We start from the raw sequence: 40,546 nt of genomic DNA on the forward strand, positions 1-40,546 counted from the left end.
CATGTAGCGTAACTCTTCAATCAGCTCTGCCTGAGTTTTTTCATGGTCGGGTTTGTCGACGATAAAGGGATTCTTGCGTTTGGTCTGCATAGTCTTCATAAGCGTAGCCTGTGGGTGTTGAAGTGCGGTTATACCGCCTTGGCAGTAGGCGGCAATCCAACGGCGCAGATGTGTGCGTGAGACGTTGAAATGGTCTGCGGTGCGCTGTTGGCTGTGCACTTGATGGTAATGGAGTACGGCTCGGTATTTGAAGTCTAGTGTATATTTGGACATAAGAAAACTGCACCTTTTTAAAGTTGGGGGAAAGTGTCCAACTTTTGGGGTGCAGTTCATTTTCAGACGGCCTATTTGTTAAGTGTATAAAATATATAACTAAAAATCCTTTCGATACAATCAACCATTCTTTCCTTTTTTTCTGCCTGCCGATTAAAGTGTGTCCGACAACACGATGACACAAAGGAACACACATGGGCAAAATCCGCTTCATCATCGCCTTAACCGCGCTGTCTTTGGCTGCTTGCGGCAGCGGTAAAACCAATACCGAAAAAAGCCAATATAAGAAAATTCTCAACGTGTCCTATGACGTATCGCGCGATTTTTTCAAAGCGTATAACCCCTTGTTTATCGAACATTTCAGCAGAAATCATCCGCATATCGACCTACATATCCAGCAATCACACGGCGGCTCGAGTAAACAAGCCATGTCGGTGGCCAACGGCTTGCCTGCCGATGTTGTGACCATGAACCAAACTTCCGACATCGATTCACTGCAACAACGCGGTTTAGTTAAATCTGATTGGACGCAACGTTTACCGAATAATGCCGTGCCATTTTCCAGCGTGACTGTATTTCTCGTGCGCAAAGGCAATCCGCAAAACGTTTACGACTGGGCAGACTTGGCGCGTGATAACCTGCAAGTTGTGTTCGCCAACCCGAAAACCAGCGGCAACGGCCGTTATGCCTTCTTGGGCGCATACGGCTATGGTTTGAAAGCGAATAACGGCAATGAAGCCGACGCGAAAAACTTTATGCGCAAGCTGCTGAATAATGTGCCAATGTTTGAAAACGGCAGCCGCGCCGCCACCACCAGCTTCACCCAGCGCCAAATCGGCGATGTGTTGATTACCTTGGAAAACGAAGCCAATATCGTCAGCCACCACCTTGCGCCAGGCCAATTCGACATCGTTTACCCAAGCTACACCGTCGAAGCGCAAACCCCCGTCGCCGTGGTTGACAGCGTGGCCGATAAAAAAGATTCCGCAGCCATTTCCAAAGAATACCTAGCATTCTTGTGGAGCAAGCCGGCGCAAGAGTTGGCGGCCGAACTCTACTTCCGCCCGAGTGACAAATCTATTTTGTCCGCCAACCATGCCGATTTTCCCGATTTGGAAACCTTCCGCCCCGACGAAACCTTAGGCACATGGTCGTACATCATGCAGAAATTTTTTGCCGACGGCGGCATGTTTGACGAATTGACGACTACCGCAAAGTAAACCTTTAGGCCGAGATCTTTACAAAACTCCTGCCAAAACCAGCCTACATACAATAGCCGTCATTCCCGCGCAGGCGGGAATCCATCTCAAAATTTAAGAACCCTATTTTATTGAATAGCTTGTTATGCTCAAAAATGGATTCCCGCCTACGCGGGAATGACAGCGGTTTTAGTTTTTATTAATTTTTCATCAGATTTTGTAGATATCTCAGGCCGTCCGAAAGCCTTTCAGACGGCCTGCTACTTATAACCAAAACTGATAACCATCAAATCAAACATTATTTCTCATGTTCAATCAGGCGGTATAAAGTACGCCCATCGATTGAAGGAGCCAACACATGACCATCCGTAACCTCACCCTTGCTGCCATCGCAGCTTCCATAGCCTTAACCGCCTGCACCCCGAAAGAAGAAAAAGCCGCCGACGGCAATGCTGCTGCACCTGCTGCCAATGGCAAAGGCATTACCCTGTTGAACGTGTCTTACGATGTGGCACGCGATTTCTATAAAGAATACAACCCGCTGTTTATCAAAGAATACCAAGCCAAACACAATGGCGCGGAGATTGATGTGCAGCAGTCACACGGTGGCTCAAGCAAACAGGCTTTGTCTGTGGCCAACGGTTTGGCAGCCGATGTGGTGACCATGAACCAAACGTCCGACATCGAATTGCTCGAGCAAAAAGGCTTGGTGAAAAACGACTGGACGCAACGCCTGCCGGATAACGCCGTGCCGTTTACCAGCACCACCGTCTTCTTGGTGCGCAAAGGCAATCCGAAACAGATTCAAGACTGGAGCGACTTAACCAAAGAAGGCGTGCAAATTGTCTTGGCCAACCCGAAAACCACCGGCAACGGCCGCTATGCCTTCTTGGGCGCATACGGCTACGGCTTGAAAGTAAACAACGGCGATGAAGCCAAAACCAACGAATTTGTCGCAGCTTTCCTGAAAAACGCGCCCGTATTTGAAAACGGCGGCCGCGCAGCCACCACCACCTTCAGCCAACGCAACATCGGCGATGTATTGGTCACGTTTGAAAACGAAGCCAACCACGTCAGCAAAAAACTGACCCAAGGCCAATTTGAAATCGTTTACCCGAGCTACACCATTTTGTCGGAAAGCCCGGTTGCCGTGGTTGATTCTGTCGTAGAGAAAAAAGGCACGCAGGAAGCTGCCAAAGAATATTTGGAATATCTGTGGAGCGAACCGGCACAAGAATTGGCAGCCAAGCTTTACCTGCGTCCGCGCAATACCGATGTTTTGGCCAAACACCAAGCCGATTTCCCGGCTATTGAAACCTTCACGCCAAACGAAAAATTCGGCGCATGGGAAGACATCATGAAGAAATATTTTGCCGACGGCGGTCTGGTGGATCAACTGTCGCCTAAGAAATAAAATTTGATGTGTGTAAAAACAGGCCGTCTGAAAATGGATTTGCGTTTTCAGACGGCCTTTTGCTGCTTGTTTTCCGTTAAAATAATGCTTTCTGTTTTTTAGGATTTAAATGTCCGACCGCAAAATCATCCATATCGATATGGACGCGTTCTACGCTTCGGTAGAATTGCGCGAACAGCCGCACCTGAAAGGCAAGCCCGTGGTAGTGGCTTGGGATGGCGCGCGTTCGGTAATTTGTGCGGCTTCTTATGAAGCGCGGCAATTCGGTTTGCATTCGGCGATGTCGGTGGCGACGGCCAAACGGCTTTGCCCGCAGGCTGTCTATATTCCGCCGCATTTTGAGCTTTACCGCCAGGTATCCGCGCAGATTCACGCGATTTTCAGACGGCATACCGATTTAATCGAGCCGCTTTCTTTGGATGAAGCGTATTTGGATGTGACAGTCAACAAACAAAATATCCGCTACGCCAGCGAAATCGCTGAAAAAATCCGCGCCGAAATCTTTGCCGAAACAGGGCTGACCGCTTCCGCAGGCATTGCGCCCAACAAGTTTCTCGCCAAAATTGCGTCCGACTGGCGCAAGCCCAACGGCCAATTTGTGCTGCATCCGCAAAAAATCGAGGCTTTTTTGGAAACGCTGCCGCTGGGCAAAATTCCGGGTGTGGGAAAAGTCACGTTGAAAAAAATGCAGTCGCTGGGCATGCAAACTGCCGGTGATTTGCGCCGCTTCGAGCGTGGCGAACTTTTAAACCATTTCGGCCGCTACGGCTACCGGCTTTATGATTTGGCACGCGGGGTGGATGAACGGCCGGTGAAAGCCAGCCGCGAGCGTTTGCAGATTTCGACCGAAATCACGCTGCCGGAAGATTTATCGCTGGCGCAAACGATCGAACACTTACCGCATTTGGCCGAAGATTTATGGCAACAAATCCAGCGTAAAAATGTCGATGTCAAAGGCGTGACGCTCAAACTCAAAACCCATGATTTCCGTATCATCACCCGTTCGCAGACTTACTCTTCGGTGCTGCCCGACCGCCAAGCCCTACTCAAAGCCGCGCATACCTTGGTCGAACGCGTGCCGCCGCAAACGGAAGATGCGTTTCGCTTAATCGGCATCGGCGTCAGCCACTTATTGCCGAAAAACCAGCAGCAATCACTTTGGTTATAAAGAAATAGAAAAGCATTCTTTCCTTTCGCTTTGCGACAGGCGGACAATGAGGGTATGACAATAATTTCAGACAGCCCGAGCCCTTTGCAAAATCTTCATCTTTGGCACATTTCTTCGTTATGCGCTGCTCGAAAGCTTGCCTATCTTCGTGATATGTCTGCGCTTTCTGTGCTGCTCTAACTTCGGACTGTACTCAAATCTGAAGTTTTGCAAAGGCCTCGGCCTTAAATCATAAAAGGCCGTCTGAAACACAATAAGGAACACCTGCCATGACTTCATTTTTCCGTTCGAGCTTCTGGAAGATTCCCGAAGTAACCGCCGAAGAGCGCCAGCGCCTGCCCCAACCCACCACCACTTTAGAGCAACGTCTGCAAGAAATTGCCGAACGTTTTCCGCAATCTGTGTTTGCTTCCAGCTTGGCGGTTGAAGACATGGTGATTACCGATGCGATATGCCGTCTGAAACTGCCTATCCGCATCATCACGCTCAATACCGGCAAACTCAATCCTGAAACCGAAGCCTTGATAGCCGCCACCAATACGCGTTATCAGACCGAATTGGAAGTGTTCCACCCGATTGAAGCGGATGCGCAAGCTTTTGAAGCACAATTCGGCACCACCGCTATGTACGACAGCATAGAATTACGCCGCCAATGTTGCCATATCCGCAAAATCGAACCGCTCAATCGAGCCTTGGGCAACGCGCCCGCATGGCTCACCGGCCAACGCCGCAGCCAGTCAGATACGCGCAGTGAATTGAATTTTGAAGAGCATGATTCAGGCCGCAATATCGCTAAGTTTAACCCGATTTTTGATTGGGAAGAATTAGATGTGTGGGCGTATGCGCAATCACATGATGTGCCGCTGAACGATTTGTATCACCAAGGCTACCCGAGCATCGGCTGCGAACCGTGCACCCGCCCGGTAAAAGAAGGCGAGAACATCCGCGCGGGGCGCTGGTGGTGGGAAAGCAAAGACAGCAAAGAATGTGGTTTGCACAAATAATGCCTTAAAATACAAAAGGCCGTCTGAAAAATAATTTTCAGACGGCCTTGATTTTATTAATTTCACTTACGCCTTATCCGCGCCCAAAATCATTGAGCCGATACCGGAATCGGTAAAGATTTCCAGCAATAACGCATTTGGCACTCGGCCATCAATGATGTGGGTGGCCTTCACGCCGTTAACTGCAGCCTCTACTGCCGAGCTGATTTTCGGCAGCATACCGCCGTAAAGCGTGCCGTCGGCAATCAATTCATCAATGCGGCTCGGGGTCAAGTTGGTCAAAAGATTGCCTTCTTTATCCAGCACACCGGTGATGTTGGTCATCATCAGAAGTTTTTCGGCGTTGAGCTCTTCCGCTAACTTACCGGCCACCAAGTCGGCATTGATGTTGAACGCTTCACCTCGTTTACCCACGCCAATCGGGGCAACCACAGGGATTTGGCCGTTGTCGATCAAGCCTTGAATCAGTGTGGTGTCGATGCTTTCCACTTCACCGACTTGGCCGATGTCCACGCCCGGGTTTTCAGGGGTGTTGATGAGCAGTTTTTTGGCTTTGATAAAATGGCCGTCGCGACCGGTCACGCCGACAGCTTTGCCGCCATGAGTGTTAATCATTGACACGATTTCTTTGTTGACATGACCGCCCAACACCATTTCAACGATGTCCATGGTTTCGCCATCAGTCACGCGCATGCCTTGTACGAACACGCCTTCTTTGCCGACACGCTCGAGCATATCGTTAATCTGCGGGCCGCCGCCATGCACAATCACGGGGTTGATGCCCACCAGTTTCAGCAACACGATGTCGCGGGCAAAGCCTTCTTTCAAGGCCGGTTCGGTCATGGCGTTGCCGCCGTATTTAATCACGATGGTCGAGCCGGAAAAGCGGCGGATATACGGCAGGGCTTCGGATAAAATCGCGGCTTTGTCGGCTGCCGAAATATGTTTCATATCGTTCATGAATCTACTCTTTAATTGTTAACAATTTTAGTTTTGGAATATTAATACCAAAGGCCGTCTGAAACAAGCCGAAACGTAAAAGGATTTATGATTTGCCTGAAATGTTTTAGAATAACGGGCTATTAAACTTCTATTCCACACAGGAATCCCCCATGATGAAAATCAGCAGCCAATTTGACGCCGGTTCGGTGATTGTGAACGATTTAAGCAACCCGGGCAATATCCGCCTGTCGCTTCGCCCCGACAATGCCGCCGATTTTGCACAATGGTTTTATTTCCGTCTGCAAGGCGCAGCGTATCAAAATTGCGTGATGCATTTCGACAATGCGGCTCAAGCGGCTTATCCCGACGGCTGGGAAGAATACCAAGCCTGCGCCTCTTACGACCGCCAAAATTGGTTCCGCGTGCCGACTTATTATGAAAACGGCGTGCTGACCATCAACCACACGCCTTTGTCCAACAGTGTGTATTACGCTTATTTCGAGCCTTATTCACACGAGCAGCATTTGAACTTATTGGGCGACGCCCAAGGCAGCGGCTTGTGTCAAATCGATGATTTGGGCAGCACCGTGCAAGGTCGCGACATCAATTTGCTGACCATCGGCAACCAAGTCGAAAGCGATTTGAAAGTGTGGATTATCGCGCGCCAACATCCGGGCGAAACCATGGCGGAATGGTTTGTCGAAGGCTTTTTAGGCCGTCTGCTCGACCCGCAAGACCCAACCGCCCGCGCCCTGCTCGACCGTGCCACATTTTACATCGTACCAAACATGAATCCTGACGGCTCGGTATTGGGCAACCTGCGCACCAATGCCGCCGGTGCTAATTTGAACCGTGAATGGCAAAATCCAAGCATGGAACACAGCCCAGAAGTGTATGTGGTGCGCGAAAAAATGCGTGAAACCGGCGTGGATTTGTTCCTTGATATTCACGGCGACGAAGGTTTGCCGTTTGTGTTCGTGGCAGGTACCGAAGGCGTGCCGAGCTATAACGAACGCATTGCCGCGTTGGAAACCCAGTTCAAACAAGCTCTGCTCGCCGCCAGCCCGGATTTCCAAGACGAAATCGGCTATCCGAAAGACGAAGCCGGCCAAGCCAATTTGAGCATGGCCACGTCATGGGTCGGCGAGCAATTCAAATGCTTGGCTTACACGCTGGAAATGCCGTTTAAAGACAACAACAACCTGCCTGACGACGATTTCGGCTGGAACGGCCAACGCTCGCTGCGTTTGGGCGAAGCGATGGTTTCGGCAATTTGGAATGTATCGGGCGATTTGCGCTAAGTATTTTAATGATTAAAAGGCCGTCTGAAAGCGAGACATTTTTTCAGACGGCCTGAGACCTATGCAAAACCCCAGATTTGAGTACAGTTCGGAGTGAGAGCAGCGCAGAAAGCGCAGACATATCACAAAGATAGGCAAGCTTTCGAGCAGCGCATAACGAAGAAATGTGTCAAAGATGGGGATTTTACAAAGGTCTCAGCCTTTATCTGCATTTATTTAAGGATCCCCCATGATTATTCACCCCCAGTTTGACCCTGTACTCATCAGCATAGGCCCGTTGGCCATCCGCTGGTATGCCTTAAGCTATATTGTCGGCTTTGTGCTGTTTATCTGGCTGGGTCGTCGCCGCATTGCACAAGGCAACACTTTGTTCACCAAAGAAATGCTGGATGACTTTCTCACTTGGGGCATTTTGGGCGTGATTCTCGGCGGCCGCTTGGGCTATATTTTGTTTTACAAATTGTCCGACTATCTGGCCGACCCAATCAGCATGCTCAAAGTGTGGGAAGGCGGCATGTCGTTCCACGGTGGTTTCTTGGGCGTGGTCGTGGCAATGTGGCTCTTCAGCCGCAAACACAACATCAGCGTGTGGAAAACCATGGATTTTGTGGCGCCACTGGTTCCGCTGGGCTTGGCTTCCGGCCGCATCGGCAACTTCATCAACGGCGAGCTGTGGGGACGCGTCACCGACCCGAGCGCTTTCTGGGCGATGGGCTTCCCGCAAGCCCGTTACGAAGACTTGGAAGCCGCGGCGCACAATCCGCAATGGGCAGAATGGCTCAACCGATTCGGCATGTTGCCGCGCCATCCTTCGCAGCTTTACCAATTCGCGCTGGAAGGCATTTGCCTGTTTATCTTGGTGTGGGTGTTTTCTAAAAAGCCGCGCCCTGCCGGACAAGTGGCGTCTTTATTTCTGGGCGGCTACGGCTTTTTCCGCTTCATTGCCGAATTTGCCCGCCAACCCGACGATTATTTGGGCTTATTGACGTTGGGCTTGTCAATGGGACAATGGCTGAGCGTACCGATGATTGTGTTGGGTGCGGTTGGTTTTGTGTATTTCGGTAAGAAAAACGCTGTGAATTAATAGGAGGCCGTCTGAAACATTCAGACGGCATTTTATTCAAGGTATTTCATGAACAAACAACTTCTTCATCTCAACGATAAAACAGTTTCCGTTTACTTAAGCAGCCAAGCAAATACGCCGCTGTTCTTAACTTTTTTAAGCCAAGAAGAAGCCAACGATTTAGCCGCCTTGATTGCAGACCAAGCCCTTTTAGTGTCCATCGACGAACCCAATTGGGAACATGCTTTCACACCATGGCAGGCACCGGCTGCGTTTAAAAAAGCACCTGATTTCAGCGGCGGCGCAGACGACTATTTGTGCTGGCTGATTGATTCGGTCTTGCCCGAAGCGACCCAATCATTTTCTTTGCAACCGCAATGGACAGCCTTAATTGGCTATTCCTTAGGCGGTTTGTTTGCGGCGTATTCCGCTTATCAGGCCACGCCATTCAGCCGTATTGCTTCGGTTTCCGGCTCGCTGTGGTTCGACAGTTGGTCAGAATTTGTGGCCGAACACAGCTTGCAAACACCGCCGCAAAAAGCCTATTTTTCACTCGGCGACAAAGAGAAAAACACCAAAAATCTGCGCATGAGCGTTGTGGAAGATGCCACACGCGCCACGCAAGCCAACTGGCAGCAGCAAGGCATTGATACCGCATTTGAGCTCAACAACGGCGGCCACTTCGAGCAAGTGCCGCAGCGCATGGCTAAAGCGGTTGCGTATTTGTTGAGTGAATAAGCAAGTCTTCAGACGGCCTATCCATTTGAATCATCTGAATCAATAAAACATCGCAGCGCAGTTTCAGGTAAAATACGCGCTTGAATGTTTCCATTATTTCCCCATAAAACCATGTCCAAAAAAACCAAACAAGAATTAGAAAACAACAAACTCAACAAACGCTTGCGCCATGCGGTCGGCGCGGCGATTAATGATTTCAATATGATTGAGCCGGGCGACAAGATTATGGTCTGCTTGTCGGGCGGTAAAGACAGCTATGCGCTGTTGGATATTTTGCGCCAACTGCAAGCCAGTGCACCGATTGAATTTGATTTGGTCGCCGTGAATCTCGACCAAAAGCAGCCCGGTTTCCCAGAGCATGTGTTGCCGGAGTATCTGCAAAGCATTGGTGTCGATTACAAAATTGTCGAAGAAGACACCTACTCCACCGTGAAACGCGTGCTTGAAGAAGGCAAGACCACCTGCTCGCTGTGCAGCCGTTTGCGCCGCGGTATTCTGTATCGCACGGCAAAAGAATTGGGCTGCACCAAAATCGCACTTGGCCACCACCGCGATGATATTTTGGCCACCATGTTTTTGAATATGTTCTATGGCGGCAAACTCAAAGCCATGCCGCCTAAATTGGTCAGCGACAATGGCGAGCATATCGTCATTCGCCCACTGGCGTATGTAAAAGAAAAAGACCTGATTAAATACGCCGAGCTGAAGCAATTCCCGATTATTCCGTGTAATCTATGCGGCTCGCAACCCAACCTACAACGCCAAGTCATCGGCGATATGCTGCGTGATTGGGATAAACGCTTCCCCGGCCGTATTGAATCGATGTTCTCCGCGCTGCAAAACGTGGTGCCGTCACATTTGGCCGACCCTGAATTGTTTGATTTTGCCGGTTTGGAACGCGGTCAAAACTTGAAACACGGCGGCGATTTGGCATTTGACAGCGAAACTGTGCCCGAACGTTTTGTTTCAGACGGCCTCGATGATGAAGATGACAGCGAAGTCAAAATCGAAACGGAAAAGCCCAGCCGCAAAGTGATTAATATTTTGGCCAGCAAACCGAAAAACTGCGGCGCTTGATAGACCAAATTCAAAATCCGGACACTATTTGCCCGGATTTTGATATTTTTGCAAAGCGTTAACCTGTAATGCAAGGCTTTGCCCTACAATAGGCCGTCTGAATATAACACACACTTATCTTTAAGGAACATGCATGACTGCTGCTTTAATCACCCTATCTTTAATCCTGATTCTCGTTGGCCTGCTCGGCACGATTTACCCCGCCATTCCGGGCTTAGGTCTGATGTTTGGCGGCGCGTGGCTGCTGGCGCATGTTAACGATTATCAAATTTTCGGTACCACGACATTGGTATTTTTGGGCATCGTTACCGTCATCGGTACGGCGATGGATTATGTGGCGGGCATGCTGGGCGCGAAATACACCGGTGCCAGTAAATTAGCCATTTGGGGAGCGTTTATTGGTGGTGTGGTCGGCGCATTTTTAGGCTTGCCTGGTTTACTGTTCGGCCCACTATTGGGTGCGGGCATCGGCGAATTTCTGACCCGCAAAGACATGTGGCAGGCGGGTAAAGTGAGCATTGGCACCTTTATCGGCTTCATCATCGGCACGGTTGCCAAAGTCGGCTGCGCATTGGCGATTATCTTGACTTTACTGACCGTGTGGATTGTCAGCCTGTTTTAATCTATTTTAAATCAACAACAAAGGCCGTCTGAAATTTTTCAGACGGCCTTTTCTATTAAAAATCAATTAGTTTTTACCGCAACAGGCTTTGTATTTTTTACCGCTCTCACAGGGGCAAGGATCGTTGCGACCGATTTTGTCACCTTCGCGGCGCACGGTTTGCGGTTTATTAATCACGGCTTGCCAGTAGCTGTAGATATCCAGCAATACATGCGGCAGGTCGGATTCCAGCTCGGTCAATTCTTTGTCGGTCAAATGCAGGATTACTTCGCCATTTTCTTCTTCGTCATAAATGCCGCCCAGCGCCATAATCGGGTAGAACAAATCTTCAAATTCTTCTTGGTTGACCGCTTCAAACCAATCGGTCGGCACCACATCTAGGGCATACAGATAAGCGTTACACCATGTGTAAAAATCAGGATTGCCCGCATCGTCTTCATACAGCCACAAATCCGGCAGTTTTTTATCCGCCAATTGGCTGCGCATGTCCATCGCCAAAGCCAATACCAAGCGCTCGACTTCGGTACGCTCTTTGGCTTCAAACAATGATTCATCACCCAACACTTCCGGCAACCAGTCGTTTGGATTCAAGGCATCAGGGCCGCTCAACAAGGCCATCATAAAGCCTTGCACTTCGTCGCAGCGCATGGTGTTGTGTTCTAAAGATTTGGCATCGAGCAACTCAATCAGGCGGTTGCGTGAGGCTTCGTCAAAAGTGCTTACTTGCATGGAGGTTCCTTTTCAATATTTTCAGACGGCCTAAACCGTTAATGGTGTATTCTTTGGCGCATCTGCTCAAACAGGCAGACAGTAGCCGCCATGGCGACATTCAGCGATTCGGTTTGCCCCAGCATCGGAATCTTGACGCTGGCACTCACCTTTTCCAACACTTCCGCACTGACACCGCTGCCTTCGTTGCCAAATACCCAAGCGGCCGGTTGGTGCAGTTTCATGTCGTAAAGATTAAAATTATTGTGCTCACTCAAGGCGGTTGCCCAAACCGTATCTTGATATTCTGCCAGCCATTGCATCATTGGCACGCGACTGTGGATGTTCAGCAAAAAATGCGCGCCCATTGCCGCTCGCAATACTTTTGGCGACCACACATCTGCGCTGTCTTGGCTGAGTATTAAATGTGGCACAGCGCAAGCTGCAGCGCTGCGGATGATGGTGCCGACATTGCCAGGATCTTGCACGCATTCCAACACCACGCAATCGCCTTCTTTCGGCCATGCTGGTTGATGCGGAATATCGATTAAGGTCATCACATCATCAGAATCGGTCAGACTGGTGATTTTGGATAAGGCTTCATTGCTGACCCACGTCATCAGGTTGACCGGAATGGCTTCGGCCAAACGGCGGATTTCATGATGATTGGCTTTGGATTCAGGCAAATAGACCTGCACGGGTTTGCCACCCGCATCAAGATAGCTTTGCAGTAGATGCACGCCTTCCAATACGGTTTGCCCGTGTTGGCGGCGCGCTTTGGATTGGGAAAGCAGCTTGGCCAAATGCTTGAGCTGCTCATTTTGGGCAGAAGTAATCAGTTTCATGCCGTGCATTATAGCTGCTTTCAGACGGCATGGTGAGGCCGTCTGAAAATAAAAAAGCCTTTACATGATGTAAAGGCTTTTTGAGTTCTTTCAATAACGAAGGGCTTCATACTGCTCTAGCTTAACAATGTTTCTAATATATTTGGTTTCCCGATATATTTTATAAACGGCTTATAAACAGGCAAAAATCCATTACTAACCTGAAAATCCTGATTAACCTGTAAATTGGCCACTGCTAACGATACATTATCAGGACGTGTAATAATTGGCCAAACTTGTCTGACAGACGGCAAAACATAACATTCTTGCAATATTTTTTTAACTGATTTATGACCAAACATCGACTTTATTACATCTTTATTGGTCATGTTACGAAGCACACCTACATCCATTAATACCTGTTCGCTCAATCCAAATTTATGTGGTTTTAAAATAAACCCATTTTCTAACAAGATATCTTTCAGACGGCCTCGATGCCCCCCTTCATGGGACACCCATGGATAATGCTCTGTTGCCATGGCTCTGATATACAAAACATCCCGGTAAAAATCGACGGATTTATCATCAAACTGCCATTGCGCAGATTCCGCTTCCCGTAAAACTCTGGCCATATCGGATAAAGTTTTATGCGACGGCAAACGGATTTCGTGAACTTGAAAAAAATGATGCAACACGCGACGACGACGCAAATCACTCAACCCACGCCACCGGCCAACCTGAAACAGGCCGTCTGAAAGGATATAGCGATAATCATCTTGCGTGATTTCGTTCAACAAAGCCAAATCATCTTGCATACTGCGTACATTGGCCAAAATTTGCTGATGAATATTCGGCACTTTCTGCTGCCATTGCGGCAAAGCTTCGTGGCGGATCCAATTGCGCAAATAGCTGGCGTCTTGGTTGCTTTCGTCTGTCACATAAGCTAAGTCATGCTCGACAGCATAGTGTTCTAAAACAGCTCTTGGCACATCTAAAAGCGGCCGCCAAATTTTGATGCTTTGGTTTAAATCACGCCATTTCGGCATGGCGGCGAGTGAGCGGACTCCACCACCGCGGGCTACTCCAAGCATAAAGGTTTCGATTTGGTCGTTTTGATGATGAGCCAAAGCCAAAATATCACACAGGCCGTCTGAGAATACACGGTAGCGTTCTGCTCTTGCCGCCGCTTCAATGCCTTTTCCTTTTGCATTAATGGTCACTTTGGCGATGCGCAAATCAACATTCAATTGGGTGCACAATACTTGGCAAAACGCTGTCCACTCATCGGCAAACGGACTTAAACCGTGATGGACGTGTACGGCATTGAGCCTAAAATTTTTCTGTTCGCGCAAACGAGCCAGCAAATGCAGCAAGACTACCGAATCCAATCCGCCGCTTAAGCCCACCTCAATACTCAATTTATTGCTTGGTTGCGGTAATGCTGCTGCCAATAAAGCTAATAAATCCATTTTCCAATTCCATTGTTTTCAGATGGCCTAAATGCAAAAACAAGCAGGCACTAGCCTGCTTGTTTTCATGATAATCATAATTACAAAAATTATTTCTCGGTGAATTTACCGTATGCCATGATGCGGTCGAAACGACGAGTCAATAAATCTGCCATCGGAATGCTTTGCGCATCACGCAATTGCTCTTCCAAAACATGTTTCACACTCAACATCACTGCCTCCGTATCCCGATGTGCGCCCCCCAAAGGCTCGTCAATAATGCGGTCGATTAAGTCCAACTCTTCCAAGCGCTTGGCAGTGATACCCAAAGCTTGTGCGGCATCGGCGGCTTTTTCAGCAGTTTTCCACAGAATCGATGCACAACCTTCCGGTGAAATCACCGAATAAGTCGAGTATTGCAACATATTCACATAATCGCCCACGGCAATCGCCAATGCACCGCCCGAACCACCTTCACCGATAATGGTGCAGATTACCGGTACACGCAAGCGGGTTAATTCGTATAAATTGCGGCCGATGGCTTCTGATTGGCCGCGCTCTTCCGCACCAATGCCCGGATAAGCTCCCGGCGTATCAACAAAAGTCATCACCGGCAAACCGAATTTTTCAGCAGTTTGCATTAGGCGTAAGGCTTTACGGTAACCTTCAGGACGCGGCATACCGAAATTGCGGCGGATCTTTTCTTTGGTATCACGGCCTTTTTGGTGACCGATGACCACCACGCTTTGACCGTTGAAACGTGCCAAACCGCCCACAATGGCATAATCGTCGGCAAAATGACGGTCGCCGTGCAACTCTTCAAAATCGGTAAAAATCGCGTTGATGTAATCTAAGGTGTAAGGACGCTGAGGGTGACGTGAAACCTGTGAAATCTGGGCAGGTGTCAGCTTGCTGAAAATAGATTTGGTTAAATCATTGCTTTTCTTTTGCAGGCGGGAAATTTCGTCTGAAATATCAACAGCCGACTCACCTTGAACGAAGCGCAGCTCGTCGATTTTATTGGTCAGCTCAGCAATAGGTTGTTCGAAATCTAAAAAAACAGGTTTCATACGATGAAGCTCTCATGAATAAGATTCTGCTGCAATCATACGCTAATCAGGCAATTTTAGCAGCAGTTTGCACAAAAAATATGCAGCATTTTGGTAAAAATCAGGGCTTCCCCATGATTTTCAGACGGCCTGATTGATTTTTAGTATAGATACACTAATACATCAGGTGGCGTATCTTATGATAAACTCAGAATCAATTCAAATCTTTTCTGACACGCTTATGAAAAACGAACAAGACAATCACACCATGCGCCTGGATAAATGGCTGTGGGCCGCGCGCTTTTTCAAAACCCGTGCACTGGCACAAAAACACATCGAGCTTGGCCGCATTCAGGTAAACGGTGCCAAAGTGAAAAACAGCAAATACATCGTGGTTGGCGACACCATCAACATGACCTTAAATTCACTGCCTTATAAATTCAAAGTATTGGCGCTCAATCACCAACGCCGCCCTGCGCCGGAAGCCAGATTGCTCTATCAAGAAGATACCAAAACAGCCACCGAGCGCGAAAACCAAAAGCTGCTGGATCAGGCCAGCCGCATTACCGCCGCCTACCCTGACGGCCGGCCGACGAAACGCGACCGCCGACAATTGGATAAAGTTAAACGCGATACTTGGTAAACCTAATATTAACAAGGCCGTCTGAAATTTCAGACGGCCTTAAATATAAGAAAAACAAGCGTTTGAACATCCTAAAAAATGTAGGTCGGATACTTGTATCCGACAATCTTAAACGCACTGTAAGGCTAGTCGGCTTATGGATAAAATGGCTCAGGAAAATTTGAAAATATTAGGCCGCTAGGTAGAAACTGATTGCCAGCAAAGAAAAATACAAAAACCATTTGGTCAATTTTCGTGCGATGATTGCGGCAAAAAGCACGGGGAACTTTTATGCCATCTGAAAAGTTTTATCATCTTTCAGACGGCATTGAGAATGTCGGATACGAGTATCCGACCTACGCTTACTAAAACCGCCACCGAGCGCAAAAATCAAAAGCTGCTTGATCAGGCCAGCCGCATTACAGCCGCCTACCCTGACGGCCGGCCAACGAAACGCGACCGCCGACAATTGGATAAAGTCAAACGTGATACTTGGTAAACCTAATATTAACAAGGCCGTCTGAACGTTCAGACGGCCTCTTTAATGTATGCTAAGAAAAAATTAGAATTTATATTCTACTTGGCCACGCACCACATTCACATCTTGTTTGTCGCCGCCAACAGTGGCGGTAACTTGTTTACCGTGCAAGTAGAAGCCTTTTACTTTCCAGTTTTTCCAAGGAATGTAAGTTGCACCCAATTGAACGCCTTGAACGTTTTTGCTGTAGTCTTCAACCGAAGACACGCCCGACAACGAACCCACGCGGCGATAGTTCAAGAACACGTCATAAGAATTGCGCACATCCCAATCCGCCAATTTGTAGCGAACTTCGGTAAATACGCCGTCGTTTTTGATTTTTTGGCCGACATCGTTGTAGGCTTTAATGTTGGATTTGCTGACCGCAGCCATCCAGCGCCAATCATCATTGAATTTGATGTCGGTACCCAATTCGCCGAATACGGCATTTTTGGCATCATGACGATCGCCAATGTCCACATCTTTCATGTAGCTGACAGTTGCGCCAACATTGATGTTTTCATTCACAGGGTAAGTGCTTTGAATCGAAGCAAAATGTTTGCGACGGCCGCCTATACCCCAGATATTGTCGTTAAAGTAACCGGTTCGGCGGCCTGCGCTCACTTTAGTTGGCAATACTTTGTTATCAAAGAACAATTCAGCACCAGTCACTTCGGTATCCCAAACGCGGCCGTATGAAGAGAATGCGCCAAATTTACCCACACGTGCTTTGATGCTGTGGTCGCCAAAATTGTAAACTGTACCTTCAGCATAGAGTTTGTTCACCGGCACATCATGGTCGCCACGGAATTTACCGGTTTCCAAATCGATGTTTGGCTCAATTTGCGCTACGGCTTTCCAGTCTTTATACAGATTTGCACGCACCCAAAATTCAGCGTTAAATTCGCTGTGTGTATTCTCCGGAGTCGGATTTACGCCACTGTTGTTGGCTCTGGTATCTTCACTGTCAACGCGCACACGGAAAGCGCCGTTTACAGTCAGCAAATCATTAAAAATGCTGATTTTATCGTCATCTTTACGAATAATACTGCCGGAATTCACATAATCGCCGGTGGTCGACAAAGCAGCGGCATCACGCTCGCTATCGGCAGGATTGGCCGCGACAAAAGGCGCAGCAGCTAAAGCAGACAAACAACAGCAAAAGTTTTTTGAATTTTCATGCAAATCTCCAATTTATCGAAGCAGTAAACAACCGTTTTGTTTTGATTGTTGTAGTCGGATTTGAAACAAAACAAGCAACAACAATTTATAGGTAATGTGGTTAAAACAGCTGCCAACCACATCGGTGTTACTCAGCTACACGTTTAAAAATTTTCCGTGTTATATCACGCAACATATTAAATTATGTAACTAATGTGACAACAATGCTATGTAGTTTACTGTATTACGTCAAGAAAATTTTACATGAATTAAAAAATAAACTGATTAATTTGATGAAAATCAACTTTATTGTAGGCCGTCTGAACGACATTTCGCTAAAAATTTATGCAAAACTACTATAAATCATCAAAAAATAAATATGATGTAGTTTTATTTAATTTATTTTAAAACAATGTATTAATCATTTCATCTAATGCTGTTTGCCGCTTTTTCTGGATTTTTACTGCCCATTCAAAGATTTTTTTGTTGCCCCAAAACACAAAACGCTTCTGCGCACGAGTGATACCTGTGTACAACAGCGCATTATTTAAGCTGTTTAACACGTCATCACTTTCATTGGCCATATCAATACTCGGCGGCAGCAACCACACTTCACGATATTCGGAGCCTTGGCTTTTGTGTACAGTCATGGCAAATGCCGTTTCATAAGGCGGTAGCCGACTGATGGGGATTTTTCTGAAACTGTCTGCAAACGGGAAATACGCCGCCAAGCCATTAGCCGATTCGCCATCCGGCATAATCAAGCCGATGTCGCCATTGAACACATCTAACGCATAATCATTGCGCGTGATCATTATCATTTGTCCGGCAAACCATGGCATATCGCCCGATATACGCTGTTTAGCCTGTAAATGGCGGAAATAAGCCTGATTAAAGTTTTCCGCATCTTGGCGCCAAGCCGTTAACACCACCACATCCGCCGCATGGCCGAATGCCAGCGCCACATTGCCGCTCTCGACTGCCTGCCAGTATTTTTCATGCTTGTGATACAAGTATTCGGCTTGGTGTTTCATGTCGGCATGCAATACCTGCAATTCATCCGGAAAGCGTTCAAACTGCGCCCACGCTGTTTCACTGTCACCTGAAACCACTGCCCGCGCCAAGCAACCGATGCCGCTATCCGTACCAAAACGGTGGCTAACCTGCAAATGGGCGATGTTTTGCGATAAAGCCGGCGGATGTTCGGCAACTTTAAATGTATGCTGCGGCAAATATTCGCTTAAACGGCGATGAGTGTCTTCATCCAAAACGGTTTCGCGCGATAAGGCGGCCAATACTGCGCCCACACCAACCGACGGCAATTGAAATTCATCCCCCAAAAAGATTACGCGGCAACCGCTCGGAATGGCTTTGAGCAATTGCAACAACAGCGATAAATCGAGCATCGATGCTTCATCCACCACCAACACATCCAAAGGCAAAGGCTGTTCTGCATGAAAGGCCGATTGCATTTGCGGTGGGCGCAGCTTCAATAGGCGATGCACGGTTTGGCCTTCTAAAAGCAACAAGTGTTGCTTAATACGTTCAGGCAAATCAAAGCGATCTAAAGCACGATGCAGCGCGCGTGCCATATGCGCGGCTGCTTTGCCTGTCGGTGCAGCCAAGGCAATGCGCGGTAAGCTGGTGGCATTATCGCAAATCAAACCCAATAATTTGGCAACCGTGGTCGTTTTACCGGTGCCCGGCCCGCCTGTAATCAGCATAAACGCTTGCAGCAAAGCCAAACCGGCGGCATCGCGCTGTCCTTCGCTGCCTATTTCGGCAAACCAGTTTTGCAGATTTTGCGAAGCCTGCAGCCAATCAACATCATCAACAGAGGCCGTGGCCAGCCGCTTGATTTCAACCGCTAAATCGTGTTCCAACTGCCAAAGCCTGCCCAAAAACAAACGCCGCCCGTTCAGCACCAGCGGCGTTTCACCATCGGTGCCCACCACCAAAACAGCACGTTTCAAGGCTGCCGCTTCTTTATCGCTGACCCAGATAAACGAATGCCCGCTTTGCAGCGCGCTAAACAAGGCTTCAACATAAGGGGTCACCACCACCGCATCTTCGGGCGCGTAGTGTTGCAAAAACTGGGTTGCAGCCAAGGCCGCTGCTTGGTTCAAATCGATGGGCGCATTCATTTTGTTTTCTCACGAAATAAACTGAGACCTTTGCAAAGCCCTAAATTTAAGTACAGTTTAAAGTTGTAGCAGCGCAGAAAGCGCAGACATATCACAAAAAGACTAAGCTTTCGAGCAGCACACAACGAAAAATGTGCCAAAGATAGGGTTTTACAAAGGTCAAAGGCCGTCTGAAAGTTTAACATCACACTTTCAGACGGCCTATTATACCGTTTTACATCTATTTGCCATACGGATTATTTGTCTTGCAAACGCCCGTCCTGCATGGTCATCACGCGCTCGAAACGCACAGCCAATTCATCGTCATGCGTGACCACAATCAGGCTGGTGCCGAGTTCGTTTTTCAAATCCAGCATCATGTCGAGTACGTTTTGCGCATTTTTACGGTCGAGATTACCGGTCGGCTCATCGGCCAACAAACATTTCGGCTGCGTCACCAGCGCACGGGCAATGGCGGCACGTTGTCGCTCCCCGCCTGACAATTCGCTCGGGCGATGCAGCATACGCTGTTTCAAACCGACTTTTTCCAACATCACCGCCGCTTGTGCTTCAGCTTCGGCTTTTGTTTTTTTGCCGATGAGCAAAGGCATCATCACATTTTCCAAAGCAGAAAATTCAGGCAGAAGATGGTGGAATTGATACACGAAGCCTAAATATTGATTGCGCAACAAGCCCAACTGCTTTTGGCTCATTTGCCCCAAATCCTGACCCATCAAGGTTACACGACCTTCAGACGGCATATCCAAGCCACCCAAAATGTGTAAAAGCGTTGATTTGCCGCTACCTGACGAACCAATAATGCTGACACTCTGACCTTGCGCCACTTCCAAATTCAAGCCGTTTAATACCTGCACGTTCAGCGCGCCGTCTTTGTAGCTTTTGCCGACGTTCTCACATTTCAACACGATATTATTCATAGCGCAAAGCCTCCGCAGGTTGGGTTTTCGCCGCGCGCCAGCTTGGATACAGCGTGGCGATAAAGGCCAAAGCCAAAGAAATACAAGCGATCACGGCTACATCTTTCATGTTGACATCGCTTGGCAGGTAATCGATGAAATAAATTTGTGAATTAATCAGATGCACGCCGAAGAGTTTTTCAAAGAATGCCACGATTTTGCCGACATTCCAGCCCAGCAACACGCCGCAGACCACGCCGATTAAGGTGCCGAAAAAGCCGGCAAACGCGCCCTGCACCATGAAAATCTTCATCACACCGGCAGGCGACAAACCCAAAGTGCGTAAAATCGCAATATCGGCCTGCTTCTCGGTCACCGCCATCACCAATGACGACACCAAATTAAACGCCGCCACAGCAATAATCAGCGTCAAGATGATGAACATCATGCGTTTTTCCAACTCAACCGCTTCAAAATAGCTGCGGTTGCTAAACGTCCAATCGCGCACCCAAACGTCTTGCTGCTCGGCTGCCGGAATCAGGTTGGCGATAAAGTCAGGTGCATTTTGCGGGTTGGCCAGTTTCAGGCGCAAACCGCCGACACCATCGCCCAAGCGATACAACACCTGCGCATCTTGAATATGCGTCATTGCCAGTGAGTTATCCACTTCATACACACCGGTTTTGACAATGCCGACCACGTTAAACTGCTTCAAACGCGGTACCACACCCGCCGGCGTGACGTTGCCTTCAGGTGTAATCACCGTCACTTTTCCACCCGGCTCCGCGCCCAACGCCTGTGCCAAGCCTTCGCCCAAAATAATGTCGAAGCTGCCCGGTTTCAAATCATCGAAACTGCCGACCGGCATGTCTTTGCCGTAATCGACCACATTTTTTTCTTCAGACGGCAAAATACCGCGAATCTGTACACCGCGCACTTCACCCGAATTGGCCAACAAGGCTTGGTCGGATACATAAGGCGCGCTGGCCAAGACTTCTTTTTTGTCTTTAATATAACGGCGCAAATCCTGCCATTCGGCACCGTTGCCATTGTCGAAATAACCGATTTCGGCATGCGGTGCGACGTTTAACAACTGCCCGCGGATTTCTTTTTGAAAGCCATTCATCACCGACAGCACCACAATCAGCGCGGTCACGCCCAATGCGATGCCCGCAATCGAAATCATGGTGATGAACGACATGAATCCGTTGCGTTTTTTCGCCCGCAGATAACGCAGGCCGATCCAAGATTCTAAAGAAGCCATTTATTTAAAGCGCCTTCGTTTTACAATAAAAGCGGTATTGTACCGTAAAACGTGCAGGCCGTCTGAAACGCCTACGGCATAAAAAACAACTGTAAAGACTGACCTTGTAAACCACAATTTCGGTAAAATCCGCCGAAAAATTTGCATTTGCAGCAAATCGGCTTTATCCTAGTCTCAACGGCACCTGCTTGGTGCCATCAATAAGGACGAATATCCAATGAAAACCACAAAACTCTTAGCTTTATCCGTAGCCGCTGCTGCTTTAGCGTTCAGCGTGAATGCGTATGCCGCTAAAGAAGTTAAAATTGCTTCCAACAACACACCTTACTCTGACACACACGTGCAGCAATTGGCTGCCACTGCATTGGGCATGGGCGTGAAAGAACCGGTCAGCCTCACCCGCTCGGGCGGTAATGTTGTCGTATCCGGCAGCGGTAGCACCAAATGTACCTTTAAAGTAGGCGAAGGCGATGCACCAAAAATTCAGGGCGTAAACTGCAAATAATCTGCTTCCAATATCAAAGGCCGTCTGAAAATTCAGACGGCCTTTTGCATATTTGTTCTTTTATTCTTTCACCATGCGCCGCTCATACACCGCCTGCGCCAAGGTGCCCGCATCGACATATTCCAATTCTCCGCCCAGCGGAATGCCGCGTGACAATCGGCTGATTTTATAAGGCAAGTTTTTAAATAATTCCGACAACACATAGGCTGTGGCATCACCTTCTGCAGTGAAGTTGGTGGCGATGATGATTTCATCGATTTCACTTTGCTGCAAACGCTCAATCAGCTTATCCAAAGCAATCGCCGAGATATCCATGTTTTGCGCCGGGCTAATCTGCCCCATCAGCACAAAATACAAACCATCGTGGCAATGCGCGGTTTCCATGTTCGACACATCCGCCGGCATATGCACAATCATCAGGCGGCTTTTGTCGCGGCTTTCATCGGCACAAATGTCGCAAATCTTGTTTTCGGTAAACGTGTTGCACAAGCGGCAATGGTGTACTTGTTTCAGCGCATGTTGCAGGGCATCAACCAATTCTTGCGCTTCTTCGCGCTTGTGTTGCAATAATTGATGCGCCATGCGCTGTGCGGATTTGGGGCCGACATTGGGCAGCACTTTCAAGGCATTAATCAATCGGCCGAATGCGTCGGGTTGTTTACTCATATTGTTCAGACGGCCTCGCCGCTTTCCATGAATCTTAATAAACCAAACGGCCGGAACACCGGCCGTCTGAATCCATCCGTTATTCTGTCGGATTCACTTTTTGAGCGCCTTGCTCTTGTTTGATTTTTTTGTTCAGGTATTGCAACAATTGGTCAAACACATTGGCAGTTTGCTGCTGCACCACAGCCTGCTTAGCTGCCGGCAATTGCTCGTTGACATTTTCCGGCGACTTGATGGCCTGCACTTCCAAAATCACCGGAGCCGGCAAGCCTTCGAGCTTCACATAAGCCGGTTTGTCTTCAGCCGGACGCGCTTTCAACAATTCCGCATAGGCTTCAGGCGGCATAGATTGACGCGCTTGCTGGGCATTCAAATCAGAAACCGGCGACCATTCCACTGCTGTTTTCTGCCCTGATTTCAAATCAGCCAAAGCTTCATCGGCTTTTTTCTCGGCCATTTTACGCGCTTCGGTCAGCAAATAAGCCGAGCGCACTTCTTCTTTCACTTCTTCAAATGGTGCGGTTTTCTCTTCACGCACTTCTTTGGCGCGAACTACCCACACCACATCCGGCGCAACGGTAATCGGCTCGGAATTGTGTTTTTTCTGCAAAACATCTTCGCTAAAAATCGCCGCAATCAGCTCATCCGGCATACCGGCCGCCTTGCCGTTGGCTTGGGTCAGCCATTCATCAGGCGCTTCAACTTTCAGGTTCAGTTTTTTGGCGACTTCAGTCAGGCTATTCGGATTATTGAATGTTTCTTCAGCCAATTGCTCTTTAAGCTTGTTGAATTCGCCGGAAACTTTTTTCAGCTTCAATTCGTTTTCAATGCGGGCTTTTTCCTGCTCGAAAACTGGCTTGTTGTCGGCCGGAGCCGCTGCGGCTTGCTCATCAAATGCTTTGCGTACTTCTTCTTCGCTCACGCGTTGTTTGGCCGCCAACTCATTGGCATCCAAAGCCACATATTCGATTTTGGCTGCTTGCGGAATCACATAATCTTTTTTATTGGCATCATAAAAACCTTGCACCGCTTTATCGTCAACCTTGATTTGACCGGCCAACATTTCCGGGCTAAAAGTCACCGAACGCACCGTGCGCGTAGCTTGAGTAAGATTTACCAATTGCGCCGCTTGCGCATCGCTGACGATGGTGCCGTTTTGAACCAAGTTGAGCAGATTTTGCAATTCAAATTGCTCACGGATTTCATCGACAAATTGGTCTTCACTCATGCGGCGCTGGTCAAGATACTGCGTCAGCATCGCTTGACTGAATTTGCCGCTGGCATCGTGAAAACTTGGGTCATCCACAATGATTTGTTTGATTTGTTCCTGCGACACCGCAATGCCCATCATTTTCGCACCTTGGGTCAGATAGGCGCGTTGCAGCAAAGATTGGAACACTGCATCACGTGATTCATTGCCACCTGCAGCCTGCGCATTCTGCATGGCCACGTTTAAAGCGTGATCGCTCACCTTCTGATCACCAACTTTAACAATATAATCCGAACCCGGCGCAGCAACCGTGCTCACACCGAAACCGACAAAGGTCAACGCAATCAAACCCAATAAAATCTGAGCGGGCAATTTATATTTTTCAACGGAATGGAACATAACAACTCAATAAAGATATGTAGATGGCAAACGCGTATTGTAACGTTTTTTTCGTGAATCTGCACTTCAATTCACGCTTTTCAGACGGCCTTTCGAGAGACTTTTCTGATTATTTCTGTTTCGGGCGGAACGCTTTGCTCACTGCGGCATCGGTTTCGATAAATGCCCCACCGATTAAATCCACGCAATACGGAATTGCGCTGAATAAGCCTTGCACTTTAATTTCACCCTGTTCATCGCGCACCCCACCCAGCGTTTCGGCGATGGCTTTCGGGCGGCCAGGCAGATTGATGATTAAGGTTTTGCCACGAATACCGGCGGTTTGGCGCGATAAAATAGCAGTCGGTACATAATATAAGCTAATTTGGCGCATTTGCTCGCCGAAACCGGGCATTTCTTTTTCAACCACATTTAAGGTGGCTTCGGGGGTGACATCCCTTGGCGCTGGGCCGGTGCCGCCGGTGGTGAACACGACATCGCATTGATGCGCATCGGCCATGTTTTTCAGAGCCTGTTCGATTTCGCTTTGCTCATCAGGAATCAAGGCTTCGACAAAATCAATCGGATTTTTTACCGCGCTTTGCAGCCAATCCTTCAGTGCAGGAATGCCTTCATCGGCATACACACCGCTGCTGGCGCGGTCGCTGGTGGACACCAAACCGATGGTGATGGTGGCTAAAGTAGATTCGCTCATGTGTTGTTCTCTTTTACTTGAAGCAGGCCGTCTGAAACATTCAGACGGCCTGCGGATTAAATCAATGATAAATGTTCAGACGGCCTAAAACTGATTTACAAATCAACCAGTAAACGGCGGATTTTTTCAATAGATTGGTGCGATTCGATCACGCAACCATCTTGACTCGCGCCCTCACCAATGCAGCTCATGCCGATGATGCCGCAAAAATGGGCATAATTCATGTCTAATTCGCGCGCCAAAATGGCTTCGGGCATACCAGTCATGCCCAACACATCGACACCGTCTTGACGGTAGCGGTTGATTTCGGCACGGGTCGGCCAGCGTGGGCCTTGCAAACAGCCATACACGGCTTTGCGGTAAACCGGCGTGTCATGTGCTTGCGCATGTGCAATTATTTTTGCTTGCAAGCTTTGGGTATAAGGCGAGGTGAAATCGGTGTGGACAACCGGTTGTTCCTGCCCTTCAAAAAAAGTAGCACCACGGCCGTGGGTGTAGTCGATTAAATCATGCGGTATCACCAAGCTGCCACTTTCCAAGTCTTCATTGATACTGATTACGGAAGCTACGGAAATGATGTCTTGCGCACCAATAGAATGCAACGCCCAAATATTGGCGCGATAATTGATTTCATGCGGGGCGATGGTGTGGCCAAAACCGTGTCTCGCCAAAAACACAATGTCTTGGCTGCCGAGCTTGCCAAACAGCAAAGGGCTGCTGGTCAAACCATAAGGCGTGCGCACAATTCGGCGATTGGTTATGCTCAATTGGGGCAGCTTAGTAAAGCCGCTTCCGCCGATTACTGCCAGCATAATGTTCTCCTTTGAATATCAAGCGGATTTAGCTTAACGGTTATCGATAAAAAATGCAACAACAGGCCGTCTGAACGTTTCAGACGGCCTGATCAACTCGTATTTATTTATGTTTGTAAAAATGGCTGTCGAAATAATTGGTCACGCCTTCACGCACCAACACCAGCGTAATCGCGGCCAACGGCAAGCCGATTAACATGCCAACAAACCCCATTAATTGGCCAAACGCCATCAATGAGAAAATCACCCAGAATGGCGACAAACCAATACGGTCGCCAACAATTTGCGGCGTAATGAAGAAGCTTTCTAAGAATTGCCCCACAGCAAACACGCCCCACACCATCAGCAAGCCCGGCCACGAACCGAACTGCAACACCGCCGCAATCGTCGCCAGCAGCAGGCCGGTAAACGCACCCAGATAAGGCACAAACACCAAAATACCGGCAATCATACCAATGGCAAAACCTGAGTCCAAACCAACCAACATCAAGCCAATGCCATACACCAAGCCCATAATCAGCATCACCATCAACTGACCGCGTAAAAATTCGCCGAGCACGCGATCCATATTATTGGTGATGCGTGTATAGCTGTCGATGAATCGGCGTGGCACTAGGGCGCTGATGCCGTAAGACCAGCGCTTCCAGTCGAGCAGAAAGTAATACAGCAAAAACGGCAGCAGCATTAAATTGGTCAAACCGATTACCACATTACTGCTTTGCTTCATTAAAGTGGGCATCACCGATTTAAGCGTATTGCTCAATTCGCCCGTATTTGACTGCACCCAAGCAATCAGTGATTCGGTATCAAAGTCGATAAAATCACCACCAACCCGCTCTGCCCACGGCAACAATGTGTTTTGCAGAAAATCAACAATCTGCGGTAAGCGACCGATTAAATTATTAAACTGACCGATTAACATTGGCACAATAATCAGCAGCAAGGCGAGTAGCACAGCCAATGCAAAAATCATCACAATCATGGAAGCGATACCGCGCTTAAAACGCTTGCGCTGCAGCCATTCCACCATCGGATTGAGCACATAAGCCAACACCGCCGCCACAATAAACGGCGTCAGAATATTGCCGAGCGCATAAAGCAACCACACCAGCAAGACCAACACCACGGTCATGATAATCCACGGCTTATGGCCGCGCGGTTTCTTTTGATACATGGGTTAAACCGTTCATAAACATTCAGACGGCTTAAAGTATAGCAGAGGCCGTCTGAATGCAGAATAAGGAAATGCGTTGAACAAAAGCCGCTTGCCGATTGTTTACAAAATCAGCAAAAATTTGCCGACATAATCACGCCAAATTGCGCAAAATAAGGTAAAATAGCGCGCAATTATTTCGTCCCATCCCTTATACGAGGAATTACCCGCATGAGCACTTCATTAAGCTACCGTGATGCCGGTGTCGATATCGACGCAGGCGACCAACTGGTTGAAAACATCAAACCCTTTGCCAAAAGAACCATGCGCCCTGAAGTGCTGGGTGATTTGGGCGGCTTCGGCGCATTGGTTGAAATCAGCAAAAAATACCAAAATCCGGTTTTGGTCAGTGGTACCGACGGTGTCGGCACCAAGCTGAAATTGGCTTTCGATTGGGACAAACACGACACCGTGGGCATCGACTTGGTGGCCATGAGCGTGAACGATATTTTGGTGCAAGGTGCCGAGCCGCTGTTTTTCTTGGATTATTTTGCCTGCGGTAAACTCGATGTGGCGCGCGCCACCGACGTAATCAAAGGCATCGCCCAAGGTTGCGAAGAATCCGGCTGCGCATTGATTGGCGGCGAAACCGCCGAAATGCCGGGCATGTATCCGGAAGGCGAATACGACTTGGCCGGTTTTGCGGTTGGCGTGGTCGAAAAAGACCGCGTGATTAACGGCCGCTCGATTGTGGCCGGTGACGTGGTGTTGGGCTTGGCATCGAATGGTGCACATTCCAACGGCTATTCATTGGTACGCAAAATCATCGAGCGTGATAATCCCGATTTGGATGCCGAGTTCGACAACGGCAAAACCCTGCGCGAAGCCATCATCGCCCCAACCCGTCTGTATGTGAAACCAATTTTGGCCGCTTTGCAACAATTCACCATTAAAGGCATGGCGCACATCACTGGCGGCGGCATTACTGAAAACGTACCACGCGTTTTGCCGGAAAACACCGTTGCCCAAATCGATGCCAAAGCATGGGAGTTGCCGAAATTGTTCCAATGGCTGCAACAAGCCGGTAATGTCGAGCAGCAGGAAATGTACCGCACCTTCAACTGCGGCATCGGCATGGTCGTGATTATCGCCACAGAAGATGCCGAAGCAGTGGCCGCCTTCTTGCGTGAACAAGGTGAAACCGTTTACCGCTTGGGCGAAATCCGCGAGCGCAACGGCGACGAACACCAAACCCAAGTCGCTTAACTTTTAAGCCAATCAAAGGCCGTCTGAAAAATATTTTCAGACGGCCTTGCTCTATCGGAAATACCATGCAACACATTATTCAGTTTATTTTAGAAGTCGATAAACTCAAAAACGTCATCCGCGCCAACAAGCCCGTCGGCCAGAACCGTAATGAAAATGCCGCCGAGCACAGTTGGCAAATCGCTTTATTGGCTCTGGCCATGCAACGCTTTGCCCGACCTGAAGTCGATATTAACCGCGCCATTAAAATGCTACTGCTCCACGACATCGGTGAAATCGACATTGGCGACACCATCATCTACGCCAATATCGATTGGCAGGCGGAAAAAGAAAAAGAATTGGCGGCGGTAAAACGCATATTCGGTTTGCTCAACCATGCCGCAACCGAGCAGGAATTTCTAGATTTATGGCTGGAATTCGAACACAATCAAACCGTAACCGCCCAATTTGCCAATGCACTCGACCGCGCCATGCCGCCCTTGCTCAATCTGGCGAGCAACGGCCAAAGCTGGGTTGAAAACGGTGTCAGCTACGAGCAAGTGGTCAAGCGCATTCGTCAGCCGATTGAGTCGGTGTTCCCCGAATTATGGCAATATATCCATCATCAATTGGCTGAACACCAGCGCCAAGGCTGGTTTGGCACTTTGAACAAGTAAACTTATTTGCTAAAAGACCGTCTGAAAAATAAAGGAGAAACATCATGAAACTGACTCAACTTTTTGCCGCCTTATGCGCCCTGCCTTTAATGGCAACCGCAGCCGTATCGTTTGATGCCGCCGAAGCCAACCGCCCTGCTTATGCCGATATTGCCTATGTGCAAGGCAGCAGCAGCGGTAAAGCTCATGTGCTGGATATTTATCTGCCAAGCAAGCACACAAAAAATGCGCCGCTGATTGTGTATATTCACGGCGGCGGCTGGAAAGTGGGGGGATAAAGATTTTGCCGCCTTCCAAGCCAAAACCGGTGTGCATCGTTTGATTAAAGCCTTGCTCAACGAAGGCTATGCCGTGGCGTCGGTCAATTACCGTTTAAGCGGTGAAGCACATTTCCCAGCGCAAACGCAAGATATTAACCAAGCCATAGATTATTTAAGCCGCCACGCCAAACAATACGGCTTTAACACCAAGCGCATTGCAGTGATAGGCGATTCCGCAGGCGCACATTTGGCGCAGCTTGCCGCCGCTGCGCATGGCCGTGACAAAATCCGCGCATTGGTTAGCTTTTACGGCGTATCCGATTTGCGCAATATGAAAATGGAACACATGGCCAAAAATTGTAGTAACAACAAAGCCACGCCGTCTGAAAACACGCGTGAAGGCGTATTGGTCGGTGAAGCGGTTGACAGCGCCGCTTTCAATCGCGCGACCGATGCCGCCAGCCCGATTCATCAAGTGCATGCAAATATGCCGCCGGCGCTGTTGTTCCACGGCGACAGAGATTGCGCCGTGCCTCACACCCAGTCGCTGAAAATGCATTTGGCCTTGCAAAGCGTGAATGTTCCAAGCGAATGGGTGTTGATTGAAGGTTTAGGCCACATGGCACCGGAATTTCATAACGATGCCAACAACCGCCGCGTTTTAAATTTCCTCAAGCAGCATTTGTGATGTGGTTTCAACCATAAAAAATGCCGTCTGAAGAATGTTCAGACGGCATTTTTTATGGATGGTTTTTACGTTCTAAACTGTGGCAGGAAGGCCGGAATGCCCGGCAGCATGCCCACAGCACCCATTGCCAAACACAACACGGTAAAACCAATCACCGGCACCAGCACACGACCGGCAAAGCCCAATTCGATACTGCGTTTCTTGTCGCCGATTAAACCTAAATTATCCAACAGCATGGTCAGCGACCAGCCAAACACCGGATTCACCAGCGCCGAAGAGAACACCACAATCGCAGCAGATTGCGTGGTTTTACCCTTACGCGTCATTTCCATGCCCGCTTCCAGCAGCGGCACATACACACCCACCACCAAAGCCACGCTCAACACCGGCTGCCAAATCGCCAAGTCCATCGGGTAGCCCCACAAGGCAGTGATGATACACAAAAACGCGGTCAAAATCGCACCAGCCGGAATCGGACGCTTGGCAATCGAAGCAGGAACAATATAAGTGCCCCACGATGAAGTGAAGTTGGCACCACCCAATACCGAGCCGACTGCTTGGCGCATCGAGCAGCTCACCATCGTGTCGTCGATGTTCATGTGCATTCTTTCGGTTTTTTCAGGATAGCTCAGTTTTTGGAACACTTGGTGCCCCAGAAAATCCGGTGACCACATCGCCACCGCCAACACAGCAAACGGGAACACCACCAAGAAGCTGTTCATGTCCGGCAAGCCCAGCATCCAGCCGCTGTTTTCACCCCACCAGTAAGCAGGACTCATTGGTGGCAAACCCGGTTCGGTTTCAAAAGCAAACGGCGCGCCCAAGATAAATGCTGTAAAACCGGCCAACACGCAACCGAGCGGCACCGCCAGCCAGCGTTTTTTCCAATGCTCCAACAAGGCATACATCAGAATCGTGCCCATAATCACGATAAAGGCAATATGCGGTTTGCCAAAGGTGCCCGCCCAATCAAAGAGCTTTTTCACCTGCCCCGTGGTGCCGATAAAACCGAGATACAGAAGTAAACCGCCGCACACACCGTTACTCGTGAGCTTGGCCATCAGCGAGCCGCCTTTGAATATCGCCATCAGCAAGCCCAATATTGCAATCGAAATACCGAAAGCCAAGGGATGACCACCTGCCGCCACCACAATCGGAATCAGTGGAATCAAAGGGCCGTGGGTGCCGGGTAAGTTGGCACCGGGCAGCAAAAAGCCCGACAAAATCAAAATAAACGCCGCCGCAATCAACAATTCATAGCGCACGTTTTCCAAAATGAAATCTTCCGGCAAACCCAAAGGGCCTGCGAAAGCCGCGGCCACTGCACCCACCATCACCACTTTACCGATGGTCGCCGCAATCGCCGGAATCATGTCCTCCCACTCAAAGCGGTAATCGCGAAACGGCAGATTCGGCCGCCAGCGCTTAGGCTGCATGATTTGCAATTCATGGTTCAAATACGCATCGCGCGATTCGAAGGCCGAGCTCGGTTGATGCAGCTCGGCATAGCTTTTTTCTTGCGTGTCCATTATTTACTTCCTATTTTTTTTATAAATTCGTGTGTCACGGTTTGCCGTATTTCATTCTCCTCCAACAGCAAACCGCTGCCTATTAAAAGGCCGTCTGAACAATGAAACAAATCTTATTTTCTGATAGCTGCTATCCGATTTATTGATGATGTTTACTGAAAGCCTTGATTTGATAGCCTGTTTTGACTTTCAGAAAAGGCAAAATTATGTTAAAAATCGATTATAAGAAAACAAAATCAAGCCGAAAAATGGACATCAACCAATTAAAATCCTTTGTGACCGTCGCGCATCAAGGCAACCTGACCCAAGCGGCCGAACGTCTTTTTCTCTCGCAACCTGCCGTTTCTGCCCAAATCAAAGCCATTGAAAATGATTTAGGCACCCCGCTTTTCAACCGTACCAGTAACGGCATGACGCTTACTCGCGCCGGTGAAGTGTTCCTGCCTGAAGCCGAAGCCCTGCTGCAACACAAGCACAAGCTCGAGCAATTTGCCAAAACATTGGCGCAAGATTTCACCGAAGAAACCCAGCTCGGCATCATCCACCCGATTGATTCCACCAAACTCGCCAACCTGACCGCCCTCATCAACCAAAACGCACCCAATACCCGCCTGCACATCCAATACGGCATGAGCGGCGAAATTCTCTCACGCATTCAAAATAAAACGCTGCACGGCGGCTTTTTCTTGGGCAACATCAACCAGCGCGGCATTTGCAGCCTGTTTCTGCAAAACCTGTCTTACTCGCTGATTTGCCCGCAAGGCGAAGAAGCCGCCATTCGCGCCAACCCGAAAAGCCTGGAAAATTACACTTGGATCGAAATGTCGGGCGTATCCGGCAGCAGCAAGCACCTGCAACAATTCTGGCGCGCCAACCGCCTGTCGCCAAAGCGCCAAATCTTATGTGATTATCCACAAGCCATTTTGGATTTGGTGATTAACGGCATAGGTGTGGCGATGGTGCCGAGCAACAAAGCCGATGCCGCTATTCGCGATGGCCGTCCGCTGTCGGTGTTGGAAGAATACCGCCAAACCATGCCGATGCATTTTATTTACGCCAGCGAATATGAAGACAACCCCGATTTACAGCTGTTGAAGCAAAGTGTAGAAGAAATTTGGCAGATTAAGCCGAATTAAAACGCGGCCAATACAAAAAAAGAGCGGTATGACCGTCTTCAAAGCCATACCGCTTAAGTTTGCGACACACGCAAGTTGTTAACCCGAAACCTCGTCTGACACCATCGGCAAGTGCCTGTCGTTGACGCCATTAAAAACGCAAGCATGCAGTTTGGCTAATTTTCTTTTTTGATAATTTCGATTAGTTTTACTGATAATTTGTTTAAATTTATCTTAATTTCAAAATCTTAAAACATTCAAAACCAATCAAATTGATTCACTTTTCACTTTGGTATTTTTTAAAAGCCGTCTGAAAATCAAATTCAGACGGCCTGAGGCCTTTGCAAGACTGATGAATCATTAATAAAACCAAAACTGCCGTCATTAGCTTCATTTTTGTTTACACTGACTTTCAAAAGCGTTTTGCAAAGGCCTCGGCCTTTTATTTGCCTTTTTTAAATGATATGATTTCTGCACAACATCCAACTACAACGCAAGGAGAAACGCCATGTCCGCCCCATTGCCTCGCCCAGAAATCGATTCAGACGGCCTGCTGGAATATTCGGTGGTTTATACCGACCGCGCTTTAAACCACATGTCGCAAAAATTTCAGACGGCCTTACGCTATATTTCCGCCACCTTAAAATCTGTTTACCACGCCCAGCACGTTGCCGTGATTCCCGGCAGCGGCACCACCGGCATGGAAGCCGTGGCTCGTCAATTTGCCCGCGACCAAAAATGCCTGATTGTGCGCAACGGCTTTTTCAGCTACCGTTGGACGCAAATCATTGAGCAAGGCCGCATCACCGACGACATCAAAGTCTCGACTGCCCGCCAAGCCGACGAATACCAAGCGCCTTTTGCGCCCGCACCGATTGACGAAGTATGCGCCGAAATCGCCGCATACCGTCCAGCCGTGGTGTTTGCGCCGCACGTTGAAACCGCATCCGGCATTATCCTGCCCGACGACTACATCGCCCGTTTAGCCGAAGCCACGCATGAAGTCGGCGGCTTGCTGGTGATTGACTGCATTGCTTCTGGCTGCATGTGGCTGGATATGGAAAAGCTCGGCATCGACGTGTTGATTTCCGCACCGCAAAAAGGCTGGAGCGGCTCGCCGTGTGCCGGTTTGGTGATGTTGAACGAAGCCGCCTACCAAAAAGCGCAAGAAACCCAGTCCGACAGCTTTGCTGTGGACTTGAAAAAATGGCTGCAAATCATGGAAGCCTTTGAAAACGGCGGCCATGCTTATCACGCCACCATGCCGACCGACGGCTTGTTCCGCTTGAGCGAAGTCATCCGCGAAGCCGAAGCCATCGGTTTTGAAACCCTACGCGACCGCCAAACTGAATTAGGCAACAAAATCCGCCGTTTATTGGCCGGACGCGGCTTTCCGAGCGTGGCTGCTGAAGGCTTTGAAGCACCGGGCGTAGTGGTGGCCTACACCGACAATCCCGATATTCAAAACGGCAAAGCCTTTATCGCACAAGGCCTGCAAATTGCTTCGGGTGTACCGCTGCAAGTGGGCGAGCGCAGCGATTTCCAAACCTTCCGCTTAGGCTTGTTCGGCTTGGATAAGCTACAAAACATCGACCGCACCGTTGCTTCATTTGCCGATGCCTTAGCCAAAGTAGGCTAAGCGCAATATCAATCAATAGATAGGCTGAGACCTTTGCAAAACTTCAGATTTGAGTATAGTTCAAAGTTAGAGCAGCACCGAAAGCGCAGGCATATCACTTAGATAGGCAAGCTTTCGAGCAGTGCATAACGAAGAAATGTGCCAAAGATGAAGATTTTGCAAAGGCCTCAGGCCGTCTGAAAGCCAATAACTTTCAGACGGCCTTTTTAATCTTGGCCACACCCAATCATTTATATTTTTATTTATCCAAGTTGCGCCATTTTCATGCGCGATTGAGCTATTTTCTAATAAAAGGCCGTCTGAACATGGATTCAGCTTCATTAAAATAGCGCAAATCCACATCAGCCTTGCAGACTGCTTATCCGTAATCAAGGCGAACTGTGTATAATGCGTTTATTCTGTTAGCCCACTATTTTCATTCTCAACATCATGACTGAATCCATCCGCTTACCCGCTTCCCGCCTCAAACCCTCCACCGTTGCCCTGCCCGGCTCAAAAAGCATCAGCAACCGCACGTTGCTGCTGACCGCGTTGTCCGACAATGTCTGCGAAATCCGCTCGCTGCTCAAATCCGACGACACCGACCGCATGCTTGAAGCCTTAGACAAACTGGGCGTAAAAATTGAATTCTTAGAAACAGGCCGTCTGAAAGTGCACGGCACAGGCGGCGCATTCCCCAACCGTGAAGCCGATTTGTTTTTGGGTAATGCCGGCACCGCATTCCGCCCATTAACCGCTGCCTTAGCCGTTTTGGGTGGCAATTACCATTTACACGGCGTGCCGCGTATGCACGAACGCCCGATTGGTGATTTGGTCGATGCGCTGCGCATTGCCGGTGCCGACATTCAATATTTGGGCAACGAGCATTATCCTCCGCTGCAAATCAACACCTTCACCGACAACGGCACGCGCGTGATTCCGATTAAAGGCAACGTATCCAGCCAATTTTTGACCGCGCTGTTGATGGCGTTGCCGCTCACCGGCGAAGCGTTTGAAATCCACATGGTCGGCGAGCTGATTTCCAAGCCCTACATCGACATCACGCTGAAGCTGATGGCGCAGTTCGGCGTGAACGTGGCCAACGAAGACTACCGCGTGTTCAAAATTCCGGCAGATGCGCGTTACCATGCGCCCGATGTTCTGCACGTCGAAGGCGATGCCTCAAGCGCGTCTTATTTCTTGGGTGCCGGCCTGATTTCCGGCGCACCGATTCGCGTGACCGGCATTGGTTTGAACAGCATTCAGGGCGACGTGGCTTTTGCGCGCGAATTGGAAAAAATCGGCGCCGATGTGGTGTGGGGCGATAATTTTATCGAAATCTCACGCGCAGAAAATCAAGCGGTAGAAGCCTTTGATTTGGATGCCAACCACATCCCCGATGCAGCAATGACTTTGGCCGTGATAGCCTTAGCCAGCGGCAAGCCCTGCACCCTGCGCAATATCGGTTCATGGCGCGTTAAAGAAACCGACCGCATTGCCGCAATGGCCAATGAATTGCGTAAGCTCGGTGCGGAAGTAGTGGAAGAGGCCGAAGCCATCCACATCACACCGCCGGCGCAATTAAACGCCGATGCCGCTATCGACACCTACGACGACCACCGCGTCGCCATGTGTTTCTCGCTGGTGTCGCTGCTGGGCGTGCCGGTTGTCATCAACGACCCGAAATGCACGCATAAAACCTTCCCGACTTATTTTGACGTGTTCGGTGAGATTACCGAAGCGTTGTAAGATTTAATATGCCAAGGCCGTCTGAAACTTCAAAACGTTCAGGCGGCCTTTTTGTTATAATTTACCGTTCTATATTATTTGAATCGTTTTTATGAACACGCCCAAAGCCTTTGCCATTCTCGGCCCGACCGCCAGCGGCAAAACCGGCCTCGCGCTTAAAATCGCCGAAACCCTGCCGGTGGAAATCATCAGCTTGGATTCGGCGCTGGTGTACCGCGACATGGACATCGGTAGCGCCAAGCCCACCGCTGAAGAACGCGCCGCCGTGCCGCATCATATGATCGACATCATTTCACCGCTGGAAAGCTACAGCGCGGCGGAATTTGTCACCGATTGCGTGCGCTTGATCAACGAGATTCATGCGCGCGACAAGCTGCCTTTGATTGTCGGCGGCACCATGATGTATTTCCACGCGCTGACCGAAGGTTTGAACGATTTGCCCGAAGCCGATGCCGCTGTCCGCGCTCAGCTTCAAGCCGATAAAGCCGCGCACGGTTTGGCGCATTTGTATCAGCGTTTACAGGAAATCGATCCCGAAACTGCAGGCCGTCTGAAAGCCAACGACAGCCAACGCATCGAACGCGCTTTGGAAGTGTTCATGCTCACCGGCAAACCCTTAAGCCGACATTTTGCCGAACAATCCGCCCACACGCCGCCGCTGGATTTGTGCACCATTGCGCTGATTCCCGAAAACCGCGCCTTATTACACGCGCAAATCGGTAAGCGCTTCGAACAGATGTTGGCACAAGGTTTTTTAGACGAAATGCAGATGCTCAAAAGCCGCTATCCTGAATTAACGCCCGATTCCACCGCCATGCGCTGCGTCGGCTACCGCCAAGCATGGGATTATCTCGACGGCCTGACCGATTACGACACCTTTGTCGAAAAAGGCATCATCGCCACGCGCCAACTAGCCAAACGCCAGCTCACTTGGTTGCGCAAAATCCCTTTTGCCCACGCGCTTGATCCTTATGGCGAAGACGATTATGTTCAGACGGCCTTGAATTTGGTGCGCCAGCATTTTGATCAACAGGCCGTCTGAAATGAAGTTAAGCACTCCGCCCATCGCCCCAAAAACCTTAGCCATGCTGAATCGCTTGGGCATCGAAACCTTAGCCGATTTGCGTGAAGTTGGTTCGGCTAAAGCGTTTTTACTGCTCAAAGCCACCGGCTGCACCGTCACGCAAAGCACCTTATGGCAACTCGAGGCTCTGCTGCTCGGCATTGCCGCTACCGATTTAAGCGACGCACAAAAAGCGGCATTAAGCGAACAAATCAAGCAGCATCCGCCCGTAGCCGTGTTCCCTACGCCGTCTGAAATAGCAGAATTTATGCAAGCGGCGTTGCAGCAAGCCGAGCAGTCTGCCCAAATGGGTGAAATTCCCGTCGGCGCGGTGGTGGTGCACAACGGCCAAATCATCGCCGCTGCCCACAATACTTGCGTGCACGATCACAACATCAGCCATCACGCCGAAATCCGTGCGTTGGCTCGAGCAGGCGCGGCATTGGGCAATTACCGTCTCGACGGCTGTGATGTCTACATCACGCTCGAACCCTGCGCCATGTGCGCATCCGCCCTGATTCAAGCGCGGGTGAAACGGGTGATTTTTGGCGCAGCCGAACCGAAAACCGGCGCAGCGGGCAGCGTGTTGAATTTGTTTGAAAATAGTTTGCTCAACAAGCACACCGCCGTTTTGGGCGGCGTATTGGCAGATGAATGTCGAAATTTGTTACAGGATTTTTTTCAGAAAAGACGCAATTAAACTAAAGGCCGTCTGAAAGAAAATCTTTCAGACGGCCTTTAGTTAATGAAACATCGATTTAACCGATATTCGCCACAATCGCTACCACAATCACCGCCACCGCCAAAGCCGCAATGAATTTGCCGGAACTGGCAAATTTCAGCAATGGCAGCTTGCCTTCTAATTCTTTATAGCCGGTAATCATCGGCGTAATCAAATTGTGTTTTTTCAAAAATTTATACGCCAAAATGGTGATGATGTGCACCGCCGCCAAAATCAGCAGCAGATTGAAAAAGCCAAAGTGGATTTTGCGCATGGTCGCGCCAGTGCTGCTGCTCACCAAGCTGTTTAAATAGCCGTTGTAAATAAAGGTATTATCATCGGGTGAAAACAAGCCGGTCGTCACTTGCACCAACACCGCGCCTAACAAAGCCAACACCATCAATGCACCCAATGGATTGTGGCCGGGCTGCTCGTTTTCAGTGATTTCACCTTTAAGGTAGCGGATAATCTGTTTCGGCCCGCGCACAAACTGGCTGAATTTGGCCGTATCGCTGCCCCACAAACCCCAACACACACGAAACACCACCAAAGCCAAAATCAACAGGCCGCAGCGTAAATGCCAAGCCAGTAAGTTGCCGCCAGTTTGACCGCTGTACCACATAAAGGCAATCGCCAACACCAGCGTCCAGTGAAAAATACGCGTAGGCAAATCCCAAACTTTGATTTTCTGTTTCATTGTCGTGTTCTTTCTTATAAGATGGAAATAAGTTTGTGTTTGCCCTATTTTAACCAAATTTGCCAACGGTATCATCATGATTTATCCACCTTATCACATTCTTAACCCGGAACAAATTTTTCAGACGGCCGCGCAATTTCCCAATGTGTTCCGCCCGCGTGAAGCCGAATCCCACAAAGGCACTTACGGCACTTTAGCCATCATCGGCGGCGCGACAGGCATGAGCGGCGCCGTTGTGTTGGCCGCCACAGCGGCGATGTATCAAGGCTGCGGCAAGGTTTGGGCAGGATTTAACCAACCCGGTTTGCCCTTTGCCGTGATTCCCGAGCGGCCTGAAATCATGCTGGCCACGGCAGAGCAACTCCACCAACGAACAGACATCAGCGCATGGGCAGTCGGCTGCGGTTTGGGTTTGCATGAAGAATCGGAACACATCATCACATGGGCGTTGCAACACACCCAAAACCAGCCTTTATTGCTCGATGCCGATGCGCTCACCTTACTCGCCCACTCGCCGACCAGTCGCGAATCAGCCAAACAGCACGGCCGATTGGTACTGACACCGCACCCTGCCGAAGCCGCGCGATTATTGCAAGCCACTACCGCCGATATTCAGGCCAACCGCATGGAATCAGCAAAAACGATTAGTCAAACATTCAATGCCGTCACCGTATTAAAAGGCCATCAATCCTTGGTCGCCACACCCGATGGGCAGGTTTACACTAACTTCAGCGGCAATGCCGGATTAGCGACGGCAGGCAGCGGCGATGTGTTGAGCGGCATCATCGGCAGCTTGTTGGTGCAAGGGGTTGACACACAAGAAGCCGTGCAAGCCGGCGTGTGGTTGCACGGGGCTGCAGCGGATGTATTGCGTGACAGCCAAATCGGTGAAATCGGTATGCTGGCCGGCGAAATCGCACCGGCTGCACGCTGGCTGCGCAATCGGCTCGCCAATCAAACGACGAATCCGGTGAAACTTTGGCATGCCTAATGATTAAATGTTGAATAGCAGGCAGCCTGAAAATAGAAAACTCGTTTTCAGACGGCCCGATACCTTTGTAAAACCCTTGATTTGAGTACAGTTCAAAGTTGTAGCAGCGCACAACGAAGGAATGTACCAAAGGTAGGGATTTTGCAAAGGTCTCGGCCTATTTTGCATTCTGCCGCCAAGGCGTGTATGCTTGCGATTTTTATTTTATTGTCAACAATCATGAATAAGCTTACTCAAATCAGCCATTTCATTGGCAAAACCTTTGCTTTTTGGGCAGCCTTGTGCGCCATCATCGCGTTTATTTCCCCTGAAACCTTTAAATGGGTGCTGCAATATGTGCCGATTTTGCTCGGCGTGGTGATGTTCGGCATGGGTTTGACGCTCAGCCCGTCGGATTTCAAAATCATCACCCAACACCCAAAAGCCGTGATTATCGGTGTGGTGGCACAATTTGTGATTATGCCGCTGGTGGCTTATCTGCTCACCCGATTATTTAATCTACCGCCTGAAGTGGCTGTGGGTGTGATTTTGGTCGGCTGCTGCCCGGGCGGTACATCATCCAATGTGATGACTTATCTTGCGCGCGGTAATGTGGCCTTATCGGTAGCGGTGACTTCAATTTCTACCTTGCTGGCACCGATTTTCACACCGATGATTTTTATGCTGCTGGCCAACGAATTGCTCGACATCAATGCTACGGCGATGTTTGTATCGATTCTGAAAATGGTGTTGCTGCCGATTATATTGGGTGTGATTGCGCATACGCTGTTTAAAACCCAAACCGAAAAAGCCGTTGGCGTGTTGCCGTTGATTTCGGTGATTGCGATTGCGCTGATTATCGGTGCGGTGGTCGGCGCCAGCAAAGGCAAAATCGTTGAAAGCGGCTTGTTGATTTTCGGTGTAGTGGTGTTGCACAACGGCATCGGTTATCTGCTGGGCTTTTTGGCAGGCAAATTCTGCAAACTGCCTTACGATGCACAAAAAACCTTATCCATCGAAGTGGGCATGCAAAATTCCGGCTTAGGTGCAGCTTTGGCGGCGGCACACTTTGCTGCGGCACCGGTGGTGGCTGTGCCGAGCGCGCTGTTTAGCGTATGGCACAATATTTCCGGCTCGCTGCTGGCTTCTTATTGGGCCGGTAAAGCGGATAAAAACGCTTAATTCTTGCTGAATTAAAACAAGGCCGAGACCTTTGCAAAACCCAAGATTTAAGTACACTTACATTCGCATTTCAAGTGCAACGCTCAAATGCCATTGGCAAGGGCTGCTGAAAACAGATCACCCGGTGTCTCATAGTCCAATGTCTTTCTCGGTCGGCGG

39 protein-coding genes and 1 pseudogene are annotated in these 40,546 nt (G+C 49.3%); 23 read left to right on the plus strand and 17 right to left on the minus strand.

The window, feature by feature from the left end:
• A partial coding sequence (locus tag CRG49_RS03785; RefSeq protein ID WP_097784577.1) for a helix-turn-helix domain-containing protein occupies positions 1-273 on the minus strand: 273 nt, incomplete at its 3' end.
• A 194-nt stretch (positions 274-467) separates the two neighbouring features.
• Between CRG49_RS03785 and CRG49_RS03790 the strand changes: the two genes are divergently transcribed.
• From CRG49_RS03790 to CRG49_RS03805, 4 genes are all read left to right on the plus strand, one after another.
• A complete protein-coding gene (locus tag CRG49_RS03790; protein WP_095503175.1) occupies positions 468-1,493 on the plus strand; it encodes a sulfate ABC transporter substrate-binding protein in 1,026 nt (341 codons plus the stop codon).
• Positions 1,494-1,830: 337 nt separating this feature from the next.
• On the plus strand, positions 1,831-2,886 hold the full coding sequence (locus CRG49_RS03795) for a sulfate ABC transporter substrate-binding protein (RefSeq protein ID WP_095503176.1): 1,056 nt from the start codon (positions 1,831-1,833) through the stop codon (positions 2,884-2,886).
• Positions 2,887-2,995: 109 nt separating this feature from the next.
• Positions 2,996-4,054: a DNA polymerase IV gene (gene dinB / locus CRG49_RS03800; protein WP_095503177.1), complete on the plus strand. Its 1,059-nt coding sequence runs from the start codon at positions 2,996-2,998 to the stop codon at positions 4,052-4,054.
• Positions 4,055-4,323: 269 nt separating this feature from the next.
• Entirely contained in the window at positions 4,324-5,058 is a 735-nt protein-coding gene (locus tag CRG49_RS03805) for a phosphoadenylyl-sulfate reductase (RefSeq protein WP_095503178.1), read from the plus strand.
• A gap of 66 nt (positions 5,059-5,124) precedes the next feature.
• Here CRG49_RS03805 and argB read toward each other — a convergent pair whose 3' ends face one another.
• The gene (gene argB / locus CRG49_RS03810; protein WP_095503179.1) at positions 5,125-6,018 is read right to left on the minus strand and encodes an acetylglutamate kinase; all 894 of its coding nucleotides are present in this window, start codon (positions 6,016-6,018) and stop codon (positions 5,125-5,127) included.
• Between the two features lie 152 nt (positions 6,019-6,170).
• Between argB and CRG49_RS03815 the strand changes: the two genes are divergently transcribed.
• From CRG49_RS03815 to CRG49_RS03840, 5 genes are all read left to right on the plus strand, one after another.
• Positions 6,171-7,301, plus strand: coding sequence for a M14-type cytosolic carboxypeptidase (locus CRG49_RS03815; RefSeq protein ID WP_095503180.1), 1,131 nt, complete (start codon positions 6,171-6,173; stop codon positions 7,299-7,301).
• A 229-nt stretch (positions 7,302-7,530) separates the two neighbouring features.
• Positions 7,531-8,385 (plus strand): prolipoprotein diacylglyceryl transferase, encoded by an 855-nt coding sequence (lgt, locus tag CRG49_RS03825; RefSeq protein WP_095503181.1) that lies wholly within the window; start codon positions 7,531-7,533, stop codon positions 8,383-8,385.
• 48 nt (positions 8,386-8,433) lie between these two features.
• Positions 8,434-9,102: an alpha/beta hydrolase gene (locus CRG49_RS03830; RefSeq protein WP_095503182.1), complete on the plus strand. Its 669-nt coding sequence runs from the start codon at positions 8,434-8,436 to the stop codon at positions 9,100-9,102.
• A gap of 111 nt (positions 9,103-9,213) precedes the next feature.
• A complete protein-coding gene (ttcA, locus tag CRG49_RS03835) occupies positions 9,214-10,179 on the plus strand; it encodes a tRNA 2-thiocytidine(32) synthetase TtcA (RefSeq protein WP_095503210.1) in 966 nt (321 codons plus the stop codon).
• A 133-nt stretch (positions 10,180-10,312) separates the two neighbouring features.
• Positions 10,313-10,801, plus strand: coding sequence for a DUF456 domain-containing protein (locus CRG49_RS03840; RefSeq protein ID WP_095503183.1), 489 nt, complete (start codon positions 10,313-10,315; stop codon positions 10,799-10,801).
• Between the two features lie 66 nt (positions 10,802-10,867).
• On the opposite strand, the gene CRG49_RS03845 is transcribed toward CRG49_RS03840, so the two are convergent.
• From CRG49_RS03845 to CRG49_RS03860, 4 genes are all read right to left on the minus strand, one after another.
• A complete protein-coding gene (locus CRG49_RS03845; RefSeq protein ID WP_095503184.1) occupies positions 10,868-11,530 on the minus strand; it encodes a YecA family protein in 663 nt (220 codons plus the stop codon).
• Positions 11,531-11,568: 38 nt separating this feature from the next.
• Positions 11,569-12,354, minus strand: coding sequence for an RNA methyltransferase (locus CRG49_RS03850; RefSeq protein ID WP_095503211.1), 786 nt, complete (start codon positions 12,352-12,354; stop codon positions 11,569-11,571).
• A gap of 116 nt (positions 12,355-12,470) precedes the next feature.
• The gene (gene tilS / locus CRG49_RS03855; RefSeq protein ID WP_095503185.1) at positions 12,471-13,802 is read right to left on the minus strand and encodes a tRNA lysidine(34) synthetase TilS; all 1,332 of its coding nucleotides are present in this window, start codon (positions 13,800-13,802) and stop codon (positions 12,471-12,473) included.
• Between the two features lie 89 nt (positions 13,803-13,891).
• The gene (locus tag CRG49_RS03860; RefSeq protein WP_095503186.1) at positions 13,892-14,851 is read right to left on the minus strand and encodes an acetyl-CoA carboxylase carboxyltransferase subunit alpha; all 960 of its coding nucleotides are present in this window, start codon (positions 14,849-14,851) and stop codon (positions 13,892-13,894) included.
• 220 nt (positions 14,852-15,071) lie between these two features.
• Here CRG49_RS03860 and CRG49_RS03865 point away from each other — a divergent pair, with 220 nt between their 5' ends.
• Positions 15,072-15,473: an RNA-binding S4 domain-containing protein gene (locus tag CRG49_RS03865; protein ID WP_095503187.1), complete on the plus strand. Its 402-nt coding sequence runs from the start codon at positions 15,072-15,074 to the stop codon at positions 15,471-15,473.
• A gap of 346 nt (positions 15,474-15,819) precedes the next feature.
• Positions 15,820-15,951, plus strand: a pseudogene (locus tag CRG49_RS03870) (RNA-binding protein); the annotation flags it as partial.
• A gap of 63 nt (positions 15,952-16,014) precedes the next feature.
• Here CRG49_RS03870 and CRG49_RS03875 read toward each other — a convergent pair.
• From CRG49_RS03875 to CRG49_RS03890, 4 genes are all read right to left on the minus strand, one after another.
• Positions 16,015-17,121: a hypothetical protein gene (locus CRG49_RS03875; RefSeq protein WP_229436864.1), complete on the minus strand. Its 1,107-nt coding sequence runs from the start codon at positions 17,119-17,121 to the stop codon at positions 16,015-16,017.
• 413 nt (positions 17,122-17,534) lie between these two features.
• Entirely contained in the window at positions 17,535-19,274 is a 1,740-nt protein-coding gene (recD, locus tag CRG49_RS03880; RefSeq protein WP_095503189.1) for an exodeoxyribonuclease V subunit alpha, read from the minus strand.
• Positions 19,275-19,510: 236 nt separating this feature from the next.
• Positions 19,511-20,191 (minus strand): lipoprotein-releasing ABC transporter ATP-binding protein LolD, encoded by a 681-nt coding sequence (gene lolD, locus CRG49_RS03885; protein WP_095503190.1) that lies wholly within the window; start codon positions 20,189-20,191, stop codon positions 19,511-19,513.
• Positions 20,184-21,434: a lipoprotein-releasing ABC transporter permease subunit gene (locus tag CRG49_RS03890; protein ID WP_095503191.1), complete on the minus strand. Its 1,251-nt coding sequence runs from the start codon at positions 21,432-21,434 to the stop codon at positions 20,184-20,186. The genes lolD and CRG49_RS03890 overlap by 8 nt, the downstream gene beginning before the upstream one ends.
• A 217-nt stretch (positions 21,435-21,651) precedes the next feature.
• On the opposite strand from CRG49_RS03890, the gene CRG49_RS03895 reads away from it, so the two are divergent.
• Positions 21,652-21,939 (plus strand): hypothetical protein, encoded by a 288-nt coding sequence (locus tag CRG49_RS03895; RefSeq protein WP_095503192.1) that lies wholly within the window; start codon positions 21,652-21,654, stop codon positions 21,937-21,939.
• 60 nt (positions 21,940-21,999) lie between these two features.
• Here the strand turns inward: CRG49_RS03895 and recR are convergent, their stop codons facing one another.
• The 5 genes from recR to CRG49_RS03920 all read right to left on the minus strand — a co-directional run bounded on the left by recR (position 22,000) and on the right by CRG49_RS03920 (position 26,894).
• Complete coding sequence (gene recR, locus CRG49_RS03900; protein ID WP_095503193.1) at positions 22,000-22,605, minus strand: recombination mediator RecR; 606 nt, start codon at positions 22,603-22,605, stop codon at positions 22,000-22,002.
• Positions 22,606-22,684: 79 nt separating this feature from the next.
• On the minus strand, positions 22,685-24,214 hold the full coding sequence (locus tag CRG49_RS03905) for a SurA N-terminal domain-containing protein (RefSeq protein ID WP_095503194.1): 1,530 nt from the start codon (positions 24,212-24,214) through the stop codon (positions 22,685-22,687).
• Positions 24,215-24,323: 109 nt separating this feature from the next.
• Entirely contained in the window at positions 24,324-24,908 is a 585-nt protein-coding gene (gene mog / locus CRG49_RS03910; protein ID WP_095503195.1) for a molybdopterin adenylyltransferase, read from the minus strand.
• Positions 24,909-25,003: 95 nt separating this feature from the next.
• On the minus strand, positions 25,004-25,720 hold the full coding sequence (locus tag CRG49_RS03915) for an S-methyl-5'-thioinosine phosphorylase (protein WP_095503196.1): 717 nt from the start codon (positions 25,718-25,720) through the stop codon (positions 25,004-25,006).
• A 103-nt stretch (positions 25,721-25,823) separates the two neighbouring features.
• Positions 25,824-26,894: an AI-2E family transporter gene (locus CRG49_RS03920; protein ID WP_095503197.1), complete on the minus strand. Its 1,071-nt coding sequence runs from the start codon at positions 26,892-26,894 to the stop codon at positions 25,824-25,826.
• 210 nt (positions 26,895-27,104) lie between these two features.
• On the opposite strand from CRG49_RS03920, the gene purM reads away from it, so the two are divergent.
• The 4 genes from purM (at position 27,105) to CRG49_RS03940 (ending at position 29,743) form a co-directional block, all read left to right on the plus strand.
• Positions 27,105-28,139 (plus strand): phosphoribosylformylglycinamidine cyclo-ligase, encoded by a 1,035-nt coding sequence (gene purM, locus CRG49_RS03925; RefSeq protein WP_095503198.1) that lies wholly within the window; start codon positions 27,105-27,107, stop codon positions 28,137-28,139.
• A gap of 65 nt (positions 28,140-28,204) precedes the next feature.
• Entirely contained in the window at positions 28,205-28,795 is a 591-nt protein-coding gene (locus CRG49_RS03930) for an HD family hydrolase (protein ID WP_095503199.1), read from the plus strand.
• Positions 28,796-28,839: 44 nt separating this feature from the next.
• Positions 28,840-29,073: a hypothetical protein gene (locus CRG49_RS03935; RefSeq protein WP_095503200.1), complete on the plus strand. Its 234-nt coding sequence runs from the start codon at positions 28,840-28,842 to the stop codon at positions 29,071-29,073.
• Positions 29,033-29,743, plus strand: coding sequence for an alpha/beta hydrolase (locus tag CRG49_RS03940; protein WP_095503201.1), 711 nt, complete (start codon positions 29,033-29,035; stop codon positions 29,741-29,743). Before CRG49_RS03935 ends, CRG49_RS03940 begins: the two co-directional genes overlap by 41 nt.
• A 65-nt stretch (positions 29,744-29,808) precedes the next feature.
• Here the strand turns inward: CRG49_RS03940 and CRG49_RS03945 are convergent, their stop codons facing one another.
• Positions 29,809-31,272: a DUF3360 family protein gene (locus CRG49_RS03945; protein WP_095503202.1), complete on the minus strand. Its 1,464-nt coding sequence runs from the start codon at positions 31,270-31,272 to the stop codon at positions 29,809-29,811.
• Between the two features lie 248 nt (positions 31,273-31,520).
• On the opposite strand from CRG49_RS03945, the gene CRG49_RS03950 reads away from it, so the two are divergent.
• The 5 genes from CRG49_RS03950 to tadA all read left to right on the plus strand — a co-directional run bounded on the left by CRG49_RS03950 (position 31,521) and on the right by tadA (position 37,517).
• On the plus strand, positions 31,521-32,408 hold the full coding sequence (locus tag CRG49_RS03950; RefSeq protein ID WP_095503212.1) for a LysR family transcriptional regulator: 888 nt from the start codon (positions 31,521-31,523) through the stop codon (positions 32,406-32,408).
• 487 nt (positions 32,409-32,895) lie between these two features.
• Complete coding sequence (locus tag CRG49_RS03955) at positions 32,896-34,026, plus strand: aminotransferase class V-fold PLP-dependent enzyme (RefSeq protein WP_095503203.1); 1,131 nt, start codon at positions 32,896-32,898, stop codon at positions 34,024-34,026.
• Between the two features lie 429 nt (positions 34,027-34,455).
• Positions 34,456-35,754: a 3-phosphoshikimate 1-carboxyvinyltransferase gene (aroA, locus tag CRG49_RS03965; RefSeq protein ID WP_095503205.1), complete on the plus strand. Its 1,299-nt coding sequence runs from the start codon at positions 34,456-34,458 to the stop codon at positions 35,752-35,754.
• 91 nt (positions 35,755-35,845) lie between these two features.
• Positions 35,846-36,796 carry a tRNA (adenosine(37)-N6)-dimethylallyltransferase MiaA gene (gene miaA / locus CRG49_RS03970; protein ID WP_095503206.1) on the plus strand — a complete coding sequence of 317 codons (951 nt, stop codon included), beginning with the start codon at positions 35,846-35,848 and terminating at the stop codon, positions 36,794-36,796.
• Position 36,797: 1 nt separating this feature from the next.
• The gene (tadA, locus tag CRG49_RS03975; RefSeq protein WP_095503207.1) at positions 36,798-37,517 is read left to right on the plus strand and encodes a tRNA adenosine(34) deaminase TadA; all 720 of its coding nucleotides are present in this window, start codon (positions 36,798-36,800) and stop codon (positions 37,515-37,517) included.
• 58 nt (positions 37,518-37,575) lie between these two features.
• Here the strand turns inward: tadA and CRG49_RS03980 are convergent, their stop codons facing one another.
• Positions 37,576-38,235 carry a cytochrome b/b6 domain-containing protein gene (locus CRG49_RS03980; RefSeq protein WP_095503208.1) on the minus strand — a complete coding sequence of 220 codons (660 nt, stop codon included), beginning with the start codon at positions 38,233-38,235 and terminating at the stop codon, positions 37,576-37,578.
• Between the two features lie 76 nt (positions 38,236-38,311).
• Here CRG49_RS03980 and CRG49_RS03985 point away from each other — a divergent pair, with 76 nt between their 5' ends.
• Positions 38,312-39,226, plus strand: coding sequence for an NAD(P)H-hydrate dehydratase (locus CRG49_RS03985; protein ID WP_095503209.1), 915 nt, complete (start codon positions 38,312-38,314; stop codon positions 39,224-39,226).
• 219 nt (positions 39,227-39,445) lie between these two features.
• Positions 39,446-40,387 (plus strand): bile acid:sodium symporter family protein, encoded by a 942-nt coding sequence (locus CRG49_RS03990; RefSeq protein WP_095503213.1) that lies wholly within the window; start codon positions 39,446-39,448, stop codon positions 40,385-40,387.
• The last annotated feature ends 159 nt before the right edge of the window (positions 40,388-40,546 follow it).

The organism is Neisseria sp. N95_16, from assembly GCF_002551535.2.
GTDB classification, from domain to species: Bacteria; Pseudomonadota; Gammaproteobacteria; order Burkholderiales; family Neisseriaceae; genus Neisseria; species Neisseria brasiliensis.

What these genes read in the sequence shown, in the direction of transcription:
- lolD (WP_095503190.1), bottom strand. Translation starts at nt 20,191, where the DNA reads ATGAATAATATCGTGTTGAAATGTGAGAACGTCGGCAAAAGCTACAAA.
- CRG49_RS03840 (WP_095503183.1), top strand. Translation starts at nt 10,313, where the DNA reads ATGACTGCTGCTTTAATCACCCTATCTTTAATCCTGATTCTCGTTGGC.
- CRG49_RS03860 (WP_095503186.1), bottom strand. Translation starts at nt 14,851, where the DNA reads ATGAAACCTGTTTTTTTAGATTTCGAACAACCTATTGCTGAGCTGACC.
- lgt (WP_095503181.1), top strand. Translation starts at nt 7,531, where the DNA reads ATGATTATTCACCCCCAGTTTGACCCTGTACTCATCAGCATAGGCCCG.
- CRG49_RS03930 (WP_095503199.1), top strand. Translation starts at nt 28,205, where the DNA reads ATGCAACACATTATTCAGTTTATTTTAGAAGTCGATAAACTCAAAAAC.
- dinB (WP_095503177.1), top strand. Translation starts at nt 2,996, where the DNA reads ATGTCCGACCGCAAAATCATCCATATCGATATGGACGCGTTCTACGCT.
- argB (WP_095503179.1), bottom strand. Translation starts at nt 6,018, where the DNA reads ATGAACGATATGAAACATATTTCGGCAGCCGACAAAGCCGCGATTTTA.
- CRG49_RS03905 (WP_095503194.1), bottom strand. Translation starts at nt 24,214, where the DNA reads ATGTTCCATTCCGTTGAAAAATATAAATTGCCCGCTCAGATTTTATTG.
- tadA (WP_095503207.1), top strand. Translation starts at nt 36,798, where the DNA reads ATGAAGTTAAGCACTCCGCCCATCGCCCCAAAAACCTTAGCCATGCTG.
- CRG49_RS03790 (WP_095503175.1), top strand. Translation starts at nt 468, where the DNA reads ATGGGCAAAATCCGCTTCATCATCGCCTTAACCGCGCTGTCTTTGGCT.
- CRG49_RS03865 (WP_095503187.1), top strand. Translation starts at nt 15,072, where the DNA reads ATGAAAAACGAACAAGACAATCACACCATGCGCCTGGATAAATGGCTG.
- CRG49_RS03955 (WP_095503203.1), top strand. Translation starts at nt 32,896, where the DNA reads ATGTCCGCCCCATTGCCTCGCCCAGAAATCGATTCAGACGGCCTGCTG.
- ttcA (WP_095503210.1), top strand. Translation starts at nt 9,214, where the DNA reads ATGTCCAAAAAAACCAAACAAGAATTAGAAAACAACAAACTCAACAAA.
- recR (WP_095503193.1), bottom strand. Translation starts at nt 22,605, where the DNA reads ATGAGTAAACAACCCGACGCATTCGGCCGATTGATTAATGCCTTGAAA.
- CRG49_RS03795 (WP_095503176.1), top strand. Translation starts at nt 1,831, where the DNA reads ATGACCATCCGTAACCTCACCCTTGCTGCCATCGCAGCTTCCATAGCC.
- CRG49_RS03945 (WP_095503202.1), bottom strand. Translation starts at nt 31,272, where the DNA reads ATGGACACGCAAGAAAAAAGCTATGCCGAGCTGCATCAACCGAGCTCG.
- aroA (WP_095503205.1), top strand. Translation starts at nt 34,456, where the DNA reads ATGACTGAATCCATCCGCTTACCCGCTTCCCGCCTCAAACCCTCCACC.
- purM (WP_095503198.1), top strand. Translation starts at nt 27,105, where the DNA reads ATGAGCACTTCATTAAGCTACCGTGATGCCGGTGTCGATATCGACGCA.
- recD (WP_095503189.1), bottom strand. Translation starts at nt 19,274, where the DNA reads ATGAATGCGCCCATCGATTTGAACCAAGCAGCGGCCTTGGCTGCAACC.
- CRG49_RS03990 (WP_095503213.1), top strand. Translation starts at nt 39,446, where the DNA reads ATGAATAAGCTTACTCAAATCAGCCATTTCATTGGCAAAACCTTTGCT.
- CRG49_RS03805 (WP_095503178.1), top strand. Translation starts at nt 4,324, where the DNA reads ATGACTTCATTTTTCCGTTCGAGCTTCTGGAAGATTCCCGAAGTAACC.
- CRG49_RS03815 (WP_095503180.1), top strand. Translation starts at nt 6,171, where the DNA reads ATGATGAAAATCAGCAGCCAATTTGACGCCGGTTCGGTGATTGTGAAC.
- CRG49_RS03985 (WP_095503209.1), top strand. Translation starts at nt 38,312, where the DNA reads ATGATTTATCCACCTTATCACATTCTTAACCCGGAACAAATTTTTCAG.
- miaA (WP_095503206.1), top strand. Translation starts at nt 35,846, where the DNA reads ATGAACACGCCCAAAGCCTTTGCCATTCTCGGCCCGACCGCCAGCGGC.
- CRG49_RS03980 (WP_095503208.1), bottom strand. Translation starts at nt 38,235, where the DNA reads ATGAAACAGAAAATCAAAGTTTGGGATTTGCCTACGCGTATTTTTCAC.
- CRG49_RS03920 (WP_095503197.1), bottom strand. Translation starts at nt 26,894, where the DNA reads ATGTATCAAAAGAAACCGCGCGGCCATAAGCCGTGGATTATCATGACC.
- tilS (WP_095503185.1), bottom strand. Translation starts at nt 13,802, where the DNA reads ATGGATTTATTAGCTTTATTGGCAGCAGCATTACCGCAACCAAGCAAT.
- CRG49_RS03935 (WP_095503200.1), top strand. Translation starts at nt 28,840, where the DNA reads ATGAAACTGACTCAACTTTTTGCCGCCTTATGCGCCCTGCCTTTAATG.
- CRG49_RS03915 (WP_095503196.1), bottom strand. Translation starts at nt 25,720, where the DNA reads ATGCTGGCAGTAATCGGCGGAAGCGGCTTTACTAAGCTGCCCCAATTG.
- CRG49_RS03890 (WP_095503191.1), bottom strand. Translation starts at nt 21,434, where the DNA reads ATGGCTTCTTTAGAATCTTGGATCGGCCTGCGTTATCTGCGGGCGAAA.
- CRG49_RS03850 (WP_095503211.1), bottom strand. Translation starts at nt 12,354, where the DNA reads ATGAAACTGATTACTTCTGCCCAAAATGAGCAGCTCAAGCATTTGGCC.
- mog (WP_095503195.1), bottom strand. Translation starts at nt 24,908, where the DNA reads ATGAGCGAATCTACTTTAGCCACCATCACCATCGGTTTGGTGTCCACC.
- CRG49_RS03830 (WP_095503182.1), top strand. Translation starts at nt 8,434, where the DNA reads ATGAACAAACAACTTCTTCATCTCAACGATAAAACAGTTTCCGTTTAC.
- CRG49_RS03895 (WP_095503192.1), top strand. Translation starts at nt 21,652, where the DNA reads ATGAAAACCACAAAACTCTTAGCTTTATCCGTAGCCGCTGCTGCTTTA.
- CRG49_RS03950 (WP_095503212.1), top strand. Translation starts at nt 31,521, where the DNA reads ATGGACATCAACCAATTAAAATCCTTTGTGACCGTCGCGCATCAAGGC.
- CRG49_RS03845 (WP_095503184.1), bottom strand. Translation starts at nt 11,530, where the DNA reads ATGCAAGTAAGCACTTTTGACGAAGCCTCACGCAACCGCCTGATTGAG.